Source organism: Mesorhizobium sp. B2-3-13 (assembly GCF_006442195.1).
Classification (GTDB): domain Bacteria; phylum Pseudomonadota; class Alphaproteobacteria; order Rhizobiales; family Rhizobiaceae; genus Mesorhizobium; species Mesorhizobium salmacidum.
In genome coordinates, this window is record NZ_VFVQ01000023.1 from 1 (window position 1) to 56,222 (window position 56,222).

The 56,222-nt window shown below is 64.9% G+C and carries 56 protein-coding genes (1 of these 56 running past the window's edge); 30 read left to right on the forward strand and 26 right to left on the reverse strand.

The window, feature by feature from the left end; translation table 11 throughout:
• Positions 1–289: hypothetical protein (locus tag FJ941_RS29245; protein ID WP_210242229.1), on the forward strand; the 289-nt coding region annotated here is incomplete at its 5' end.
• Positions 290–304: 15 nt separating this feature from the next.
• Here FJ941_RS29245 and FJ941_RS29250 read toward each other — a convergent pair.
• On the reverse strand, positions 305–649 hold the full coding sequence (locus tag FJ941_RS29250) for an AAA domain-containing protein (protein WP_210243211.1): 345 nt from the start codon (positions 647–649) through the stop codon (positions 305–307).
• A 446-nt stretch (positions 650–1,095) separates the two neighbouring features.
• Between FJ941_RS29250 and minC the strand changes: the two genes are divergently transcribed.
• From minC to minE, 3 genes are all read left to right on the forward strand, one after another.
• Entirely contained in the window at positions 1,096–1,938 is an 843-nt protein-coding gene (gene minC, locus FJ941_RS23745; RefSeq protein WP_140509406.1) for a septum site-determining protein MinC, read from the forward strand.
• A 152-nt stretch (positions 1,939–2,090) separates the two neighbouring features.
• Positions 2,091–2,906 carry a septum site-determining protein MinD gene (gene minD / locus FJ941_RS23750; RefSeq protein WP_027144292.1) on the forward strand — a complete coding sequence of 272 codons (816 nt, stop codon included), beginning with the start codon at positions 2,091–2,093 and terminating at the stop codon, positions 2,904–2,906.
• Positions 2,903–3,175 (forward strand): cell division topological specificity factor MinE, encoded by a 273-nt coding sequence (gene minE / locus FJ941_RS23755; protein WP_027144293.1) that lies wholly within the window; start codon positions 2,903–2,905, stop codon positions 3,173–3,175. The genes minD and minE overlap by 4 nt, the downstream gene beginning before the upstream one ends.
• Before the next feature lie 85 nt (positions 3,176–3,260).
• Here minE and FJ941_RS23760 read toward each other — a convergent pair whose 3' ends face one another.
• The gene (locus tag FJ941_RS23760) at positions 3,261–3,908 is read right to left on the reverse strand and encodes a sulfotransferase family protein (protein ID WP_246673964.1); all 648 of its coding nucleotides are present in this window, start codon (positions 3,906–3,908) and stop codon (positions 3,261–3,263) included.
• A 207-nt stretch (positions 3,909–4,115) separates the two neighbouring features.
• Between FJ941_RS23760 and FJ941_RS23765 the strand changes: the two genes are divergently transcribed.
• Together FJ941_RS23765 and FJ941_RS23770 are read left to right on the forward strand one after the other, a co-directional pair.
• A complete protein-coding gene (locus FJ941_RS23765; RefSeq protein ID WP_140509408.1) occupies positions 4,116–5,582 on the forward strand; it encodes a hypothetical protein in 1,467 nt (488 codons plus the stop codon).
• Between the two features lie 261 nt (positions 5,583–5,843).
• Entirely contained in the window at positions 5,844–6,926 is a 1,083-nt protein-coding gene (locus FJ941_RS23770) for a histidine kinase dimerization/phosphoacceptor domain -containing protein (RefSeq protein WP_140509410.1), read from the forward strand.
• 54 nt (positions 6,927–6,980) lie between these two features.
• Here the strand turns inward: FJ941_RS23770 and FJ941_RS23775 are convergent, their stop codons facing one another.
• Positions 6,981–7,517: a DUF6428 family protein gene (locus FJ941_RS23775; RefSeq protein WP_140509412.1), complete on the reverse strand. Its 537-nt coding sequence runs from the start codon at positions 7,515–7,517 to the stop codon at positions 6,981–6,983.
• Between the two features lie 42 nt (positions 7,518–7,559).
• On the opposite strand from FJ941_RS23775, the gene FJ941_RS23780 reads away from it, so the two are divergent.
• The 5 genes from FJ941_RS23780 (at position 7,560) to FJ941_RS23800 (ending at position 11,274) form a co-directional block, all read left to right on the forward strand.
• Entirely contained in the window at positions 7,560–7,913 is a 354-nt protein-coding gene (locus FJ941_RS23780; RefSeq protein WP_140509414.1) for a metalloregulator ArsR/SmtB family transcription factor, read from the forward strand.
• On the forward strand, positions 7,910–8,617 hold the full coding sequence (locus FJ941_RS23785; protein ID WP_140509416.1) for an MIP/aquaporin family protein: 708 nt from the start codon (positions 7,910–7,912) through the stop codon (positions 8,615–8,617). The genes FJ941_RS23780 and FJ941_RS23785 overlap by 4 nt, the downstream gene beginning before the upstream one ends.
• Complete coding sequence (gene arsC / locus FJ941_RS23790) at positions 8,614–9,027, forward strand: arsenate reductase (glutaredoxin) (RefSeq protein WP_140509418.1); 414 nt, start codon at positions 8,614–8,616, stop codon at positions 9,025–9,027. Before FJ941_RS23785 ends, arsC begins: the two co-directional genes overlap by 4 nt.
• Positions 9,008–10,246 carry an arsenite efflux MFS transporter ArsK gene (arsK, locus tag FJ941_RS23795; RefSeq protein ID WP_246673965.1) on the forward strand — a complete coding sequence of 413 codons (1,239 nt, stop codon included), beginning with the start codon at positions 9,008–9,010 and terminating at the stop codon, positions 10,244–10,246. Before arsC ends, arsK begins: the two co-directional genes overlap by 20 nt.
• Positions 10,247–10,392: 146 nt before the next feature.
• On the forward strand, positions 10,393–11,274 hold the full coding sequence (locus tag FJ941_RS23800) for a DMT family transporter (RefSeq protein ID WP_140509421.1): 882 nt from the start codon (positions 10,393–10,395) through the stop codon (positions 11,272–11,274).
• 60 nt (positions 11,275–11,334) lie between these two features.
• On the opposite strand, the gene FJ941_RS23805 is transcribed toward FJ941_RS23800, so the two are convergent.
• Both FJ941_RS23805 and FJ941_RS23810 read right to left on the reverse strand, forming a co-directional pair.
• Positions 11,335–15,843 carry an autotransporter domain-containing protein gene (locus FJ941_RS23805; RefSeq protein WP_181169932.1) on the reverse strand — a complete coding sequence of 1,503 codons (4,509 nt, stop codon included), beginning with the start codon at positions 15,841–15,843 and terminating at the stop codon, positions 11,335–11,337.
• Between the two features lie 253 nt (positions 15,844–16,096).
• Positions 16,097–16,870 carry an AraC family transcriptional regulator gene (locus FJ941_RS23810; RefSeq protein ID WP_246673967.1) on the reverse strand — a complete coding sequence of 258 codons (774 nt, stop codon included), beginning with the start codon at positions 16,868–16,870 and terminating at the stop codon, positions 16,097–16,099.
• 376 nt (positions 16,871–17,246) lie between these two features.
• Here FJ941_RS23810 and FJ941_RS23815 point away from each other — a divergent pair, with 376 nt between their 5' ends.
• Positions 17,247–18,392: a helix-turn-helix transcriptional regulator gene (locus tag FJ941_RS23815; RefSeq protein WP_140509427.1), complete on the forward strand. Its 1,146-nt coding sequence runs from the start codon at positions 17,247–17,249 to the stop codon at positions 18,390–18,392.
• A gap of 41 nt (positions 18,393–18,433) precedes the next feature.
• On the opposite strand, the gene FJ941_RS23820 is transcribed toward FJ941_RS23815, so the two are convergent.
• Positions 18,434–18,640 carry a hypothetical protein gene (locus tag FJ941_RS23820; protein ID WP_140713824.1) on the reverse strand — a complete coding sequence of 69 codons (207 nt, stop codon included), beginning with the start codon at positions 18,638–18,640 and terminating at the stop codon, positions 18,434–18,436.
• Between the two features lie 23 nt (positions 18,641–18,663).
• Between FJ941_RS23820 and FJ941_RS23825 the strand changes: the two genes are divergently transcribed.
• Together FJ941_RS23825 and FJ941_RS23830 are read left to right on the forward strand one after the other, a co-directional pair.
• Complete coding sequence (locus FJ941_RS23825) at positions 18,664–20,085, forward strand: nodulation protein NfeD (protein WP_140509431.1); 1,422 nt, start codon at positions 18,664–18,666, stop codon at positions 20,083–20,085.
• Positions 20,082–20,837, forward strand: coding sequence for a slipin family protein (locus tag FJ941_RS23830; RefSeq protein ID WP_140509433.1), 756 nt, complete (start codon positions 20,082–20,084; stop codon positions 20,835–20,837). Before FJ941_RS23825 ends, FJ941_RS23830 begins: the two co-directional genes overlap by 4 nt.
• 98 nt (positions 20,838–20,935) lie before the next feature.
• Here FJ941_RS23830 and FJ941_RS23835 read toward each other — a convergent pair whose 3' ends face one another.
• Positions 20,936–21,865, reverse strand: coding sequence for a LysR family transcriptional regulator (locus tag FJ941_RS23835; RefSeq protein WP_140509435.1), 930 nt, complete (start codon positions 21,863–21,865; stop codon positions 20,936–20,938).
• Between the two features lie 97 nt (positions 21,866–21,962).
• Between FJ941_RS23835 and FJ941_RS23840 the strand changes: the two genes are divergently transcribed.
• A complete protein-coding gene (locus tag FJ941_RS23840; RefSeq protein WP_140509437.1) occupies positions 21,963–22,973 on the forward strand; it encodes an NAD(P)-dependent alcohol dehydrogenase in 1,011 nt (336 codons plus the stop codon).
• Positions 22,974–23,017: 44 nt separating this feature from the next.
• Here FJ941_RS23840 and FJ941_RS23845 read toward each other — a convergent pair whose 3' ends face one another.
• The 6 genes from FJ941_RS23845 to FJ941_RS23870 all read right to left on the reverse strand — a co-directional run bounded on the left by FJ941_RS23845 (position 23,018) and on the right by FJ941_RS23870 (position 30,661).
• Positions 23,018–25,312, reverse strand: coding sequence for a xanthine dehydrogenase family protein molybdopterin-binding subunit (locus FJ941_RS23845; RefSeq protein WP_140509439.1), 2,295 nt, complete (start codon positions 25,310–25,312; stop codon positions 23,018–23,020).
• Positions 25,309–26,292, reverse strand: coding sequence for a xanthine dehydrogenase family protein subunit M (locus FJ941_RS23850; protein WP_140509441.1), 984 nt, complete (start codon positions 26,290–26,292; stop codon positions 25,309–25,311). Before FJ941_RS23850 ends, FJ941_RS23845 begins: the two co-directional genes overlap by 4 nt.
• Positions 26,289–26,771 (reverse strand): (2Fe-2S)-binding protein, encoded by a 483-nt coding sequence (locus tag FJ941_RS23855; protein ID WP_140509443.1) that lies wholly within the window; start codon positions 26,769–26,771, stop codon positions 26,289–26,291. Before FJ941_RS23855 ends, FJ941_RS23850 begins: the two co-directional genes overlap by 4 nt.
• Positions 26,772–26,860: 89 nt before the next feature.
• Positions 26,861–29,119, reverse strand: coding sequence for a xanthine dehydrogenase family protein molybdopterin-binding subunit (locus FJ941_RS23860; protein WP_140509445.1), 2,259 nt, complete (start codon positions 29,117–29,119; stop codon positions 26,861–26,863).
• Entirely contained in the window at positions 29,109–30,167 is a 1,059-nt protein-coding gene (locus FJ941_RS23865) for a xanthine dehydrogenase family protein subunit M (RefSeq protein ID WP_140509447.1), read from the reverse strand. The genes FJ941_RS23860 and FJ941_RS23865 overlap by 11 nt, the downstream gene beginning before the upstream one ends.
• A complete protein-coding gene (locus FJ941_RS23870; protein ID WP_140509450.1) occupies positions 30,164–30,661 on the reverse strand; it encodes a (2Fe-2S)-binding protein in 498 nt (165 codons plus the stop codon). Before FJ941_RS23870 ends, FJ941_RS23865 begins: the two co-directional genes overlap by 4 nt.
• Before the next feature lie 251 nt (positions 30,662–30,912).
• Between FJ941_RS23870 and FJ941_RS23875 the strand changes: the two genes are divergently transcribed.
• Both FJ941_RS23875 and FJ941_RS23880 read left to right on the forward strand, forming a co-directional pair.
• Positions 30,913–31,530, forward strand: a complete 618-nt coding sequence (locus FJ941_RS23875) for a TetR/AcrR family transcriptional regulator (RefSeq protein ID WP_140509452.1) — start codon at positions 30,913–30,915, stop codon at positions 31,528–31,530.
• A gap of 54 nt (positions 31,531–31,584) precedes the next feature.
• Positions 31,585–32,583 carry a bestrophin family ion channel gene (locus FJ941_RS23880; RefSeq protein ID WP_140509454.1) on the forward strand — a complete coding sequence of 333 codons (999 nt, stop codon included), beginning with the start codon at positions 31,585–31,587 and terminating at the stop codon, positions 32,581–32,583.
• 15 nt (positions 32,584–32,598) lie between these two features.
• On the opposite strand, the gene FJ941_RS23885 is transcribed toward FJ941_RS23880, so the two are convergent.
• Positions 32,599–32,862, reverse strand: a complete 264-nt coding sequence (locus FJ941_RS23885; protein ID WP_140509456.1) for a hypothetical protein — start codon at positions 32,860–32,862, stop codon at positions 32,599–32,601.
• A 97-nt stretch (positions 32,863–32,959) separates the two neighbouring features.
• The gene (locus tag FJ941_RS23890; RefSeq protein ID WP_140509458.1) at positions 32,960–33,706 is read right to left on the reverse strand and encodes a thioredoxin family protein; all 747 of its coding nucleotides are present in this window, start codon (positions 33,704–33,706) and stop codon (positions 32,960–32,962) included.
• Between the two features lie 313 nt (positions 33,707–34,019).
• Here FJ941_RS23890 and FJ941_RS23895 point away from each other — a divergent pair, with 313 nt between their 5' ends.
• The 3 genes from FJ941_RS23895 (at position 34,020) to FJ941_RS23905 (ending at position 36,862) form a co-directional block, all read left to right on the forward strand.
• Positions 34,020–35,240, forward strand: coding sequence for a helix-turn-helix domain-containing protein (locus FJ941_RS23895; protein WP_140509460.1), 1,221 nt, complete (start codon positions 34,020–34,022; stop codon positions 35,238–35,240).
• Between the two features lie 71 nt (positions 35,241–35,311).
• Complete coding sequence (locus FJ941_RS23900) at positions 35,312–35,944, forward strand: PQQ-binding-like beta-propeller repeat protein (protein WP_140509462.1); 633 nt, start codon at positions 35,312–35,314, stop codon at positions 35,942–35,944.
• Positions 35,945–36,031: 87 nt separating this feature from the next.
• A complete protein-coding gene (locus tag FJ941_RS23905) occupies positions 36,032–36,862 on the forward strand; it encodes an aldo/keto reductase (RefSeq protein WP_140509464.1) in 831 nt (276 codons plus the stop codon).
• A gap of 15 nt (positions 36,863–36,877) precedes the next feature.
• Here the strand turns inward: FJ941_RS23905 and FJ941_RS23910 are convergent, their stop codons facing one another.
• Positions 36,878–37,186 (reverse strand): hypothetical protein, encoded by a 309-nt coding sequence (locus tag FJ941_RS23910; RefSeq protein WP_027146346.1) that lies wholly within the window; start codon positions 37,184–37,186, stop codon positions 36,878–36,880.
• A 197-nt stretch (positions 37,187–37,383) separates the two neighbouring features.
• Between FJ941_RS23910 and FJ941_RS23915 the strand changes: the two genes are divergently transcribed.
• Entirely contained in the window at positions 37,384–38,094 is a 711-nt protein-coding gene (locus FJ941_RS23915) for a glutathione S-transferase family protein (RefSeq protein ID WP_140509466.1), read from the forward strand.
• Positions 38,095–38,433: 339 nt separating this feature from the next.
• On the forward strand, positions 38,434–39,936 hold the full coding sequence (locus FJ941_RS23920) for an ATP-binding protein (RefSeq protein WP_140509468.1): 1,503 nt from the start codon (positions 38,434–38,436) through the stop codon (positions 39,934–39,936).
• Between the two features lie 97 nt (positions 39,937–40,033).
• Here FJ941_RS23920 and FJ941_RS23925 read toward each other — a convergent pair whose 3' ends face one another.
• Positions 40,034–40,312, reverse strand: a complete 279-nt coding sequence (locus FJ941_RS23925) for an usg protein (RefSeq protein ID WP_027146349.1) — start codon at positions 40,310–40,312, stop codon at positions 40,034–40,036.
• 342 nt (positions 40,313–40,654) lie between these two features.
• On the opposite strand from FJ941_RS23925, the gene FJ941_RS23930 reads away from it, so the two are divergent.
• The 7 genes from FJ941_RS23930 (at position 40,655) to FJ941_RS23965 (ending at position 45,421) form a co-directional block, all read left to right on the forward strand.
• On the forward strand, positions 40,655–40,969 hold the full coding sequence (locus FJ941_RS23930) for a co-chaperone GroES (RefSeq protein ID WP_015316962.1): 315 nt from the start codon (positions 40,655–40,657) through the stop codon (positions 40,967–40,969).
• A 57-nt stretch (positions 40,970–41,026) separates the two neighbouring features.
• Complete coding sequence (gene groL / locus FJ941_RS23935; RefSeq protein ID WP_140509470.1) at positions 41,027–42,658, forward strand: chaperonin GroEL; 1,632 nt, start codon at positions 41,027–41,029, stop codon at positions 42,656–42,658.
• Between the two features lie 61 nt (positions 42,659–42,719).
• Entirely contained in the window at positions 42,720–42,944 is a 225-nt protein-coding gene (locus FJ941_RS23940) for a hypothetical protein (RefSeq protein ID WP_027146351.1), read from the forward strand.
• Between the two features lie 93 nt (positions 42,945–43,037).
• Positions 43,038–43,328, forward strand: a complete 291-nt coding sequence (locus FJ941_RS23945) for a DUF982 domain-containing protein (protein WP_140509472.1) — start codon at positions 43,038–43,040, stop codon at positions 43,326–43,328.
• Between the two features lie 114 nt (positions 43,329–43,442).
• Complete coding sequence (locus FJ941_RS23950) at positions 43,443–44,045, forward strand: cupin domain-containing protein (RefSeq protein ID WP_140509475.1); 603 nt, start codon at positions 43,443–43,445, stop codon at positions 44,043–44,045.
• Between the two features lie 776 nt (positions 44,046–44,821).
• Positions 44,822–45,043, forward strand: coding sequence for a hypothetical protein (locus tag FJ941_RS23960; protein ID WP_140509479.1), 222 nt, complete (start codon positions 44,822–44,824; stop codon positions 45,041–45,043).
• 69 nt (positions 45,044–45,112) lie between these two features.
• Positions 45,113–45,421 carry a DUF1236 domain-containing protein gene (locus FJ941_RS23965; protein WP_140509481.1) on the forward strand — a complete coding sequence of 103 codons (309 nt, stop codon included), beginning with the start codon at positions 45,113–45,115 and terminating at the stop codon, positions 45,419–45,421.
• A gap of 148 nt (positions 45,422–45,569) precedes the next feature.
• Here the strand turns inward: FJ941_RS23965 and FJ941_RS23970 are convergent, their stop codons facing one another.
• The 9 genes from FJ941_RS23970 to FJ941_RS24010 form a co-directional block, all read right to left on the reverse strand.
• Positions 45,570–46,544, reverse strand: coding sequence for a nucleoside hydrolase (locus FJ941_RS23970; protein ID WP_140509483.1), 975 nt, complete (start codon positions 46,542–46,544; stop codon positions 45,570–45,572).
• A 56-nt stretch (positions 46,545–46,600) separates the two neighbouring features.
• Positions 46,601–47,581, reverse strand: a complete 981-nt coding sequence (locus FJ941_RS23975) for an ABC transporter permease (protein ID WP_140509485.1) — start codon at positions 47,579–47,581, stop codon at positions 46,601–46,603.
• A gap of 247 nt (positions 47,582–47,828) precedes the next feature.
• A complete protein-coding gene (locus FJ941_RS23980; RefSeq protein WP_140509487.1) occupies positions 47,829–48,800 on the reverse strand; it encodes an ABC transporter permease in 972 nt (323 codons plus the stop codon).
• The gene (locus tag FJ941_RS23985; protein WP_140509489.1) at positions 48,797–50,341 is read right to left on the reverse strand and encodes a sugar ABC transporter ATP-binding protein; all 1,545 of its coding nucleotides are present in this window, start codon (positions 50,339–50,341) and stop codon (positions 48,797–48,799) included. Before FJ941_RS23985 ends, FJ941_RS23980 begins: the two co-directional genes overlap by 4 nt.
• Positions 50,342–50,519: 178 nt before the next feature.
• Positions 50,520–51,554, reverse strand: a complete 1,035-nt coding sequence (locus FJ941_RS23990; RefSeq protein ID WP_140509491.1) for an ABC transporter substrate-binding protein — start codon at positions 51,552–51,554, stop codon at positions 50,520–50,522.
• Between the two features lie 91 nt (positions 51,555–51,645).
• Positions 51,646–52,560: a sugar phosphate isomerase/epimerase gene (locus FJ941_RS23995; RefSeq protein ID WP_140509493.1), complete on the reverse strand. Its 915-nt coding sequence runs from the start codon at positions 52,558–52,560 to the stop codon at positions 51,646–51,648.
• A gap of 35 nt (positions 52,561–52,595) precedes the next feature.
• Complete coding sequence (locus FJ941_RS24000) at positions 52,596–54,140, reverse strand: mannitol dehydrogenase family protein (RefSeq protein WP_140509495.1); 1,545 nt, start codon at positions 54,138–54,140, stop codon at positions 52,596–52,598.
• Positions 54,137–54,919 carry an SDR family oxidoreductase gene (locus FJ941_RS24005; protein WP_140509497.1) on the reverse strand — a complete coding sequence of 261 codons (783 nt, stop codon included), beginning with the start codon at positions 54,917–54,919 and terminating at the stop codon, positions 54,137–54,139. Before FJ941_RS24005 ends, FJ941_RS24000 begins: the two co-directional genes overlap by 4 nt.
• 78 nt (positions 54,920–54,997) lie before the next feature.
• Positions 54,998–55,891, reverse strand: coding sequence for a MurR/RpiR family transcriptional regulator (locus FJ941_RS24010; RefSeq protein WP_140509499.1), 894 nt, complete (start codon positions 55,889–55,891; stop codon positions 54,998–55,000).
• A gap of 302 nt (positions 55,892–56,193) precedes the next feature.
• Here FJ941_RS24010 and FJ941_RS24020 point away from each other — a divergent pair, with 302 nt between their 5' ends.
• Positions 56,194–56,222, forward strand: partial view of a Gfo/Idh/MocA family oxidoreductase gene (locus FJ941_RS24020; protein WP_140509501.1) — the start only. 1,156 nt of this gene lie beyond the right edge of the window; the window shows 29 of its 1,185 coding nt (coding positions 1–29); it begins with the start codon at positions 56,194–56,196; the stop codon falls past the right edge of the window.

Below are 56,222 nucleotides of genomic sequence, written 5' to 3' on the forward strand. Positions count from 1 at the left end.
CAACCGCCTTGTTCCCAAGGAACGCCTCGACAAAGCTCATCTGTCCCGTCCGCTTCACCGCCATCGCAAATCCCTCCAAGCAATAATCGAAGTGAATCACAATGCCAGAATTGCGCAACAGGCCCCAAGGGAGAGACCGATGATCAGGAAGCTGAAGGACGGAAAATACCGGCTTTATTCAAGGAAGAAGGACGAGAAGACGGGGAAGCGGCGGAATTTGGGGACGTTCGATACGAGGGAGGCGGCGGAGAAGCATGAGCGGGAGGTGCAGTATTTCAAGCGGGGGTGAGATGGCGAATCTGCTTTAGGCCCTGCCACCACAGCTCAGGCCAACTGTTCGGCAATGCCTTCTTGATTCACTACAACAAGAATTTATCAAGCGACTGAAATACACCCGCGCTTTTCCAGAGAGCTTCCCAATGACATACACGACCTCCTTAGCCCGCGTGACGGCGACGTTCAGCAGATTGGGTCGTCCGCCTGCCCACCCTCGCGCGCCACGCTGCTCGGCATTGGGTGCTCCAAGGATGAAGAAAATTGCCTCAGCTTCTCGCCCTTGGACCGTGTGGACTGTTCCGACGCGCTCGTACACCCAGGTGAAGGGATTCTCGACCCATCCGTCAAGCAAACCGCGAGCGCAACATTTCACGCATGCGATCCTGTACCACCACAAACGGGGTCACAATGTAAAAGTCAGGTGCGATTTCTTGTTGGCGGAGTTGCCTGAGCATATCCAGCAATACCTCGCCCTCCCGCTGGCACCATTTCTCCTGTCCGCGCCCTTCCACATCGATCCACCGCGAAGGCCCTAGAAGTCCCGGATAGGCGAGATCTTGGAGGTCTTCGCTTGGACCATCAGATTCTCATAGGCAATTGCATTCGATATACTGAACATAGGCTCTTCGCACCGCCGATGTACCAGAAGGGGCACCCCAACTTCCCGCGTGCCAGATTTGGTTTCCAGGCAAACGGTCAGTATGGTTGCCTCCACGCTGTCAGAAACCTCGGGTCCAACTCTCTCTCCACCCCTCCCCGTTAACCATTCGTTAACCATTAACCCCCTAGCGTTTACCTCTCAGTAAGGATTCGCTGGCCGTGACCTTTGCCGCCCCCGTCGAAACAAAATCCATCCGTTTTCGCGCCCGTTCGTTCGTGGCCTTTTCGCTCACGCCGGAGGCGCCGATTTCCGCTTGGCTGGAGGGGCTGGATCATTGGATCGGCAATTCGCCGGGGTATTTTGCCGGGCGCCCCGTGGTGCTCGATTTGAACGTGCTGAAGCCCGAGGTCGCCGATATCGCGCTGCTGGTTGCTTCGCTCGGTGCGCGCGGTATCCGGGTCTATGCGATCGAGCTCGAAGGCGCTTCGCTCGGGCTTGACCTGCCGCCGCTTTTGACCGGCGCCAAGGAGGCGACTTCGGACGGTCTGCTTTCCGGCCGCAAGGGCAAGGCGGAGGCGTTGGAAGAAGCCGGCAAACTGGAGACGGTGTTTTCGGATCACGGCAAGGACGCCGGCAAGCCCGAAGACGGCAAGCCTGTCGAGATCAAGGCCGAGGCCGGCAAGGGCAAGGCTGCCAAGGCGGCGGAAGCCGGCGTGGTGGAGGCGGTCCAGGCCGGCACGCTGATGGTCAAGTCGCCGATCCGCTCGGGCCAGTCGATCTTCCATCCGCATGGCGATGTCATCGTGCTCGGCTCGGTCGCGTCCGGTTCGGAGATCATCGCGGCGGGCTCGATCCATGTCTATGGCACGCTGCGTGGCCGCGCCATCGCCGGCTCGCAGGGCAATCGGTCAGCGCGCATCTTCTGCCGCAGGAACGAGGCGGAACTGATCTCGGTCGACGGCTGGTACACCACGGCCGAAGAGATGGAAGGCGTCTCGCGCGGCAAGGCCGTGCAGGCCTTCCTCGAAGGCGACATGCTCGCCGTCGTGCCCTTGAACTAGGGCGGCGCGATGCTGACGCCGGGTTTCACGGTTCCGGTCGGGACATGCGCCGCGCGCGCAAGCTTCAGACCGGTTTGGGATGGCATGATGGCAGGCTCTGACCGTGCGGCGCACGGCATAACAAACGACAACAGGCAACGGAGGCTTTTTCCATGGGCAAGGTAGTGGTCGTCACATCGGGCAAGGGGGGCGTCGGCAAGACCACCTCGACGGCCGCGCTGGGTGCCGCGGTCGCTAAGACCGGCAAGAAGGTGGCGCTGGTCGATTTCGACGTCGGCCTGCGCAATCTCGACCTGATCATGGGTGCCGAGCGGCGCGTGGTGTTCGACCTCGTCAATGTCATCCAGGGGCAAGCCAAGCTGTCGCAGGCGCTGATCCGCGACAAGCGCGTCGACACGCTGTTCCTGCTGCCGGCCTCGCAGACGCGCGACAAGGATGCGCTGACGGAGCAGGGTGTCGGCGAAGTGATCGACAAGCTGCGATCGGTCTTCGACTATGTCTTCTGCGACAGCCCGGCCGGTATCGAGCGCGGCGCGCAGCTCGCCATGCGCTTCGCCGACGAGGCGGTCATCGTCACCAATCCGGAAGTGTCGTCGGTGCGCGACTCCGACCGCATCATCGGCCTGCTCGACGCCCGCACCATGCGCGCCGAACAGGGCGAGCAGATCGCCAAGCACGTGCTGGTCACGCGCTATGACGCGGCGCGGGCCGCGCGCGGCGAAATGCTCTCGATCGACGACGTGCTGGAAATCCTGTCGGTACCGCTGCTCGGCATCATCCCGGAAAGCCAGGATGTGCTGCGCGCCTCCAATCTCGGTTCGCCGGTGACGCTGTCGGAACCGCTCAACAACGCCGCCAAAGCCTATCTCGAAGCGGCAAGGCGGCTGGAAGGCGAAGATTTGCCGGTGGTGGTGCCCTTCGAACGCAAGGGTTTTCTCGACCGTCTGCTCGGAAGGAGGGCCGCATGAGCATCCTCGACCTCTTCAAGCGGCGCACCAGCGCGCCGGTGGCGCGCGAGCGGCTGCAGGTGCTGCTCGCCTATGAGCGCCGCAGCCGTGGCCAGCCCGATCTCGTCTCCATCCTGCGCGAGGAGATCATGGCTGTGATCGCCAGGCATGTGCAGATCGACCAGGATTATCTCCAGGTCTCGATGGATCGCGGCGAGACCATGTCGACGCTGGAAATCGACATCCAGATCCCCAACAAGAGCGCCGTGCCGCTGGCCATGGCGGGGTAAAAACGCCCCGCCTTTTCCTCGCCCCGCTCCAGAGGGGCGAGGGACCCGGATTTTGCCGGGCCGGCACCGCCGGTATGCGTCCAGATCAGTTCAGCGAAAATCTCGACCTGAAGCCCGCGGCGTTGTTGCGATTGGGATAGTCCTGATCCGGTATCGCAACGCCGAGATGGGTGCACAGCGGTTCCCAGCCATCGCCAAGAGCGTGGACCAGCAGCCGCTCCGGTGGCACCCCAGCGTACACCGCACGGACATTGGCCTCGTAGCAGGCAATGGCATGCGCTCGATCGCCAGGCCGGCCGCCGAACACCTGCCTCGCGATCAGGACAAGGCCCAGCGATTCCTGATCCACGCTTTGCTCAAGTCCCGCCGCGATCGTTTTTTCAAAACTCTCCCACCAGCTTTCGGCCGAACGGTAGGTCAGGATCACCCTGGCATTCGGATAGAATTCGATCAGTTCGCGCCAGTAGTACGCCGAGGGCCAGTCCAGACAGGAGACATAGCCCGAGAGCAGCTGGTTCCAGTCCGGCGTGGCACCTTGGGCCAGCGCGCGCCACATCCGTTTCTGCTCCTCGTTGCCGTTCACTTCCTGCATGTGATGACAGGGGCCGAAGCCGAGAATGGCCAGCGCCTCGCGCATCGAATCCGTGCCCGTTCGGCCGAAGCCGGTTCCGATCACCTTGATCGACATCTCCACGCCCTCCCGTTCGACCTGCAAGCCGTTTGCCGGCAGCATATCAGGCTGCACACCACGTTCACACCGTCGCGAACGCCACGGTCTGCGCCGGAGGCTCGGCACTGGCTGCTCGCGGCATCCAAATCGCCAATGTCGGAAATTTACATTTTCCAAGGGGGGCTTCCCCTGCGGAATAAGCGGATGTAAGGATGCATATTAGCAGTTTGTTAAATATCCGGTTTTGGTTGCGTACAGAGGGAGTTCCGTATGAACTTCAAGAGCCTGATCAAGCGTGCTGAAGACGTAGATAATGCCCTCCAGGAGTTGCAGGACGATCTTGCGGACGCCCTGGATGCCAGCCTCGACAGCGAATTCGAGTCACCGCCAAAGGGCGACGGTGTCCCCGATGCCGGGTCAGGCGCCGATGCCTCGCCACCACAAGCCGATGCCGACTATGCGGATGCCGCGGACAATCCGGATGACGGGGGCAATGCCGAAACTGCCGAAACCGCGCCACGACTGACCCCCCATGCCCAGACCCGGCTGGCGGCGTTGAATGCCTTCGAAGGGATGTTCCACGACGCCAGGGATTATCTGGATGAGATCAACGGCAAACTGTCGGAGATCTCGACCTCGCACCATCTGACGCGCGAATTCCTCAACATCCTCCACACCGACATTCTTCGCGCCAACGAGCTGGAGCTCGCGAATGCCGGCCTGATCGCGGAGCAAAGGACGCTGTCGGACAAGCTGCACGACACGGCGGCAAAGCTGCGCGAGCGTGACGGCGCGTGCGAATTGCTGCAGCAGCGCGAGACAAGCCTGGTCCAGGACCGGGAGACGCTTCGCGCAACGCTTGCGGCGGTAAGGCTCGAGCTCACGGAGACGGCCAATGCCAGCGCCAAACGGGACGCGGAATTCGGCGACATCGCCAACCGGCTGACGGCCAGGACGGTCGAAGCCAACAGGCGCCTGCGCGAGAGCAAGATGCTGCGGGAAAAACATGTCAGCCTGTCAGCCGAGCTCGACAAGGTGCTGAAGCGGGAGACCCAGGCGCGCCACAGGCTGGACGAGCTTTCGACAATCCACGCCAGCGAAGCGGCGCGGCTTGCAGAACTGATGGCGGCGCTCGGCAAGAGCGAGAAAGAGGAGATCCGGCTGCAGAAGGCGCTCGAGGCGACACAGGCCAAGCTGGCGGAAAAGACCGAGTCGGCCAGCATGATGCAAGGCGACTGGGAAGCCGAACGGGCTCGCGCCCAGACGGAAATGCGCGGATTGCGTTCCGAGATACAAGATCTGGAATCGCGGCTGGCGCGGGCCTCCAACGAGAACAGTGCGGCCGCCGCCGAGATGGCCAGGCTCAAGACCGAGCTGGACGACGCAGTGGCCGAAAAGAAGATCGCCGATGAAAGACTGTCCGCGCTCACGGATGAGAACGAAGCCGACAAGCTGAGCCTTTCCAGGGCGAACGCCACTCTTTCGCAGCTCACGCTGCAGCAGGCGTCGGAGGACATACAACGGGATGTCCAGCGGCAGGAATGCGAGGATCTGCGGGCCGAAATCGCGTCGCTCAATGCCCGGATCAAGGAATTGCTGCCCTACGAACGGCTCCACAAGGCCACCAACGGCAGACCGCGCGAAGGCGAGGTGGTAGAGATCGCCGCCGTGGTGGCCGAGAAAGCCCGTGCAACGGGCAGGCGGCCCATCCGCAGGAACCTGCGTGCCACGTCGTAGCTCGGCTCCGCAGGTCTCGTTGCCCAGCGCTTTGCGCTTAGCGTGCGCTGTTCAATGTCGGGCGGTCGAAAGCGGCGGCCGTCGAGGTCGCCAGGCGCATCGCGACCAGTATTTCATCACCTACCGGTCTTCGGTATTGACCGCTGCGTGAGACCAGGCTGGTGCCGGCCTGCTCATTGTGCCAGTGGCAATGCCGCTTTGGCGATAGCTCGCGCAATACTTCGCTGATATTGATAGCATCAGAAATTCCTGGATGAGCAGATGACATCGAATTCGGATAAGGCGGAGACGGTCGAGCAGTTGCTCGAAACGCCGGACCTTGCCAGCGCGCTGGAAAGCGAACAATTCAAGAAGTTCCTCGACCAGGTGCCAATTGCAATCGCCGTTTCGGATGTCAGCGGGCAGGAACGTGTCGTCTATGCCAATCCGGAGTTCGAGAAACTGTCCGGTCTGAAGGCGGCCAAGCTCGCCCAGAAGAATTGGGTGGCACTTTCCGGCATCGGCCTGCACCAGCAGAAGGATCGCGCGCTATCAAGTGCGGTGGTCGACGAAACCGATTTCGTCGGTACCTTCCGACTGGAGCGGGCCGAGGACAAGCCTGCAATCGTCGACGTCTATTCCAACGTCATCGAGGATGACAATGGCAGAGCCTGCTTCCGGCTGGTGGCTCTGGTCGACGTCTCGGCCCATGGCGAGACCGAAGATGCGCGCTCGATCGAAGAGCGCGTTCGCGAGAAGGACACACTGTTGCGGGAATTGCAGCATCGGGTGAAGAACAATCTGCAGATGATCACCGCCCTGATTCGCCTCGAAACGCGCAACGCGGCCGAGCCGGACCGCAACCGCTTCGAAAGACTGGCCGGCCGCGTCGACGCCCTGGCCATCCTTTATCAGACCCTGTCGGGCGAGGAGCACAAGGAGGAGGTCGATCTCGGTGTTTATCTCAGCCAGATCGCGTCCGCCGTAATGGCCTCGCATGCTGTCGAGGGCATTCGCCTCGACATGAAAGTGGACACCTATCCGGTCTCGGTAAACGTTGCCATGCCCACTGGCTTGGTGGTCAACGAACTGCTGACCAATGCGCTCAAGCATGCATTTCGCGGGCGCGACAGCGGCACGATCACCCTGCACAGCGTCGTAAACGGGGATGGCTGCCGCGTCGTCGTTGCCGATGACGGGATCGGGTTGCCGGACGGCGAAAGCTGGCCCAAGCGAGGCAAGCTCGGCGCGCTCATCGCACAGTCGCTGAGCGAGAACGCCAAGGCGGAGTTCCATGTAACCTCCAGCGCTGGCGAAGGCACCCGGGTCACAATCGTGTTCAAGCGCTCTGCCGCCGCAGCCTAGACTGGATACTGAAATGGCGCTTCACCCACGCTGGACCGGCCAGCCTGCTGTGATCTATCCGCAGCAAGGTTGCGAGCCGGCGGAAGGCTCGCAACAGGCCTTGGCTTTCCGCTCTTCCTCCAGCCAACGGTCGCGCGGCTTGCAGCTTGCCGGCCGGGGCGAAAGCTCGACATGCACCGCGCCGTCGACCAGCCGGGGAAGGGCGGCCCGATAAAGCGCGATCGGGTGCGCACCGTTGCTGACCTCGAAGGTGAGCCGCGCGGAAGGGTCGAGATCGACATGCTCCGTCACCTTGCGGATGATCGCGGAGAATTTCGCGGCCGGCATATGCGTGCGGTCCTCGTCGACGTCCCAAAGCTGGACGAAGATCTCGGCCCAGGCTTCCGGATTGGCGCCGCAGTCCAGCGCTGCGAACGTGCCCGCCTTCACCTCGGTGACGTGGTAGCCGGGCCGCACCGGCCGGCCATCGTAGAAAAACACCAGCTGCCTGTCCTTGTGGCCGGCCAAGAACCCCAGCAGGCCAGCGATGGTGATGTCCTCGGGATCACTGACGATGGAGAGTTCAAATTCCCGATTGTCAGAGGCGGGCATGTGCGGTAATCCTTGTTTCAACATTTCTAGGATTGTTGAAATATGGATGAACGTCAAGCCCTGTCCGCCTTCGCGGCGCTTTCGCAGGAGACGCGTCTGCGCATCCTGCGGCATCTGGTGATCGCGGGTCCTGATGGTATTGCCGCAGGCGCCATCGCCGAGAAGGTCGAGGTCTCGGCGTCGAATGTGAGCTTCCACCTGAAGGAACTCGAACGGGCTGGGCTGGTAAGCGTGCGCCGCGATTCCCGGTCCATGGTCTACAGCGCCGAATATGAAGCGCTGAGCGGGCTCATCCGCTTTTTGATGGAGGATTGCTGCTCCGGACGGCAGGAGATTTGCGCGCCGGCGCTGGCGCCGGGCTGCTGTGCGGCCGATGCGCAAGAGACGGCTCAATGACGGTCGAGCGCCAATTCGACCTGCCGCGCCGCCTGGTCGCGGAAAGCCTCGGCACGGCGCTGCTGGTGGCTACGATCGTCGGTTCAGGCATCATGGCGCAGTCGCTGACGACCGACGGCGCACTGGCACTTCTCTGCAACACGCTGCCAACCGGTGCGAGCCTGGTCGTGCTGATCACAATCCTCGGCCCAATATCCGGTGCCCATTTCAATCCGGCCGTGTCGCTCGCCCTCGCTCTGTCGCGCCGCCTGTCGGCCAGCGATTGCACCTTGTATATACTGGCCCAGCTTGCCGGCGGCATTGCCGGAACAATGATCGCGCATCTGATGTTCGGGCTGGCGCCGCTGGCGCTGTCGACGCATGGCCGCACCGGCGCCGCGCGGTGGCTTTCGGAAGGCGTCGCGACTTTCGGCCTGCTCGCCGTCATCCTCGCGGGCCTGCGCTTCGAACGCGCTGCCGTGCCGTGGCTGGTCGGCCTCTATATCACCGCTGCCTACTGGTTCACCGCCTCGACGTCCTTCGCCAATCCGGCGGTCGCGGTAGCAAGGGCGTTCACCGACACCTATTCCGGAATCAGCCCGGCAAGTCTTCCCGGCTTCATCACCGCCGAGTTCGCCGGCGCCGGCATTGCCTTGGCGCTGATGACTTGGCTGCTGCGGCCGCAATCCGAAATCCAACCTCTTGCCGTCAAGGCCGCGCCATGACCGTCACCATCTACCACAATCCCGCCTGCGGCACCTCGCGCAACACGCTTGCCATGATCAAAGCAAGCGGCGAGGAGCCGGTCGTCATCGAATATCTGGAACATCCGCCCAGCCGGGACCGCCTGCGCCAGCTTATCGCCGCCATGGGAATTCCGGTGCGCGCCTTGCTGCGCGAAAAGGGCACGCCCTATGCCGAGCTGGACCTGGCTGATCCCAAATGGACCGACGAGCAGCTGCTCGACGCCATGCTGGAGCATCCGATCCTGATCAACCGGCCGATCGTCGAGACGCCCAGGGGGACGCGACTGTGCCGGCCGTCCGAGCTTGTGCTCGACCTGCTTGACCATCCGGCGACCCATTTCACCAAGGAAGACGGCGAGGTGGTCACCGGTGACCGTGGCATCAGGTGATCGGGGCCTTTCCGAGCTCGATGCCTCGGAACGCGCGCCGACAGCCGCAATTGCCGCCCTTGGGGTCACCCAGATCATCGGCTACGGCACGCTCTATTACAGCTTCAGTATCCTTGCCGCCGACATGGCGAGGGATTTGGGATGGCCGACCGAATGGATTTTCGGCGCGCTTTCGGCCGCCTTGCTGGTTGGCGGCCTGACGGCGCCGTGGCTCGGACGCTGGATCGACCATTTTGGCGCCGGAAAAATCATGACCGCCGGCTCGGTCCTTGCAGCGGCGGCACTGGCCGCCTGCGCCTGCGCTCCCACCGTCGGGGCCTTCGTGGCAGCGCTGATCGTCCTCGAAGTGGCATCGAACCTGGTGCAGTACGGCGCCGCCTTCGCGCTGCTGGTGCAGATAAGGCCGCATGCCGCGCAACGCAGCATCACCTATCTCACCCTCATTGCCGGCTTCGCATCGACCGTGTTCTGGCCGATCACGTCAGCCTTGCACGCGCACATGTCCTGGCAGAGCGTCTATCTTGTCTTCGCAGGGCTGAACCTGCTTGTCTGCCTGCCACTGCACGCCTGGCTCTCGCATGGGCTGGCCAAAGGGAGGCGGGCGGCAAACGCGCCGTCACGGCATATCAGGGGATCGCTTCCCGCATCCTCGCGGCCGCTCGGCCTTGCGCTGATGGTCACTGCCTTCTCGCTGCAGAACCTGATCGCCGCCGCCGTGCTTGTGCATATGGTGCCGCTGCTTTCGGGGCTTGGCCTCGGCGCGACCGCCGCCATGGTCGGAACGCTATTTGGGCCGTCACAGGTGTTGAGCCGCTTCGTCAACATGGTCTTCGGCGGCAAGCTGTCGCCCCTGATGCTCGCCACTATCTCGGCCAGCCTGATGACAATCGGTGTAGTCGTGCTGGATAGCACCGCGCCTTCAATCGCCGGGGCGATGGCGTTCGCCGTCGTCTTCGGCATGGGCAACGGGCTTTTCAGCATCGTCACCGGCTCGTTGCCGCTCACATTGTTCGGCAGCGAGGGCTATGGCCGGCTGCAGGGGCGGGTCATGTCGGCCCGGCTGATCGTCTCGGCCGTGGCGCCCTTTGCCCTGGCATTCGCCATCGTGCATATCGGCATTGCCTGGTCGCTCGGAGCGATGGCGCTTCTGGGCAGTGCCGCGCTGCTCGTCCTTGTGGCGATCACCAGACTGCCGAACGCGCGCAACGACCGGGTGTGATGTCCGACGGCGATGCCCGCCGGTTCATGCCATTTGACCGTGCCCTCATCGAGGCATCCGCGCTGTCTCACGACAGCAAGGCCGGTTCAGCCTATTGCGTTCCTGCCAGCAGGTTTGCGCCTGCCGGCATGGAGGATGAAGCACAAGTGACATCAATGCCGGTTGCCAGCCGCGAAGCAGCACCCTTGCCGGTCGCGGCACTGATGGGCGCCATGGTGTCGATCCAGATCGGCGCCACCTTCGCCAAGACGCTGTTCCCGGTGATCGGCGCGCAAGGCACGACGACGCTCAGGCTGGTCATCGGCGCGCTGATGCTGATCGCGGTGTTGAGGCCCTGGCAGATGCGGCCCTCACGCGCCACTCTGCCGTGGCTCGTCGCCTATGGGGTGACGCTATGCGCGCTCAATCTTCTGTTCTACGCAGCGCTTGCCAGGATCCCGCTCGGCGTCGCGGTGGCGCTGGAGTTTTCCGGTCCCCTGCTGGTGGCGACGCTGACCTCGCGGCGGGCCAGCGACTTTGCCTGGATCGCGCTGGCGGTCGCCGGCATCGTGCTGTTGTCGCCCTTCATCCACTCGCTAAAGCCGCTCGACCCGATCGGCGTGATGCTGGCGCTGGCGGCCGGCGGGTTTTGGGCGCTCTATATCGTGCTGGCGCAGAAGGCGGGCGCGGAGCTCGGTACCCGCACCACCGCCTATGGCATGGCGATCGCAGCCGTGCTGGTGCTGCCCTTTGGAATTGCCGAGGCGGGAAGCGGGCTGCTCGCGCCATCGATCCTGGTCAGCGCGCTGCTCGTCGGCCTGTTTTCCAGCGCGCTGCCGTTCTTCCTGGAAATGGTTGCGCTGACCCGCATGCCGGCGCGTATCTATGGCACGCTGACCTGCCTGGAACCGGGGCTCGGCGCGCTGGCCGGGTTTTTATTCCTGCGGGAAAGCCTGACCATGCCGCAACTGGCCGGCATCGCCGCCGTGATCGTGGCCGCCGCCGGCACCGCGCTGACCTCGAAGCCGCCGGTACCTTCGCCGGAGTAGGGGCGGACGCCAGGACCGCCCGGCGACGTCAATTTGGCGCGAGCCGGCGGCCTGTTGTCGTCAGAATTTGACGCTGAGGTTTGCCTTCGCGCCCTGGTCGACCGTGCCGCCGCCGAACTGTCCGGTATAGGACAGGCCGAGCGTCGCGTTGGCCGACATGTTGAGGTCGAAGCCGGCCTCGATCACCGCTGCGTCCCTGGCGATCGGCACGCCGCCGATGGTGAATTGATCGCCGCCGGCAAAGGCGAGGGCGGAAGTGGGCGTGACGTCGCCAAAGGCGTGACGCCAGCCGAGCATGCCGCGCGCCGTGGTCTTGACGCCGCCAAGCGCAAAATCGGTCGAGCCGCGCATGCCGAGCGTGGTGAAGGTGGCGTCGGTGTTCGAACCGGCGCTGGTCAGTGCCGCCGCACCACCCTGTTCGCTAAAGCCGTCGGTTCTCACATTGACATAGGCGAGATTGGCGAACGGCTCGAAGTGGAAGCGGTCGGCATCGACCTTGTAGGCAAGCTCGCCGAACGCCTGCGCGGTGCCGGCATCGTAATCGGCCGACAGTGCGTCGGCAAAACCGTTGAAGGCGACGGAGCGCTTGGTCGAGAGGCTGCTCCAGCTGTAGGCGGCGCCGCCGCGGAAGGCGATGGCGCCCCAATTGGTGCCGCCATAGAGACCGAAATGGTAGTTGTCGCTCTTGCCGGAGGAATTGCGATCGTCGGCGTCGAAGGACGAATGGCTGTAGCCGCCGAGAGCACCAACGCGCCAGCCGCCGACCAAAGTGTCGGCACCGGCCAGCAGGCCGCCGGTGGAGCGGTCGAAGGCGGCGGCATTGCCGTCGCTGTCGGTACTGCCCCACGAACCGAAAGCCTGGCCCCAGACGGCGAAGCGGTCGGTATCGGCGGCGACCATTTCGGGCCCGCCTTCGCCATAAGCCATGACCGGCAACGCTGCCGCACCAATATCGCCGAAGGCGGCGCTGATGCGATTGCTGGCGGCGTCGCGGACGAAGCGGCTGTCCTCGAGCAGCATGCCCTTGGCCGAGGCGTGAATTTCGCCCGAAAGCTGGTCGAAAGCGTCCTGGGCGGCGGCTTCATTCGGCAGGGCGAAGATGGCATCAAACAGCGGATTGCCGCTGCCAAGGCTTTCGGCGCCGCCGCCGGTGGCGATCTGATTGGGCGTCAGGCCTACACTGGTAAAGCTTGCCTTGGCCAGGTTGAGATAGACATTGTTCGCGTCATAGGTGAGCGTCGGCGCGATGAAGATCGAGCCGCCGGTTTCAAGACTGGCCTTGTCGAAGGCGCCGGTGACACCGCCCGCCGCCGTGACGATCGTGTATGTCGTGCCGGTCGCATAATCCGGATAGGGGATGACGTCGACCGTGCCGCCGCCGATCGTCACGGTGCCGGTGGCGTTGATCCGATCGGATGTGCCGCCGCTTTCGACTTCAACGGCATAGGTCGAACCCGCCGAGAAGGTGGTGTTGCTGACATTGATCGTGCCGATCGAATTGCCTGGTGCAAAGGTGCCGCCCGAAGCAATGGTCACATTGCCTGCCGTGCCCGACCCGCCAAGCAGGCCGCCGGTGACATTGATCGCGCCGCCGAGCAAGCCGTTGACATAGAGGCCGCCGCCGAGAACGTTCGTCGTCCCGGTGAAGCCGGAGGAATTACCGGTCAATTTGGTGTAGCCGGCGATCTGGTTGATCGTCCCCAGTCCGCTGATCGCCGAAGCGAAGCCATTGTTCGCGCTGGTATGGTTGAAATTGAGCGTGCCGGTGCCGGCGCCGAACTGCAACGTGGCCGAATCGAGGACGCCGGCGCCCGCCGCCGCGGAGCCCGCCGCGCCGCCGATGTTAAGCGCGCCGACGGAGCCGGCTTGGCTGGCGATCACGGTAACGCCGTCCACCAGAGCGGTGCCGCCGTTGGAGAGTGTCGCCGAAGCCGTGCCGCCGAAACCGATATCCAGGTCGCCGTGCATCTCCCAGAGCGAGGCCGGGCCATCAACGGTTGCCTGGCCGGTGGCACCGGCGGCGAACGCCATGTAGGTGCCGCCGCCGGAGGCGACGCCGCCATTGGTGACGGCAAGAGTGCCGCTTCCGAGACCGGCAAGATACATGCCGTTCTTGTTGGTCCATTTCGAGCCCACGCCGTCGACGGTAACCGCACCGGTGGCTGTCGCCGCCTGGCCGACAAAGACGGAATCCGCATCCGCTGAACCGCCGCTGGAGATGGAAAGTGTCGCGTGACCGGCGCTTCCCAGGATAAGATTGTCATCGGTGCTCCAGGAGGATCCCGCCCCGTCCACCGTCACGGTGGCGGTCGCGGTTTCGAACACCGCGAGGAGCGCGGCCTGGTTGAGGACATGGCCGCCATCGGCGACCTGGAGAGTGCCGGCGCCCTTGAAACCGAGGAACAGGTCGCCGGAATTGGTCCAGCTCGAACCCGGTCCATCGACCGTGACGGTGCCCATGGACCCGACGTCGTAGCCCACAGAGCCAGTCTGGTTGCTGACGGCGCCGCCATTGATGATGTCGATCGTGCCGGTTCCTGATTGGCCGACAATGAGTTTGCCGGTATTCGCCCAGTTCGAACCCACGCCATCCACCGTCGCGGTTCCGCTGGAGCCCTGATAGTAACCTAAAGTGCCGTCTACGTCGTTGAGGGCACCACCTCCCGACACGGAAACGGTGCCTGCTCCGCCAACGCCCACGGTAAAGTCGCCGATGTTCATCCAGGTCGAGCCGATGCCATCGACAGTTGCCTTGCTCGAAGAATCCACCGAACCGCTTCCGGCGCTTACGACGCCGCCATTCGTGATCGCCAATGTGGAGATCGAACCGGCGCCGACCTGTAGGAAGCCGCTGTTGGACCAATTCGAACCCGCACCGTCCACGATACCGGTACCTACGCCGGCACCGTACCCAAGCACGGCATTGACATCGCTGACACTGCCTCCATTTGTAATGTTCAACGTGCCGGAACCATCGAGCCCGACCTGCATATCGCCGCTATTGGTCCAGGTCGAACCCGCGCCATCGACGAACACCATGCCGGTCGAGCCTGCTTTCGCGCCAATGGCCCCCGCGCCATTGCTGACCGTGCCGCCATTCGAAATCGTCAACGTGCCAGTGCCGGCGTCGCCGACAAACAGGCTCGACGCGATGCTCCAGATCGAACCTATGCCGTCGACCGTCGCCGCGCCCGTCGAGCCCGCCGTGGCACCGACAAAGCCGATGTTGCTGCTGACAAGGCCGCCGTTCTGGATGTTCAGTAAGCCAGTGCCGCCATACCCAACGTAGAGGCCGCTCGTGTCGCTCCATGTCGATCCGCTTCCGGTGACCGTAAGGGTGCCACTCGAATCGGCATTGATGCCGATGTAACCCGCCATGGCGCTCACCGCGCCGCCGTTCTGGATCGTCAGCGCGCCGGCACCGTAATTGCCGATGGAGAGAAAGCCGGAGTTGGTCCAGTGCGAGCCCGCGCCGTCCACCGTCGCGGCGGCGGCCGGGCTGAAATTTTCACCGATATAGCCGTTGGTGTTGCTCACCGTGCCACCGTTCTGGACCGTCAGCGTGCCGGCGCCGTTCCAGCCGACATAAAGCTCGCCGGAATTGGTCCAGGACGAGCCAGCGCCGGCGACTGTCACGGCGCCGGTCGAGCCGGATTTGGAGCCGATCTGGCCGCTGGCGCTGCTCACCACGCCGCCGCTCTGGATCGTGAGCGTGCCGGCGCCGCCCCAGCCGACAAGCAGATTGCCGGAATTGGTCCAGGACGAGCCGACGCCGGTGACAGTCGCCGAGCCACTGGAACCGGCCTGCTCACCAATCGAACCGAGGGAATTGCTTACAGCGCCGCCGTTGGAGATGGTCAGAGTGCCGGCGCCGGCATGGCCGATGAAGAGCGACGAACTGCTGGTCCAGGTCGAACCCGCTCCGTCAACCGTCACCGTGCCGGTGGAGCCAGCATGCCAACCGATGGTGCCCATGGCATTGCTGACCGCGCCGCCATTGGTGATGTCCAGCGTGCCGGTGCCAAATTCGGCGACGTAGAGATCCCCACTGTTAGTCCATGTCGAGCCCGGGCCGTCCACCGTTACGGTGCCGGTGCCCAGGCCGTAGCCGACATGACCCACTTTGTCGCTCACAGCGCCGCCGCCGGAGATCGTCAAGGTGCCTGTGCTGCCGGTGCTCAAGGCAAGGAAAACGTCCGAACTGTTGCTCCAGACGGAGCCTGCTCCAGTGACGCTCACGGTGCCGCTCGCGTCCGAAGCGTAGCCGAGATAGCCGGCAGTGTCGGAGAGGGTGCCCCCATTGGTGATCGCCAGCGAGCCCGAGTAACTCGAAATGGTGCCCATAAGCAGATAATGGGCGGCCGCATTCGCCGCATCGACCACGGTCGGGTGCGGGAACACCGGATCGAGAATGACATCGTCGCTCGATGTCGGAACAGCGGCGGGGTTCCAGTTTCCGGCGGTAAACCAATCCGTGGAGGTGGCGCCGGTCCAGATCTCGGCTGCCGAAGCGGGGATCGGCTGGCCAAGGCCTACCAGTGCCGTCGACGTCAGCGCCAGATATTTCAAAGCGCTAGCCTTGCGGCCTACAAAACCATTCCGCGGCATTCGATCCCCTGACATGACAGTCGTTTCGCCCTGAGGCTGACATGTCATCGGCGCCCGGCTGTTGTCTTGGGCAAGGCCGCACTGGAATTGGACTGGAGTGAGGTGCCGTGCCTTTTTCGCGCACTGTGGCAGTTCGGCGTCATCGGTCACGCAGGGCGATGCGGAACGGCCTCGCACGGGGCGGATACCGGACTGCTGGCGAAAGCCGCAAAACTTATCTGGCGCCTGTCGGCGTATGGCCGAAGCGGCGACGAAAGCAGCGGTTGAAGTACGATACGTCGCTGAATCCGTTTGTCAGGGCGATGTCACTGACCCGCATGTCGCTGTGTTTGTGCGAGAGCATTCTGTGGGCGCTCCGCAGACGCAGTTCGAGAACGCGTTCGGAGAAGCTCATTCCCGTCTCCTGAAGGAGGTCGTGGACGTAGCGCACCGACAGGCCGAGTTGTTGGGCAACACTTTGGGCGGAGATGCCGGGATCGATAAAATCCTCGGCGATCCTTGCCAGGACGGCCTCCAGTCTGGCAGCGCGCGGGCCGCGAAGTCCGGCCAATTCGGCAGCCCGACCTTTTGCGCCGGTCGCCAGGCCGATCAGATCCACGATCGTGTCCGTCGCGTGCGTGATCAAATCCACCGAGGCAAGCGGGCTGCCGCTTTCAAGAAGCAGGCAATAGCGTTTGAGGAGGTCGAGGGCTTCGCTGTCGGCGCCGATCTTCAGCCCCAGCCTGTCATCGATCCGCGGGAAGGCGCGCAGGAGGATCGCGCGTGGGACCACCACATTCATCCAGACATTGCTGTCGGCACCGTTCATTTTCAGAGCTTCCGATGCGGTGACAAGCACGGCCTCTCCCTGACCGACGGCATATTCGCGGCCGACATGTACCCCTGACAACACGGTGTCGGCCTTGTTGATCAGCAGCAAATAGCCGTCCTTGTCGTCATTGGCGATGTTGCTCGCTTTGCTTGTGGCGTGCTTGACCGGTCCGGACATCTGGCCGAGAACCGCTGAACCGACAGCGGTGGCTTCGAAGTGCGGGTTTTCCGGACTGCCGTATTCGGCCGACCATGTTTCCGCGACATGGATGTCTTGCCACGGGGAAAATCGTTCTCGTTCGTCAAGATGCGGTGGCAACCGAGCCGATGAAAGCACCGTCTTTCGCGACAATGGAGAACCTCGACAACTGTCCACGGCTTAAAAAAATATCGAACGCGATGCTTTCCATTGCGACAATAACCGGCAACAGTGGCGACCGGCGTTCAAGCGATCAAGTTCAACCTGTAGTCGAGAGCCGCCGCGACTTGCGTCATCCAAAAGTATGATGTCACAAATTCCTCCGAGGCGAGATCGGGGTGTGCCAGGAGGTGTGGTGGAAAGGCTGAGCAGCGAAGTCCTGAGTTCGATAATCGGCGATATCTATGATTGCGTATTGAACCCGGAAGGCTGGGCCGGAGTCATGACCCGCGTCACGAAAGCCGTCGACGCGGCCTATACCACCATCGCGCTTGCCGGCACCGCTCATAATAGCGGCCGTTTCGCGGCTCAGTCGCCTTGGGATCCGATGCGGATGCGGGCCCTCGAGGAAGACTATGACTTTGATGGAATTCCCGGGCTGAAGGAAGCGGTCGTCGGCGATGTCGACCGGCCCGTTGCGACGCTGTCGCTCATGAGCGAAAGCGAACTCCAGCTGACGCCGTTTTTTCAGAACTGGGCCAAACCGCAGGGACTGCGCGAGGCTTGCATCACCAAATTCGTCCATACGCCGGACCGAATCGGGCTTCTGGGCTGCACCACGCGTGCCAGCAGGGGAGGCATTTCGACCGAAGAGCAGCAGTTCCTGGCATTGCTCTCGCCGCATCTGCGCCGTGCTTCGCTGATCGGCGATCTGCTCGACCAGAGCCGCGTCACCATCGATCTTTATCGTCAGGCGCTCGATCATTTGGCTGTGCCTGTCGTGCTCACCCACGCCAATGGAGCAATCCTCCATGCGAATGCGGCCGCCGAACAGATGTTTTCGGTGCAGGGGCCCATTCTCTCAAGGAACGGCCTGCTCCAGGCACAGAATAGGGTGGTGGCCCGCGCCCTGCTCGACGCGATCGCCAGTGCGGCCAGCGCGGATGCCTCGCTTGGCGCGCGCGGCATAGGGCTGCCGGTTTCGGCCCAAGGCCAGCCGCCCGCCGTCGCCTATGTGTTGCCGTTGACTGAAGGAACGGCGCGCGCGGTTTTCCGGCCGGCATGCGCGGCTGTGTTCATATCGACGACGACATCGGCTTCTCCTCTCCCGGAGGCCGTTCTGACCACGCTGTTCGATCTTACGCCCTCGGAGGCGCGGGTGCTGCTGCGGATCGGCAGCGGATTGTCAGCGTCGGAGAGCGCGTTGGCGCTCGGCATTGGCGAAAACACCTTGAAGACCCACCTCAATCGAATCTTCGCCAAAACCGGCACGAGACGCCAAGCCGACCTCGTCAAACTCGTGTCGGACATAGGCATGCCGCTGGCGGCCCATGAGCCCTGAAGCCGGAGCGTGCGGTCTCTACCGCCAGCGGGTCAGGGGCTTTACCGCCAGGGCGGCTCCGGCGCGAAGCGCTTGCCGATCCAGTCTGTGAAGGCGCGGGTCTTGGCGGCTTTTCCCTTGGCCGCCGCCGGCACGTCGCTGACCTCCGAGCCGCCGGTGCCGTCGCCGGAGTAGGAGAGGCCGTCTCTTCGGTCGTCGCCGATCTCCGACGTCGGCGCCTTCATGGACTTCGCAAGAATACAACCCATATTGAGTCCATGGAGCTTTGAGCGTGACCTTCGCGCGGGTGGCCCTTCTTGCCGCGGCCTTCGTCGTCGCGGCTGTGCTTTCTCCCTTCTCCTCAGCCGGGAGCGAAAGGGTTGCGCTGAGCGTCGCCATTGACGGCGCCATCGGGCCGGCAAGCAGCAGGCAGCTCAAGGAGGCGCTCGATGCCGCGGCCAGGCGGGACGCGGCGGTCCTCGTCCTGCAGCTCGACACGCCGGGCGGGCTGGTCACGTCGATGCGCGAGATGATCGCCGACATCCTGGCGTCGCCGGTGCCTGTCATCGGCTATGTCGCGCCGGCCGGCGGCCATGCGGCAAGTGCCGGCACCTATATCCTCTATGCAACCCATGTCGCGGCGATGGCGCCCGGCACCAATCTTGGTGCGGCGACGCCGATGGAGATTGGCGGCATGCCGTCGCTTCCGGGCGGCGACAAGGGCGATCAGAAGGACGTGGGCGATCAGAAGGACGTGGGTGATCAGAAGGGCGGGGGCGACCAGAAGGAAGCCGGCGGGCGGCCTGCGGGCGACGCGATGATGGCCAAGGTGACCAATGACGCGGTCGCCCTGATCCGCTCTCTTGCCGAACTGCGCGGGCGCAACGGCGACTGGGGCGAGAAGGCCGTGCGCGAAGCGGCGAGCCTTTCGGCCAATGCGGCATTACAGGAACATGTGATCGATCTCGTCGCCCGCGACACCACCGAGCTGCTGCAACTGGCCGATGGGCGCACCGTCGATGTGGCGGGCAAGAAAGTGGTGCTGGCGACGAAGGGGCTGCCGGTCGAGACGCTGGAGCCGGGCTGGTTCATCCAGCTGCTTTCCGTCATCACCGATCCGAACACCGCCGTCATCCTGATGCTGGTCGGCGTCTATGGCATTGTCTTCGAGTTCACCAGCCCGGGCGCGGTCGCGCCTGGCGTCATCGGCACCACCTGCCTCGTGCTCGGCCTCTATGCGCTCGATCTCCTGCCGATCAACTATACCGGCCTTGCCCTGATGCTGCTCGGCGTCGTTTTCCTGATCATCGAGGCCTTCAATCCCACCGTCGTGCTCGGGCTCGGCGGCGTGGCCGCCTTTCTGTTCGGTGCCGCCATGCTGCTGCGGGTCGAGGGGCCGGGCTTTGCCCTGTCATGGGCCGTCATCGGTCCCGCCGCCGCGCTGACGCTTGGATTGGCGCTGCTGAGCGGCACCTATCTCTGGGCGGCGCGCCGGAAGCCGCCGCGCGTCGGCGGCGAAGCAATGCGCGGCCAGCCGGCCGAGATCCTCGACTGGCAAGGCGGCGAGGGCCATGTGCTGGCCTTGGGTGAGCGCTGGCGGGCCAGGGCCGATGAACCCGTCGCGGCCGGCGACAGCGTCGAGGTGACCGAGATCGCCGACCTCGTGCTGACCGTGCGACGGCGCGACGCGGGAAGGAATGGAGCAAGGCAATGAACATCGGTTATGTGGCCTACCTGGTGCTTGCGCTTCTTGTGGTCATGTTCCTGTCCGCGGCTATTCGCATCCTCAGGGAATATCAGCGCGGCGTGGTCTTCACGCTCGGCCGCTTCACCGGGGTCAGGGGACCCGGCCTCATCATTCTGATCCCCTTCGTCCAGCAGATGGTGAAGGTCGACCTGCGCGTGGTGGTGCAGGACGTGCCGCCGCAGGATGTGATTTCGCGCGACAACGTCTCGGTAAAGGTCAATGCCGTGCTTTATTTCCGCATCGTCGACGCCGAGCGGGCGGTCATCCAGGTCGAGGACTACATGGCCGCCACCAACCAGCTGGCGCAGACCACGCTGCGATCGGTGCTCGGCAAGCACGAGCTCGACGAGATGCTGGCCGAGCGCGACAAGCTCAACAGCGACATCCAGGAAATCCTCGACCAGCGCACCGATGCGTGGGGCATCAAGGTGTCCAATGTCGAGATCAAGCATGTCGATCTCAACGAGAACATGGTCCGCGCCATCGCCAAACAGGCCGAGGCCGAGCGGCTGCGGCGCGCCAAGGTGATCAATGCCGAAGGCGAGCAGCAGGCGGCGGCAAAACTGGTCGAGGCGGGCCGCATGCTGGCGGCCGAGCCGCAGGCCATGCAGCTGCGCTATTTCGAGGCCTTGCACGACATCGCCGGCGAGCGCTCATCCACGGTGGTGTTCCCGCTGCCGGTGGACTTGCTCAGCCAATTCCTGAGGCACGGGAAGTGAGGGAAAGGGCATCGGCGGAACTGCCAATCTCCCCCACGAGGGCCCACGAGGGGGAGATTGGCTGTATCTCCGTCTTCGCCAGTCCCGCCACTTCAACTTCACCCCCGCCAGGGCGGCTCCGGCGCGAAGCGCTTGCCGATCCAGTCTGTGAAGGCGCGGGTCTTGGCGGCTTTTCCCTTGGCCGAGGGCGTGACGACGTAGACCGCGCCTTCGTCCGCCAGCGTCCACTCCTCCAGCACGGGCACCAGCCGTCCGTCGGCAAGCTCGCGGCCGACCAGCCAATCAGTGCTCATCATCAAGCCGACGCCTTGCACGGCGGCGTCGACCAGCACCTCGGCATCGTCGGTGACCAACGGCCCCGAAACCTCGATGCGTGCGCGCCGGCCCTCGCGGTCGGTCATCTCCCAGGCTGGAAAGGTTTGGAAGCCCGAGAAGCCCAGGCAGGCGTGGTCGAGCAGCGCCTGGGGTGTCTCCGGCCTGCCCTTGCGGGCGAGATAGGATGGAGCGGCGCAGAGCAACCGGCGTCGCGTCGCCACCTTGCGTGCCACCAGGCGCGAATCCTCCAGGCTGCCCAGCCGCACGGCCACATCGAAATTCTCGGCGACCAGATCGGTGAAGCGGTTGGAGAATTCGGCCTCGATGCGGACATCGGGAAATTCGGCGAGGAACCGAGGCAACAGCGGCCCGATCCACATGCGCCCGAACGTGCCGGGCAGCGCCAGCCTGAGCACGCCGCGCGGGCCGCCCCCGGCATGCGCGGACGCGACGGCCTCAGCCTCGTCGACGGATGCGAGGATGGCGCGCACACGCACCAGGAATTCGGCACCCGCTTCGGTCAGCGACACGCTGCGTGTCGTGCGCGAGAGCAACCTCACCCCAAGCCGCGCCTCCAGCGATTGCAGGCGCCGCGACAGGATGGTCGCGTCGCGCCCGACACGTGCCGCCGCCCGGGTGAAGGAGCGCGCCTCGGCGATAGCGGCGAAGGCGGCCATCTCGGCAAGGGCAGCGGGTTCGTGAGATTGCTGCATCGTTCACAGTTCTCAATTGCAAAAAACAAGGATTATCCAGAGATAGCGCAGCAAATAGGTTCACTCAATCGAACAAATCGTCCACCGGAGTGAAACCATGAAAGCCATCGAACTCAGCCAGCCCAGGCTGGACGCCTTCCGCGCCGCCACCGTTGCAACCCCCGAACCGCAGCGCGGCGAGGTGCTGATCCGCCAGCGTGCGGCGAGCCTCAATTTCGTCGATGTGGCGGTGGCGAGCGGCAATTATCCCGGACCGAGTTTCCCGCTCATCCCCGTCGCCGACAGCGCCGGCGAGATCGTCGCGCTGGGCGAGGGCGTTACGAGATTCGCCATCGGCGATCGCGTCGTCGCGCATGCCAAGCCGCGCTGGATCGGTGGGCCGCCCCGGCCTTACGAGATGACGCAGATGCGCGGCGTCTCGATGCCGGGGTCGCTGGCCGAATATGTGGCGCTGCCGGCCAATTCGCTGGTGGCGGTCCCGGCGCATCTCTCCTTCGAGGCGGCGTCGACCCTGCCGATCGCCGGCACCACCGCCTGGAACGCCATCCGCGCCGCCAATGTCGGGCCGGGCTCGGTCGTGGTGCTGCTTGGCACTGGCGGCGTCTCGATTTTCACCCTGCAGCTCGCGAAAGCCGCCGGCGCCACCGTCATCATCACCTCGTCGTCGGACGAAAAGCTGGAGCGGGCGAAGGCGCTCGGCGCCGATCATCTCATCAATTACCGCGCGACATCAGACTGGGACGGCAAGGTGCTGGAGCTGACCGGCGGCCTCGGCGCCGACCTCATCGTCGAGACCGGCGGAACCGCCACCTTCGCCCGTGCCGTCAACGCCACCGCGCCCGGCGGCACGCTGTTCACCATCGGCTTCGTCACCGGTGCGGAAGCCACGATCAATCTGCTGCCGATCATCATCAAGGCGCTGAAGGTGGTCGGCAACAACACCGGATCCGTATCCGATCTTTTCGACGCCGTCCGTGCCATCGGCGCTGCCAGGATCGAACCGGTTGTCGACAAGGTGTTTTCACCTGATCAAGCGAGCGAAGCCTACACACACATGGCCGCCGGCGGCCTGCATTTCGGCAAGCTGGTGTTCGGGCTGGAGTGGTGAAGCAGCTGATCTCCCCCTCAAGGGGGAAATTGGCAGTTCCGCCCTCAGATCAGCTTCTCCAACGTGATGGGCAGATCCCGGATCCGCTTGCCCGTTGCGTGGAACACGGCATTGGCGATGGCCGGCGCCATGCCGACGATCGCCAGTTCGCCGACACCCTTGCCGCCGAGCACGGAGGAGTGCAGGTCGGGGATGCCGACCGAGATCACCTCGATGTCGGGGACGTCGGCGTTGGTCGGGACGAGATAGTCGGCGAGGTTGTTGTTGACAATGCGGCCGTGGCGGCGGTCGACGATGCCTTCTTCGAGCAGCGCCTGGCCGATACCCATGATGATGCCGCCTTTCCACTGGCTTTCGGCCAGCTTCGGATTGTAGAGCCGGCCCGAATCCAACGCCGACACCACGCGCGATACGCGCACCGTGCCGAAATCCTCGTCGACGCGCACCTCGACGAAATGCGCGCACCAGGAGTGGCGGGAATAGTCGCCCTCGGTGTGCGGTAGCGCCATGGCGATGGTGGTGTAGTTCTTGTAGCGATCCTCTGCCGTCGAATTGGCCGGCATGGTGTCGCCGGTCGCCTCGATGCGGTCGCGGCCGATGCTTTTGAGCAGTTCGGCGATCGAGACATCGGGACCGTCGCCGCGAGGCGAGCCGATGCGGCCATTGGCGACGACCAAAGTGTTGGCCTGCAGCGTGTGGAAGGGCGAGCGCGGATCGCTGATGGCCAAGCCGATCAGCTGGTCGAGCGCCGAGGTCGCCGCCTTGTAGACCGCGCCCGTCATCACGCCGGCCAGCCGTGAGCCGCCAGTGACGCCGGCGCGGGGAAACCGGGAATCGCCGAGCTTCACCACGACGTCGTCTGCGCTCACGCCAACCGTTTCGGCGGCGGTCTGCGCCAGGATGGTGTAGGTGCCCTGGCCCATGTCGATCGAGGAGCTCTCGACCTCGACCGAGCCGTCGGCCAGAATGCACACCGTCGCTTCGCCATAGGCGCGCCGCACCGGATAGGTGCCGGCGGCGACGCCCCAGCCGATCAGCTGGTTGCCGTCGCGCATCGAGCGCGGCTCAGGTGCGCGCCTGGCCCATCCGAAGCGTTCGGCGCCTGCTGCAAAAGCTTCGCGCAACTGTCTGGTCGACCAGGCTTTTTTCGCGTGCGGGTCCTGCTCGGCGTAGTTCTTCAGCCGGATTTCCAGCGGATCGATGCCGACCTCGTAGGCGAGCTCGTCGATGGCGCTTTCGATGCCGAAGGCCGATGGGTTTTCACCCGGCGCGCGCATGGCGCCCGGCACCACCGAATTCACCCGCACGACATTCTGTTTCGAGGAGAAGTTCGGCGTCGCGTACATGATCGAGGTGACCGAACCCAGCGGCTCGACCCACATGCCGTCGATGGAGGTTTCGTTGACGCCGCGATGCACGATCGACTGGATCATGCCGTCACGGTCGGCGCCGATCGTCACCGTCTGGCGGGTTGCGGCGCGGCCGCCATAGCTGGTGAAGGTCTGCGGCCGCGTCATCACCAGCCGCACCGGCCGGCCGAGCATTTTCGCGGCACTCGCGGCAATCGCGCCATGGCTGAGCGCCAGTGCCTTGGAACCGAAGCCGCCACCGACATAGGGCGACACCAGCCGCACATTCTCGAACGGCACGGCGAACCATTCGGCATAGGTGCGCGCCATGCCATCCAGCCATTGGCTCGGCTCCCACACGGTGAGGTGGTCACCCTCCCAGCGGGCGATCAGGCCATGCGGTTCCATCGGCGCCTGGTATTCGCGCGGCGTGTTATAGGCGGCGCAGATGCGCACCGGGGCGGAGGCGAAGGCGGCGGACGCGTCGCCCCATTCCTTGGTCATGGCATCGACCGGAATGCCGTCACCGGCCTTGCCGTCGCTGAGGTCGACGATTGCCGGCGTCTCATCATAGCTGACCTTGACGAGGGCCGCCGCGGCGACCGCCTGCTCGAAGGTCTCGGCGATCACGGCGGCGACGTGCTGGCCCGAGAAGGTGACGTCGCGCGCCAGCGGGCAATAGGGTTTGTCGGGCGGCGGGGTGCCGAACCAGTCCGAGGCGGTTCTCAGGCTGATGATTGTGTCCGGGGTCAGCACCTTGAGTACGCCCGGTGCTGCCTCGGCCGCCTTGCTGTCGATGGCGCGCACCTTGCCGGACGCGATGGTACTTTCGACCAGTGCGGCGTAGGCGAGGCCTTTGAGCTGCTGCTCGACGGCGTATTTGGCGGCACCCGTGATCTTGGCCGGACCGTCGACGCGCGATAGCCGGCCGCCGACCGCGTCCGCGCCGCCGTCGAACGCATCGCCATGTCTGATGTTGTGAACGGTCATGCCGTTTCTCCCATCTTGAGAATAGCCCGTGCGACGACGCGCGGCGCGAGCTCGATCTTGTAGTGGTTGGCGCCTTGGTCGACGGCGCCTTCGACGGCGAGCAGGCTGGCGGCGCGAACAGCTTCGGGCTCCAGCACCTTGCCTTTCAGCGCGGCTTCCACGGCCCGCGCCCGCCAGGGCTTGGTGGCGACGCCACCGAGCGCCACGCGCAGGTCGCGGATGGTGCGTCCGTCGGATTCCAGTTCGAGCCCGACGGCGGCACTGGCCGCGGCGAACTCGTAGGATTGCCGGTCGCGGACCTTCAGATAGGTCGAGCGGTGGGCAGCGGCGGAAGAGGGGATTTCGATGGCGGTGATCATCTCCCCCGGCTCGATCGCGTGTTCCCTGTCCGGCGTCGTGCCGGGCAACAGGAAAAAGTCATCGACCCGGATGCGCCGATCGCCGAGATGAACTGTTGCGTCGAAGGCGACGAGCGCAGTGGCGAGGTCGCCTGGGTACATGGCGATGCAGGCCTCGCTGGTGCCAAGCACGGCATGGCCCCTGGTGACGCCGCCGATCGCCGAACAGCCGCTGCCTGATACACGCTTGTTGCAGGCCGAAAAGTTCGAGGGATCGCGGAAATAGGGGCAGCGCGTGCGCTGCATCAAATTGCCGCCTATGGTCGCCATGTTGCGGATCTGCGCCGAGGCTGCCTGCCAGAGCGCTTCGGAGATGGCGGGGAAGCGGCTCTTGATGTCGTCGTCGTCGGCGACATGGCCCATCCTGGCGAGCGCGCCGATGATGGCGCCGCGCTCGCCGATCTCGATCCGGTCCAGTCCCTTGAGATGGGTGATGTCGACCAGCGTGTCGGGTTCGGTGACGCCGCATTTGGCGAGGTCGATCAGCGTGGTGCCGCCGGCGAGCAGCATGGCGCCGGGGAGCGCGGCCGCCTGGCGGGCGGCGTCGACCGAAGTGGCGCGAAGATAGGAAAAATCCCTCATGACGCGGCCTCCAGCGCTGCCTGGCGCACGGCGGCGACGATGTGCGGATAGGCGCCGCAGCGGCAGAGATTGCCGGCCATGTATTCACGGATTTCGTCGTCCGAGCCGGCATGGCCCTCACGGATGCAGGCCACCGCCGACATGATCTGGCCTGGCGTGCAATAGCCGCACTGGAAGGCGTCCTGTTCGAGGAAGGCAGCCTGCACGGGATGCAGTTCGCCCTCCCGTGCAAGCCCCTCTATAGTGGTGATGGTGCGACCTGCGGCCTGTGCGGCCAATGTCAGGCAGGCCAGCACGCGCTCGCCGTCGACATGGACGGTGCAGGCGCCGCACTGGCCATGGTCGCAGCCCTTCTTGGTGCCGGTCAGGCCGAGCCTGTCACGCAAGGCGTCGAGCAGCGTGACACGCGGTTCGAGTTCCAGCGTGTGACGCTGGCCGTTGATATCGAGATGGACAGGAATTGTGGTCTTGCTCGTCATGGGCGTCTGGCTCCAGTTGCTTGACGCTTGGGGGAATGAATTGGAGTTAGGGTAGGGGGGTCCAACCGTTGCTTCGGACGGACCGCTCCTCACCCCAGCAGGTCCTCGATCCGGATCGGAAAGCGCCGCGGGCGCATGCCGGTCGCGTGCCAGACCGCATTGGCCACGGCGCCGGCCGTGCCGGTGATGCCGATTTCACCGACGCCCTTGATGCCGAGTGCGTTCACATGAGGGTCGTCCTCGTGAACCAGCAGCGCCTCGACCGACGGCACGTCGGCATTCACCGGGACATGATATTCGGCGAGGTTGGCATTCTGGATCCGGCCGGAGCGTCGGTCGGTGACGGCTTCCTCATGCAGTGCGAAGGAAACGCCCCAGATCATCCCGCCATAATACTGGCTGCGCACCAGCCGCGGATTGATGACCCGTCCGGCGGCGAATGCGCCGACCAGCCGGGTGACGCGGATCTGGCCTAAATCCGGGTCGATCTTCACCTCGGCGAACACGGCCCCATGCGCGTGCTTGGCGTAGATCTCCTGCGACGCCGGATCCGGCGCGCCTTTGCCATGGCCTTCGATCTCGGCAAGACCCGCGCGGGCGAGGATCTCGCTATAGTTTTCGCTGCGGCTCTCGTCATCGCGGCGGTAGAGGCGTCCGCCGCGCGCCAGGACACCTTCATTGCCGGCGCCGAACAGCGGCGAGGCTTCGTTGCCCGTGGCGAGATCGGCAAGCCTGGCGATGACGGCCGCACCCGCATTGTGGATGGCCATGCCGGCCGTCGCCGTGTGGCCCGAACCGCCGGCGATGCCCGCATTGGGCAGGTCGGAACTGCCGGCCCTGAAATCGACCTGGTCGATGTCGAGCCCCAGCCCGTCTGCCGCAATCTGGGCAAAGGCCGTCCAGGCGCCTTGGCCCATGTCCTGAGCGCCGGTCTCCATCAAGCCGCTGCCGTCGGCCCTCAGCACCGCGCGTGCCTCGGCCTGGAACATGAGCGCCGGGAACGTCGCCGTGCCCATCCCCCAGCCGGTAAGGAAACCGTCCGCGTCGCGCATCCGCCGCGGCTGCAGCGGGCGGCTCGCCCAGCCAAACGCTTCGGCCGCCTGTTGGTAACATTCGCGCAGGGCCTTTGAGGAGAACGGCTTGCCCGTCATAGGCTCGACTTCGGCATAGTTCCTGAGCCGGAATTCCAGCGGGTCCATGCCGCAGGCATGGGCTGCCTCGTCTATAGCGCTTTCCAGCGCGATCGATCCGGTGGCCTCGCCCGGCGCCCGCATGAACAGCGGCGTGCCGGTGTCGAGCCGCACAGCATCGTGCGAGGTGGCGATGGCCGGACTGGCATAGAGCGTGTGCGAGGCGTCCGCCGCCGGTTCGAAGAAATCGTCGAACGTGCTCGATGTGGTCCTGGCGTGATGGGAGAGCGCGGTCAGCCGCCCTTCGCCATCCATGCCCATGCGCAATGTCTGGCGGGTCGGGGCGCGATGGCCGACCGGGCCGTACATCTGCTCGCGCCGCAGCACCAGCTTGACCGGGCGGCCGACGAGACGCGCCGCCAGGATGCCGAGCACTTGCGGCCCGGAGATCATGCCCTTGGAGCCGAAACCGCCACCCAGGAATGGGCTTCGGATGTGGACGTTCCGCGGCGCGATGCCGAACAGGCCGGCGATGCGCCCTTGCGCCATGGCAAGGCCCTGGCTCGGCGTGTCGATCGACAGCTGGTCGCCATCCCAGGCAGCGACGATTGCGTGGGGCTCCATGGCGTTGTGATACTGTGCCGGCGTCTGGTAAGCCGCCTCGATCCGCGTTCTTGCCGATTCGAGGCCGGCCTCGACATCGCCCTTCTCCTGCACCGCCGGGTTGCCGACGCCAACGCCGCGCGGCACGAAGCTTTTGCCGCTATCGAGACCGACCCGCGCCGGCAGCGTTTCATAGCGCGGCGACAGCAGCGCCGCGCCTTCGGTCGCCGCTTCCAGCGTCTCCGCGATCACCACGGCGATGCTCTGGTTGGGATAGCGAACCCCATCGTTCTGCAGCAGGTCGAGCCGGAACATGAAGGGATGGTCCTTGGCATCCGGATCGACGGCGAGCGCCGGCCGGTTCAGTGGCGTCATCACTTCGATCACGCCCGAATGCGCCTTGGCCGCCTCGATATCCAGCGACACGACCCGGCCGCGCGCGATGCTCGAGACGGCGAGCACGGCATAGAGCATGCCGGGCGGGTGGTTATCGGCGGCGTAACGCGCCGCCCCCGTCACTTTCAAGAATCCGTCGCGGCGGGTCAGCGGCTGGCCGATGCTGGAGCCCTGCCGCGTATGGGCGGGTTGCTGGTTGAGGCTGAGTTCAAGCGTCATGGCGCACTCCGGGAATGGAGGAAAAGGGGGAGGCAGGAAGAGCCGGCATCCGCTCGGGTGTTCCGGCCTTTGCGGCCATCAGCGCCCTGACGACAATGCGGCGGGCAAGCTCGATCTTGAAGGCGTTGTCGCCGGAGGGGCTGGCGTCGGCCAACGCGGCATCCGCGGCGCGAACGAAGCTCGCCTCGTCGGCATCGGCGCCAAGCAGCACCGCTTCCGCCGAACGCGCCCGCCACGGTTTGGCCGCCACAACGCCCAGCGCCAGCCTTGCACCGCGGATCTTGCCGCGATCGACGAAAAGTGCCGCGGCCGCCGAAACGACCGCGAAGGCATAGGAGGTGCGTTCGCGCACTTTCAGATAGCGGGCGTGAGCGGCGAAGGAAGCTGCTTCCGCCGGCAGGCGCACCGCAACGATCAGCTCGCCCGGCTCCAGCACGGTCTCGCGCTGCGGGGTGTCGCCCGGAAGCCGGTGAAATTCCTCCAGCGTCACATGGCGCCGGCCTTCCTTACCCTCGATCTCGACCACGGCGTCCAGTGCCACCAAGGGCACGCAGAAGTCGGAGGGATGGGTGGCGATGCAGGCATCGCTCCAGCCCAGGATGGCATGTAGGCGGTTCTCGCCGCCAAGGGCCGAGCAGCCGGAACCGGGTTCGCGCCTGTTGCAGGCGCTGGCGGTGTCATAGAAGTAACTGCACCGCGTGCGCTGCAACAGATTGCCGCCAACAGTGGCGGCGTTGCGAAGCTGCGCCGAGGCGCCCGACAGCAGCGCCTCGGCCACCGCCGGATAGGCCTTGGCGAAGGCCGGATCGTGTGCGAGATCGGCATTGCGGACCAGCGCGCCGATGCGCAGGCCGCCATCATCGAGCGTTTCGATGCGATTGAGTTCCGGCAGCCGGGTAATGTCGACGATCCGTTCGGGGCTGGTAATGCCGCCCTTCATCAGATCCAGCAGATTGGTGCCGCCGGCGAGATAGGCCGAGCCCGGTACGGCCGCCGCCGCTATGGCGTCGGAGATGGTGGCCGGCCTGACAAAATCGAAGTCTCTCATGCCGCGGTCCTCCGGTCGGTTCCGGCAAGTTGTTGCCGGGCCTCCAGAACGGCCTCGACGATGCCGCCATAGGCCGCGCAGCGGCAGATGTTGCCGCTCAGCCCCTCGCGGATACGCTCGGGATCGTCTCCAGCCTGTCCTTCGGCGATCAGGCCGAGCGTGCTCATGATCTGGCCGGGTGTGCAGAAGCCGCACTGGAAACCGTCATGGGCGATGAAGGCGGCCTGCACCGGATGCAGTTCTTCACCGTGGGCGACGCCTTCGATGGTCAGCACCTCGGCGCCGTCATGGCTGACCGCCAGCGCGAGGCAGGAGTTTATGCGCTTGCCGTCGACCAGCACCGTGCAGGCGCCGCACTGGCCGCGGTCGCAGCCTTTCTTGGTGCCGGAGAGCTCAAGCCGCTCGCGCAGCAGGTCGAGCAAGGTGACGCGGGTGTCGACCTCGAGTTCGTGGCGGTATCCATTGACGGTAAGCGAGATGGGAAGGGTGGTCATGGGCGTCTGGCTCCAGTTGCTTGACGCTGAGGGGGATGATCTGGCGCTTGGGAGGGGAAGGACAAGGTCAGGCGGCAGCCAATCCGCCGCGGGTAGGGAAGGTGACAGCTTGGAGCTTCGAAAGACGTGACATACCGGGCTCCGTGATTATATGATAAAGGTGCTCCACTAAAACGGAGGCGCCTCCGTTTATTTACGTGGGGACTGGCCGGGCATGGTTCAAGCCCCCATATCCCTGGTGGAGAAAAAAATTGGCTTTTGAGCCCGTTACAACTGTCGACCAAAAACCCGCCGCCGCCGACAAACCGCTGCGCGCGGATGCCCAGCGCAACCGCGACCGGCTGGCCGAGGTCGCGGCGGCCGTATTTGCCGAGCGCGGCATCGATGCCTCGCTGGAGGAGATCGCGCGCCGCGCCGGCGTCGGTATCGGCACGCTCTACCGGCATTTCCCGACGCGCGAACATCTGGTCGAGGTGGTCTACCGCCGCGAGGCGGAGGCGCTATGCGCGGCGGCCGGCGAGCTTGCGGCAAAACATCCCTCCGATGTTGCTCTGGAAGAGTGGATGCGCCGCTTCGTCGACTATATCGCCACCAAGCGCGGCCTGGCGACCAGCCTGCGCATCCTGTTCACCACCAATTCGAGGCTGTTCTCCGACACGTCGGGTAGGGTTTCGCAGGCCTTGCGGCAACTGGTCGAGGCGGCGGTGGCCGACGGCACGATCCGCGGCGACGTCGATGCCTCCGATGTGCTGCATGCGCTCGGCGGCATCTACTCGGCACCCGACACGCCTGAGTGGCGCGACCGCTCGCGCCGGCTAGTCAAGCTGTTGATGGACGGCTTGCGGTTCGGGGCGGGGAAGGCTGGGTGAACGGGGATAATGGCCGCGCAACCGTGCGCGACAGAATGATTTGAGGGGCATTCAATGTATGTAGGCCGTTCCTACAAGGTGATCGATTTCGCGCTGTGGTCGCGGCGCAGCGTGCTCTACATGGTGGTGGTGAGCGGGCTGGCCGTGGCGGCCTACCGCTTTCCGGGCATTGCCGGGTTCTCCGTGCCATGGTCGGTGGTGCTGGTGCTCGGCACCACGGTGTCGCTCGTCGCCGGCTTCAAGAATTCGCAGGTGCTCACCCGCAGCGGTGAGGCGCTGCAGGCTTTCACGCAGATCACGGCCAGCAGCCGGATGTGGTCCAATTTCTGCCGGGACTTCCTCGATGCGCCGACGGCTCGGAAGCTCATCTACCGCCACATCGCATGGATGACGGCGCTGCGATACGCGCTGCGGCGGCCGATGCCGTGGGAATCGATGGGGAAGGCCGCCAATATCGAATACCGGCGGCGTTACCACATCCAGGAGGACGGGGGCTCGATCGCCGACGAATTGCGCCCGCTGCTGGGCGACCAGACCGTTGATGTCCTGAAATCGCCTCGTCCGGCGATTGCCTTGCTCGAATTGCAGTCGGTCCAGGTCAACGGGCTGCTCAAGGACGCCAAGGTTCCGGCGCAGGTCTATGTCGAACTGACCAAGCTGATCCGCGACTTCCACGATCAGCAGGCGCGCTGCGACCGTATCAAGAACAATCCCTATCCCCGGCAATACGCCATCGTCAGTTCCATGTTCGTGATGATCTTCTGCACGCTGCTGCCGTTCGGCGTGGTTCCGGTGTTCGCCGACATGGGCAAACCGGACGGCATGCTCGGTTCGATCGCCATCTGGCTGACAATCCCGTTCAGCACGTTGCTGGGCTGGGCCTACATGTCCCTCGACCAGGTCGGCGAGAGCAGCGCCAACCCTTTCGAGGGCAATGCCAACGATGTGCCGATCTCGCAAATCTGCCGCGACATCGAGATCGAGATGCGCGCCGGGCTCGGCGAGAGCGACCTTCCCAAGCCCTTGCTGCCGGTCAACGACATCGCCATGTGAGGCGGAAGCGGGCGCCTACCGGCGGGAGATCACCCGCAGCCAGGGAGCCAGGTGGAAAGCGCTCATCAGCAGGTACATGGCGGGCATTCCGGTCAGGATTGGTCCGGCCAGCGGCGACGCGCCCATGCATGGCATGGTCCCGTCGCCGCCTTGAAGGCGGGAAAACAGCGCCATCAGTGCGAAGGTGGGCGCTGCTGCCAGGCACAGCCAGTCGGCGATGCCACGAGGGGCGGCATTTTCGGGGGTGGCGCTGCCGATGCCGGATTGGATATCGCTCATGGTCGTTGTCCTTGATGGTTGCGAGCCGTCAGGACCTGGGTTCCTCAGCCCCTGCCGGAGGCGGGAGAGGAACCCAGGCTGGACAGGCCTGCGCCGGTTACTGGTTGGCCTTGTCGCGGAACGCGGCTTCGCCGGCGGCGGACACTTCGGCCCATTTCTTGTCGGCTCCGGCTTCGTAGTTGTCGTGCCAGTTCCACCAGCTGTAGAGCGGGGTCTGCGGGTAGCCTTCGGGCGAGTCTTCCCAGACCTCCTGGCGGCCGAGCGGTGTGACGTCGAGATAGCTCCAGACGGTGCCCAACGCCTCGTCGCCGCGGTTGTTGATGAAATAGGTGCGGAAGATGCGGTCGCCATCATGAATGAACACGTTGTGGCCGTGCCATTCGTCGACGCCGAAATCCTTGTCGAAGCTGTCGGTGATCGTGTACCAGGGCATCTCCCAGCCCATCCGTTGCTTCAGCCGCGCAATGTCGGCCTGCGGCGCGCGCGAGGCATAGGCAAGCGTGGTGTTGCGGGCGTTGAGATGGGCGAGGTGGCCGACCTGGTCGGCGCCGAGCGAGCAGCCACGGCAGGCGTGCTCCGGCCAGCCATAGACGCCAGGTTCGAAGAAGGCGCGGTAGACGATCAGCTGGCGGCGGCCTTCGAAAAGGTCGAGCAGGCTCACCTTGCCGTCGGGACCCTCGAAGACATAAGCCTTGTCCACTTCCGTCCATGGCATGCGCCGGCGTTCGGCCGACAGCGCGTCCCTGGCGCGCATCGTTGCCTTCTCCTTCACCAGCATCTTTTGGTGCGCGGCTTCCCAATCTTGCCGTGAAACGATCGGCGGGGTCTTCATCGTCATGGTCATTGGTCTTCTCCTTTGCCAGTCGTGGCGTCGTTGCGGTGTGGTGTTGCCTGGGCAGGTCGGGGTGCTGCGGGCGCGGCGGAACCCAAGAGATCCGGTCCGGCGCAGCAGGGGTGGCGTGCTACGTGCTTGGCCGTATCATTGGCCGTGTCGAGGTCGAGGTCGGTGGAAGCAGGCATCTTTTGTATCTCCTGTGCGTGCCGTCATTGCCGACTTGCTGGGCCGACTTGCTGGGCCGACTTGCTGGTTGACGGTACTGACGTAAGTTAGGGCGGCTCGGTGCCGAGGTGGGAGTTACAAGTGTGACGGGATTTGAATGGACTCGCTGATCACCTCGGCAGCGCTGGCGCTGGCGGCCGGCGATCCGCTTGGGGCGCTCGACCGCGTCGCCCTGCGCGAGGATGCGCCGGCGCTGGCGCTGCGCGGCATCGCCATGGCGCAGCTCGGCGACTTCGATCGCGCCAAGCTCCTGTTGCGGCGGGCCGTGCGCGCCTTCAGCCCGAAAGAGGCGGTCGCGCGCGCCAGATGCGTCGTCGCCGAGGCCGAGATCGCGCTGGTCTCGCGTGATCTCGGTTGGCCGGCCAAGGCGCTCGACGCGGCCCGCACGGCGCTGGAAAAGCATGGAGACCGGTTGAACGCGGCGCATGCCGGCCACCTCAAGGTGCGGCGGTTGCTGCTGATCGGCCGCCTCGACGAGGCCGAGCATGTGCTGGCCGGGCTCGACCCGGCGCCGCTTCCGCCGGCGGCCAGGGCCGCGCACGAGCTCGCCGTCGCCGGCATCGCCATGCGGCGCCTGCGGACCCGGCCGGCACGCGCGGCGCTGGAGTGGGCGCGCCATGCCGCCCGCAACGCCGGCATTCCCGGCCTCATCGCGGAGGTCGACAGCGCATGGCAGGCACTGGAAACACCCGCGGCGCGATTGATCGCGCAGGGCAGGGAGCAGCCGCTGCTGCTCGAAGAGGTCGAGGCGCTGCAGGGATCGCCGGCGCTGGTCGTCGATGCCTTCCGCTACGCCGTGCGGGTTGGGCGGACCACGGTTTCGCTGGCAAGCCGGCCTGTGCTGTTCGCCTTGGCGCGGACGCTCGCCGAAGCCTGGCCGGGGGATGTGTCGCGGGGCGACCTCGTGGCGCGGGCCTTCGGCGGCAGGCATGCCGATGAATCGCATCGCGCGCGCCTGCGCGTCGAGATCGGGCGGCTGCGTGCAGAGCTTCGCGCGCTGGCCGGCATCAGCGCCACCAAGCATGGCTTCACGCTGGCGCCGCGCCAGGCGCGCGCGGTGATGGTGCTGGCGAGGCCGATCGAGGAGCGGCACGCGGCCGTGCTGGCCTTGCTGGCCGACGGCGAGGCCTGGTCGAGTTCGGCCCTGGCGCTGGCGCTTGGAACCGGCCAGCGCAGCGTGCAACGGGCGCTCGAGCCGCTTGCCGAGGCCGGTAAGGTCCAGTCCTTCGGCCATGGCCGGGCGCGCCGCTGGATGACGCCGCCGGTGGCGGGTTTCACGACCACCTTGTTACTCCCGGCGCCGCTGCCAAACGGCTAAGTGTGTTGATATTCAGGTGATGCCGGCCTGCAAAGGTCAGCGGGATGACGACCACACTAAAGGATCAAGAAATGAAACATTCAGCGGCCGAAATCTTGAGGGAATATGGACCCTTTCCCGGTGCCAAGACGGTGGCCGGGGTGAGCTTTGACGGCAAGAACGTCTGGTTCGCCTCGGGCGACAGGCTTAACGCCTTCGATCCGGAGAGCGGGCAGGCATTGCGTTCGATCGATGTCGCGGCTCACGCCGGCACCGCCTATGACGGCCGGCATTTCTTCCAGCTCGCCAAGGACCGCATTCAGAAGATCGATCCCGACACGGGCGAGGTGCTTTCCACCATTCCGGCACCCGGCAACGGCGGCGATTCCGGTTTGACCTGGGCTGAAGGCACGCTGTGGGTCGGGCAGCACCGGGAGCGCAAGATCCACCAGATCGATCCCGAGACCGGGGCGATCCTGCGCACCATCGAATCCAACCGTTTCGTCACCGGGGTGACCTGGGTCGAGGGCGAATTGTGGCACGCCACCTGGGAGGGCGACGAAAGCGATCTGCGCCGCGTCGACCCACGGACGGGCAAGGTCCTGGAAAAGCTCGACATGCCTGCCGGCATGGGCGTCTCGGGGCTGGAGTCCGATGGCGGCGACCGCCTCTTCTGCGGCAGCGGAAACGCCGGCGTGGTGCGGGCGGTGCGCCGGCCGAAATAGGGACCGCGAATTTTCCCTTGGCGACTGGCCGTTGCGCGATGTCGGGCATAGATAGGCTGGACCATCCCCCTGCAAAAGGACCAGATCATGCCCGAACAGATCACGTTGAACGACGGCGCCGCCATTCCCCAGCTTGGCCTTGGCGTGTGGCAGGTCGATCACGACATCACCGCGCAGGTAGTGGGCTGGGCGATCGCGGCCGGTTACCGGCTGATCGACACTGCCGAGGGCTATCAGAACGAGGAAGGCGTCGGCGAGGCGATCCGCGCCGCCGGCGTGCCGGCAAGTGAGTTGTTCATCACCTCGAAGCTGCGCAACGGCGCCCACCAGCGCGATGCGGCGCTTCGTGCCTTCGACGACACGATGCAGAAGCTCGGCGTCGAGCAGCTCGACCTGTTCCTGATCCATTGGCCGGTGCCCAGCCAGGACAAATATGTCGAGGCGTGGAAGACGCTTGTCGAACTGAAGCAGGCCGGCCGCATCAAGTCGATCGGCGTCTCGAATTTCAATCCTGATCATCTGGAACGCATCATCGGCGAGACGGGCGTGACACCAGTCGTCAACCAGGTCGAGTTGCATCCGCGCTTCCAGCAGCGCGCGCTCAGGGAGTTTCACGCCCGGCACGACATTCATACGGAAAGCTGGAGTCCGTTGGGCAGCGGCCGCCTGCTGAGCGATCCGACCATATCAGGCATTGCCCGCAAACACGGCAAGTCCGCCGCGCAGACGATGATCCGCTGGCATCTCCAGCAAGGGCTGATCGTCATCCCGAAATCGGTCCGCCAGGACCGTATCGCGGCCAATTTCGACGTCTTCGATTTCGAACTGGACGCGCAGGACCTGGAGACGATCGGCGGCATGGATGCGGCCGACGGCCGCAACGGGCCGAATCCGGCGACGGCTTCCTTTTTGTTCTGAACGTGCCAAGCGGCGTTAAATCCCCGAGCCGTCCAGCTGTTGCGCGTCGTCGCCTTCCCATGGCGCCGGCATCGAGGCGCCCCGGCTGAGATTGGCCGAGGGCATCGGCATCCAGCACTTCAGCTCCGGCTCGGCGTATTCGACGACGCGGCCGGGCGAGGAATCGGAGGCGCGCCAGCCTTCCTCGCCGAACTGATCGGCGCGTGACCAGTAGGCGAGGTCGACTTCCGCTGGCCCCTGTTCGGACGGGCGGACCGTAACGAGTATCCGGCTGCCGTCTTTTGGCGCGCTGGACATGTGGCGCCAGCGGTCGGGCTCATCCATCGTTTTCCTCCTGCCTTGCTGTGGGATGAAGTGTCGCCTCGCCGTCGGAGGCGGTCAACCCAAACTTTGCACGACCCTTCCTGTTTCGATGGGCTGCTCGTTCCGCCCGGTCCGCGGGAAATGTAAGATTTGTAGGATTGCACCAGCCGCATCCGTCCTTGATCTGGCGATGGTCGCCGGAACAAGGAGAGGCATTCATGAGGGACAAGGCCGAGCCGACGCCGGCTGGGGTGGAAACAAAACTGTACTTCAGCCGCAACCCCAATCCGCGCCTGGGGGTCGCGGTGGCGCGTCATCTCGGGGCGAAAGTGACCTTCGAATTCGCGTCGCCGTTCGCGCCGGGGCAAGGGGAGCGATTCCGGCCGCTCAATCCTAACCTTTCCCTCCCCATACTGGCGTGGCCGGGCGGCAGCCTTTGGGAGGCCGACGCCATAGCCTGCCGGTTGTCGCGCGACATGGGTTCGGATTTTTGGCGCACCGGCGAGGATGAGCCCGACATGATCCGCTGGCTGAGCTGGGGCAAGGAGAATTTCGTGCGGGCCTGCGACATGGTGCATTTCGAGCGCGGCACCAAGCAGCGCTATCACATCGGGCCGATCGATCGGGAAAAAGTCGCGGAGGGACTTGCAGAATTCCCCAAGGCCGCCGCGATCCTGGAGGCGGTGCTTGTCGACCAGCCATGGCTGGTCGGCAATTCAGTCTCCTATGCCGACTTCCGCATGGCGACGTTCTTGCCGTTCAACGACGTCGCTGGGCTGCCGCTTGGTGATTATCCCGCGCTCACCCGCTGGTACGGGCGGCTTGAAGCCATCGACGCTTGGCGTGATCCCTTCGAGGGTCTGGAAGCGCCGCGATTGCCGCCAGTCCCAGGACAGATCGAGCCGCATGAGGCGGCACCGAGGCTGTAACCGAAAGGGGTGGCGACCGGCGTATACATTTGGAGAGAAACTTGAAGACGCCGGCCGCCATTTGGGGGCGTTGGGTGCATCACGTTGGGGCACGATGCAGGGTCAGGTTAGGCGGATGCCTGGTGTCCGCAATCGGAACACCAGCCCATGGTGAACAAGTGGTTACTATCCACAGGTCAGGGCTGTAAACGGCAGCCGGGCCGCCGGTCTCGGCCGTCCCCATCGCGGCCACGTCGTCGTTCTCTCGGCTGTGCGCAACGCGAATCGCCGGCCATCCCACGCTCGACGGGCCGCGATCGGGTTGATAAGCCCGTCTGCGAAGGAGCTGATGAGTCTGGCATGACCGTTGCGATCGAGATGGGACACACCACGGCGGGCGACCCGGCGAAGCTCGATCTCGAGGAATTGCTGGCGACCCGCCTTCTGGTGCAGGGCAATTCGGGCTCCGGCAAGTCGCATTTGTTGCGGCGGCTCCTGGAGCAGAGCGCGCCTTGGGTGCAGCAGACCATCATCGACCCCGAAGGCGACTTCGTTTCGCTGGGCGAACGCTACGGCCATCTGGTGATAGATGCCGAGGAGCATACCGAGCGCGGGCTGCAGGCGGCCGGCGAGCGGGCGCGTATCCATCGCGTCTCGACCGTGCTCAACCTGGAAGGGCTCGATGCCGAGAACCAGATGCGGCGGGCCGCCGCCTTTCTCGGCGGGCTGTTCGAGGTCGCGCGCGACCACTGGTACCCGATGCTGGTGGTGGTCGACGAAGCTCAGCTTTTCGCGCCGGCGGTGGCCGGCGAGGTGTCGGACGAGGCGCGCAAGCTTTCGCTCGGCGCCATGACCAACCTGATGTGCCGGGGCCGCAAGCGGGGGCTGGCTGGCATCATCGCCACGCAGCGGCTTGCCAAGCTCGCCAAGAACGTCGCGGCGGAAGCCTCCAACTTCCTCATGGGCCGCACCTTCCTCGATATCGACATGGCGCGCGCCGCCGATCTCCTGGGCATGGAGCGGCGGCAGGCGGAAGCCTTTCGCGATCTGGAGCGCGGGCAGTTCATGGCGCTGGGGCCGGCGCTGTCGCGGCGGCCGCTCGGCCTGCGCATCGGCCCGACCGACACCAGCCCGCGCAACGGCACGCCCAGGCTGATGCCGCTGCCGGAGGCGGGGCTCGAGGATGCCCGCGCCATCATCCTGGCCGCCCCGCCGCCGGAGACGATGCGCGCGCCACGCCGGGTGGCGTCGCCGGACCTGCTGGAGCAGCTGATGGCGGCGAAATCGGCGCCGCGCGACATCCGCCCCGAACCGGCGGAGCCGCAAATCAGCGCCGAGGATCTGGCGGAGCGGCGCGAGCGCGTGGACCGGGTGCTGCGCGCTATTCTTGCACAACCTGACGCAGGCTTCCGCGTGATCGGCGTGCTCTACCAGGAGTTCGTCGTACGCTGCCGCATCGAGGGTCTCGCCTCGGTCGTGCCTGATCTGCCCGCATTCCGCCGCATGTTGACGCGCGCCCGTGCCGGGCTGGGGTCTGAAACTAGCGAGGACGATGTGTGGCGCGACGTCTCGGTGCGCGCCTCTCTGCTGCCGGAGGACATGCAGGGCGTGTTCATGATGATCGCGCGCGCGGCGAAGGAGGGCTGGCCGTGCCCGAGCGATGGCGCGATCGCCCGCGCCTATGGCTCGCACTCCATGCGCCGGGCCCGGCGGCTGCTCACCTATATCGAGGAGCAGGGTCTCATCGTCTGCCAGTTCGACGGCGCCGGCCGGCGCACCGTGACGCTGGTCGAACTCGCCTGGGCAACGGCGCCGGGCGACCCCAACGCCGAGGAGGCGGAGCAGGGGAGCCTGGCCCTGTGAGAGAGCTATGAAGTTTTCAACCTCGGGCCGCAGGCATCCTGGCAAGACCGGCCGGTCGCTTATCTGTTTCCGGTGAGAGCCAGCCGTCGAGGACGCTTTACTGGATGGTGATGACGCCTTCGATGGCTCGCCATTCCGATGGGGTGATCAGCCGGTGGTGGGCGACGCGGACGGAGTGAAGCGGTCCCTCGAGTTCGCGCTCCCAATAGGAGAGGAACCCCTTGAGTTCGGGGAACTCCGGCGCCAGGTCGTAGTCCTGCCAGACATAAAGCTGCAGCAGGCTCGGATGGTCGGGCAGATGATAATGAATCTGAGCCGTGGTCAGGCCATAGCCTTCCATCTGGAGGCGGAACTCCTTGCTGACATTTTCAACCATTCATGTCTCCTTTCGGCGGCCGTCTTCAACCAACTCCCTGAGCGGGCGAGCGGTTCCGGCGCCCGCGATTGCGCCGGCCGCGGATATTTTGTTGGACCGCGGCGGAACTTCAAGCGGCAGCTCCCGGCGCGAGGCAGAATAACCACGCGATAACAGCCGGTTGGCACTCTCTCAGGGTGAGTGCTAAAATTTTTTGGCCGACCTCTTGAAACCCAAAAATGGCAAGACTAGCTCGATATGCGCGCGCGATGCCTGACAAAGGGTCGCCGCACCCCGCGCCGGTCCAATTGCCGGTCCGGTGCGGAGGAACCTCAAACCTGTTTGTCCCAAGAGGAGAACGACATGGCGTTCCGTCCATTGCATGACCGTATCCTGGTCCGCCGCATCGAGGCCGAGGAAAAGACCTCCGGCGGCATCATCATTCCCGATACCGCCAAGGAAAAACCGCAGGAAGGCGAAGTCATCGCCGTCGGTCCCGGCGCGCGTGACGACAGCGGCAAGCTGACCGAACTGGATGTCAGGGTCGGTGACCGTATCCTGTTCGGCAAATGGTCCGGCACCGAGATCAAGCTCAATGGCGAGGACCTGCTCATCATGAAGGAAAGCGACGTGATGGGCGTGATCGAACAGACCGCGCAAGTGAAGAAGGCCGCCTGACGGGTTCTTCGAAAATCCACCAGTCAACGAATGCTGCCTAGATAGAGGAGTGATCCAATGGCTGCCAAAGAGGTAAAATTCCATACCGAAGCGCGCGAGAAGATGTTGCGCGGCGTCGATATTCTGGCCAATGCGGTGAAGGTGACGCTCGGCCCCAAGGGGCGCAATGTCGTCATCGACAAGTCGTTCGGCGCGCCACGCATTACCAAGGACGGCGTCACCGTCGCCAAGGAAATCGAACTCGAGGACAAATTCGAGAACATGGGCGCGCAGATGGTGCGCGAAGTCGCGTCCAAGACCAGTGACATTGCCGGCGACGGCACCACGACCGCGACCGTTCTGGCTCAGGCGATCGTCAAGGAAGGCGCCAAGGCCGTTGCCTCGGGCATGAACCCGATGGACCTGAAGCGCGGCATCGACAAGGCGGTGGAGGCTGTCGTGGCCGAGTTGAAGGCCAACGCCCGCAAGGTGACCCACAACGACGAGATCGCGCAGGTCGGCACCATCTCCGCCAATGGCGACGCCGAGATCGGCCGCTTCCTCGCCGAGGCGATGGAGAAGGTCGGCAATGAAGGTGTCATCACCGTGGAGGAAGCCAAGACCGCCGAGACCGAACTCGAAGTCGTCGAGGGCATGCAGTTCGACCGCGGCTATCTCTCGCCCTATTTCGTCACCAACCAGGACAAGATGCGCGTCGAACTCGAAGAGCCCTACGTGCTGATCCATGAAAAGAAGCTCTCCAACCTGCAGGCGTTGCTTCCGGTGCTGGAAGCGGTGGTGCAGTCGGGCAAGCCGCTGCTGATCATCGCTGAGGATGTCGAGGGCGAGGCGCTGGCGACGCTGGTCGTCAACAAGCTGCGCGGCGGCCTCAAGGTCGCGGCCGTCAAGGCGCCGGGCTTCGGCGATCGCCGCAAGGCCATGCTGGAGGATATCGCCATCCTCACCGGCGGCACGGCGATCTCGGAAGATCTCGGCATCAAGCTCGAGAATGTGACGCTGGAGATGCTGGGCCGCGCCAAGAAGGTGGTGATCGAAAAGGAAAACACCACCATCGTCGACGGCGTCGGGCGCAAGGAAGAGATCCAGAGCCGCGTCGCGCAAATCAAGGCCCAGATCGAGGAGACCACCTCGGACTATGACCGCGAGAAGCTGCAGGAGCGGCTGGCCAAGCTCGCCGGCGGTGTCGCGGTGATCCGCGTCGGCGGCTCGACCGAGGTCGAGGTCAAGGAGCGCAAGGACCGCGTCGACGATGCCCTGCACGCGACCCGCGCGGCCGTCGAAGAAGGCGTGCTGCCCGGTGGCGGCGTCGCGCTGCTTCGGGCCAGCAAGGCGCTCGATGCCGTCCAGACGGACAATGCCGACCAGAAGACCGGCGTCGAGATCGTGCGCCGCGCCATCGAGACGCCCGTTCGCCAGATTGCCGAAAATGCTGGCGCGGAAGGCTCGATCATCGTCGGCAAGCTGCGCGAGAAGAGCGAATTCGGCTGGGGCTGGAACGCCCAGACCAATGAGTTCGGCGATCTCTATGGCCAGGGTGTGATCGATCCGGCCAAGGTGGTGCGCACGGCGCTGCAGGATGCCGCGTCGGTTGCCGGCCTGTTGGTGACCACCGAGGCGATGGTGGCCGAGAAGCCGAAGAAGGAAGCCGCCGCTCCGGCGATGCCGGCCGGCGCCGGGATGGACTTCTAAGGTCCCGGTCAGTCCGCCCGCTCCCTCGACAGGGAGCGGGCATCAGTTGAGGGAGAGAGACATGGATGCAATGGCTGGCCTTGGGCCCGTGCCCGCGCCGACACATCAGGCAAAGGAGTTCCTGGCCTATGAAACCGAATGCCGCAGCGTGCTGAAGCCGCTGCTGGCGGGACTGCTCGACATGGCTGAAGCCGCCGGCTGGAAGCGGCGCACCGCTGCCGCGACCCTGATGTTCCTGGCGGCGAAACAGGTGTCGGAGGAGTCCGAGACATCGGCTAGCGGCTGAACGCCAAAAGGCGGCCAATCACCCTGTCCGCGGCGGCGCTTTCCGGTATTCGGTCCGCCGCAGGGCCTGCACAATCGAAAGGAGGCACAAGCCATGAATCGCGGGCAGTTTGAAGAACCGGTCACCCTTCTGGTCGGAATGGGCTTTCCGAGGAAGATCGAAAGCGTGATGGAAGCCTACGTGCTGTTGCAGGACTGGCCCGCCGTCAGCCGCAACGGCGCCCATGCCATCGCTCTCAATGCCTGCAAGGCGGGCATCGCCGGTGAGATCGACCCGGAGACGGTGCGGGCGACGCTGGTCACCTTCGCACGCCGCAACGACATATTGCTGCCGGACGCGGTTTCGCCGGCCGCCGCGATGGGCAATGAGATGCATGCGGGGTGAGGCGGCAGGTCCGTCCGATGTGCGGCGATCGGTTCCCGGCTTCGCGGGCGCCGGGAACCAAGCGATGGCCACGCAGGTTGATCAGCGTTGGGTTCCCCGAGGCGAGGCGACGTCATGAGCATCCTGCAAAGCATCAAGAAAGCAGCCGAACAGGTGACCGGTGCCGCAAGACCGGACAGGCAACACGCGGCCGATCTTGTCAGGCCACGAAAATCGAACGAGTTCAGGTTTGGGGATGATGGCCTGGTGCCCAACCATCCGTCCTGGCCGCTGGTGGTTTATCGCGGTGCTGTCACGCTACCGGAGGACTTCGATCCCGCGGCCGTCATGGAGGAGCTTTTCTCGGCCAATGGCTGGGGGGAAAGCTGGCGCAACGGCATCTACGACTATGTCCACTACCATTCGCGCATCCACGAAGTGCTGGGCGTGGCGCGCGGTACGGCGAAAGTCCGGTTCGGCGGCAAGAAGGGACGAACGCTGGCGCTGAAGGCCGGCGATGTCGCGGTTCTGCCAGCCGGCACCGGGCATCAGCGCATCTCCGCCTCAGACGACTTTCTCGTGGTTGGCGCCTATCCGCCATCCGGCACCTATGACGAATGTACGACCGCCGCCGAGCACGCCAAGGCAGTGGCGATGATCCCCAGGGTCGGCCGGCCGCGCAAGGACCCGGTCTACGGAAGCAAAGGCCCGCTGCTGGCGGCGTGGAAGAAAGACTGAATTCGCAGAAGCCCAGGAGAGCAAAACTCATTGGCGCAAGCCCTGCCTCGGCACGAGCGCCCGAGCAGATCGACGCAACAGCATCACATCGGTGGAACGCTCTCGGCCATTGGAGGTCGGTAGGCGTCGATTGCTTCATTGGACTGATAAACGGCGAGCGCCCGTCTTCGGTTAACGCCGGGCGGGTTCTTTTTTCAGTCCAGGCTTCTCCGGGTTGACCACGGCGTGCGGAAAACATGTCCGGCAGCAAGGCGCAAATATTGGGAGCAAAGCATGGATACAGCAGGTGGTGAAGAGATTGCGCCTGCCTCGAAAGGCGGAAGACGCCGGATTATATGGTCTATATTCCGTAGGTCAGGGCAACATAGATCACAGGGATAAGGGCCAGGCAGATCGCCATTCCCACGACAACCGCAATGGCCAAGCGCTCGGTTCGCCTGACAAGATCGGCAATATTGGCGTCGTCACTCAAAGAGACGTGCGGGACCGGAGGCATTTCCGGAACCTGAGCATCATTGTCATTTGCGGGGTGACTATCGTCGCGGGTAATCGGTCTCTGGGCTGATGTCACTGTTGCCTCGCTCTCAAAATATCCGGCAGTCCAACTCCATCCGTGAGGGTGGGCGACCGGCAATCGTAACGTGTGGGCAAGACATTGGGTTGCGCCATAAGACTTCAGTCGGATCATTTCCTGGACCTAAGCCTTGCCGGGGAACGCAATGCAGCGGAAGTCGTTGCTCATCGGTGACAACTCAAGAATAGGAGAGGATAAAGCCATGGCTGACGGCCCAACTGTTGTTAATTCTGGAGGTGGCGGCGGCACTGCGGTCGCTATTGTTCTTGCAATCATCGCCATCGTGGTCCTGCTGATATTTACCGGTGTTATCAACATCCATGGCGGTGGAAAGGACATCAACGTGAAGGTTGAAGCGCCAAAGGTGGAAGCCCCGGCCACTTCAGCGCCGGCGAAGCCCGCAGCACCGGCCAATGGCGGCTGATGCGGCGGCAGTAGAGGCCAGAATAGTTCTGGCATTCGCTTCTCAATTCACAACAAAGAAGGACTTGTCATGAAAAGATATCTTGCCGGCGCAGTCGCCGCAGTCGCATTTGTGGGTGGAATTGGCGCTTCCTACGCGGGAGACGTCGTAGTTCTCAAGCCTGAGCAGCAGACGGTCGTTCGCGAATACATCCACAAACAAAAGCTCGCATCGGTCAGCCTGCTCGGTGTCGAACTCAACGTCGGCTCCGCTCTCCCCGACACTGTCGAGCTTCACACAATCGACGTCCCCGACGTCAGGTACAAATATACCGTCGTCGGAGATCATGCGGTCCTGGTGGACCCCGATACACGCAGAGTCGTGCAGATCATCGAGTGATGCCGGTAGTTAGCCCCTCATCGGCAGGGGACGGCCCGCCGTCGCCGCAAATGGCACGGCGGGTTTACTGTTGGGGAGCCACTTCATCCCTATGAATATCGCGGGGGGCTGCGTGTCACCCGCCCAGGTCTGCGGGCAACGCGAGGCGTCATGCCTTGCTTTTGGTCAGGCGCTCGAGCGCATCGACGATCAGGTCGCAGAATTTCGGATGGTCGAGCTTCATCGCCACGGTATGGCGGAAGTCGACCTGCTCGCTTGCCGTGCCGCCGAAATGGTGCATGCCGCCCATCTTCTCGAAATTGCAGACCGTCATGCCCTTGGTCCACCGGCCGGCAATCTCGACGCGGATATCGGCCTTCTCGGTGGTGAAGACGGTCGGGTCGATCATGGCCGCGACGCAGCATGCATCATGGATGGCGGGATACTCGATCTGCAGGAGGCCTCCATGCGTGGTCGCTATGAACTCCCAGATATCGAGGATGAACCTGGCAATCGGGCCGCCGACCGCGCGCACCCTGTTTTGCAGGTCCGGAGTGGCCAGCGCCTGGTGCGTGAGGTCGAGCCCGACCATGGTGACGTCCCAATCGGCGCGGAACACGACGTCGGCGGCCTCCGCGTCGGCATAGACGTTGAACTCCGCCGCTGGCGTGATGTTGCCGCGCGTGTAGGCTCCGCCCATCGCGACGACGCCCTTCACCCGCCCGATGATGCGCGGTTCCTTGCGGATGGCGAGCGCGATGTTGGTGTAGGGACCGACCGGCACCAGCGTGATGGTTTTCGGCTCGTGCGCCATGACCGTGTCGATGATGAAGTCGGCGGCATGCCGCTTGTCGAGTTCGAACGAGGCGGGCGGCAGGACGGGGCCGTCGAGCCCAGTATCGCCATGGATTTCGACGGCCAGCACCTGGTCGCCGATGAGCGGGCCGGGTGAGCCCTTCGCCACCGGCACCTTGATGCCGTAGGCAGTGCATACGGCCAAGGCATTGCGCGTGGTGTTCTCGACATTGTGGTTTCCCGAAACCGTCGTGATGCCGAGGAGGTCGATATTCGGGTTGCCGGCCGCGAGCAGGATGGCGATGGCGTCGTCGTGCCCGGGATCGCAGTCCAGGATGATCTTGTCCATGATGGCATGTCCCTTGTCGCCTGCGGCGATTATTGTCGAGCGGCCCGGATATGCCGCTACCGCTCCTCGATAATCCGCAAATACGCCGCCGTCACGAACAGCACGATCAGCCCAAACAATATCCGCCTCGCACCTTCCGGCATTTGCAAGATGGTGAGCAGCGTGGTCAGCACGGTGAGGATCAGCGCGCCGATGATGGTGCCGGTGTAGCCGCCGCGGCCGCCGAAGATCGAGGTACCGCCGATGACGGCCGCCGCCACCGAAGGCAGCACCAGCGGCTCGGCGAGCGAGAGCGAAGGGGCCTTGATCAGGCCGATATAGAGCAGGCCGGTGATGCCGGCGAGCATGCTGGAGGAGATGTAGAGCGCTGTTATGACCTGCCAGTACTGGACGCCGGAGAGGCGGGTCGCGCGCTCATTGTCGCCGACGGCGTAGAGCAGGCGGCCGAAACCGGTGCGGGCGAGCGTGAAGACGATGAGGGCGGCCAGCGGCACGAACAGCAGCAGGGCGTTGGGAAAGCCGGAGGTGACGCCGGTGCCGAGCCAGGCGAGGAAGTCGGGGATTTTGGCGCCCGACGCGATCACCGTGCGCTGATAGACCTGCAGGCAGCCGGTGCCGATCAGGCTGGTGCCCAGCGTCATGATCAGCGGGTGGACGCGGAACACGCCGACGCCGATGCCGTTGACGAGGCCGATCAGCACCGCCGGCAGCATCGCCAGCAGGAAAACCACCGCCGGGTCCTGGTTGATGACTTGCGTCGCCATGACGAAGGCGCTCATCGTCGCCACCGTGCCGACCGAAAGGTCGATGCCGCCGGTCAGCATGGTCATGGTCTGGCAGCCGGCGAGGATCGCCAGCGGTATGGCGAATTTGATCGTGTTGGCGATCCAGCGCTCGTTGACGATGCCGGGGCGCAGGATCTGCAGGATCACCACCAGGATGACCAGCAGGATGATCAGCGGGATGAGGGGCCGGTCGGCCATGAAACGCTTCAGGCGGCGGCCGAAGGGAACGGGCGTGATCGCGGTGGTGCTCATGGCGCGGCTCCTGCTCGCGATGGGGTGGTGTTCTGCGAGGGTAGTGCCCTACGGCGCCCCCCTCTGGCCTGCCGGCCATCTCCCCCTCTAGTGGGGAGATTGGATGTCGTGACGGCTTTCGCCAATAGTCGGCGTTGCAAGAATGAGCGAGGCGCCAAAGCCGCCAATCTCCCCCCTTGAGGGGGAGATGTCCGGCAGGACAGAGGGGGGCGCCGTAGAGCGCTGCGCGTCAATTCATGTCCACTCATCATTGCCGCTCCCTCATCGTAATAAACGCGCCGAACATCACCACGGCGACCATGATCAGGCCTTCGATGATGGCGGTGACGTTGGGGTCGATGGCGAGCAAGGTGAGATCGGTGCGCACCAGGCGCAGCACGAAGACGGCGACGATGGGGCCGAGCAGGCCGCCCTTGCCGCCGCCGAGCGCCACGCCGCCCAGCACGACCGCGGCGACGCTGGCGAGCAGATAGGGGCCGGGGATGGGCGCGCCGATGCCGGTGCTCATGGTCAGCGCCAGCCCGCCCATGGCCGCGAACAGGCCCGACAACGCATAGGCGATGACTCTTGTGCGGGCGACCGGCACGCCGCTGCGGAACGCCGCCAGCTCGCTCGATCCGATGGCGTAGATGGACAGGCCGAGGCGGGAACGCCGCAGCGGTATCCAGATCACGCAGAGGCAGACGACCAGCACCAGCAGCGCCTTGGGCAGCCAGGCGTCGATGGTATCGGGCAAGCCCGGTATCGGCACGGTGCCCGAGATCAGCGCCTTCAGCCATTCGGCGGCCGCGCCGCCCGGCGCGCCGAGCACCAGAAGGGCAGCGCCCTGCAGCACGAACAGCATGGCCAGCGTCACCACGATGTCGGGCACACGGGTGACGACGATGAGCAGCCCGTTGAGCGCGCCCAGCACAAAACCCATGGCGAGCACGAAAGGCACCACGAACAGGGCGTATTCCTCCGAGGCGCCGTTCATCATCGAGGCGGCGGTGACGCTGGTCAGCGCCATCATGGCGGCGACCGAGAGGTCGATGCCGCCGGCGATGACGACAACGGTCTGCGCGGCGACGGCAAAGGCGTAGGGTAGCACGGCCCGCGCCAGCGAGCCGAAATCGCCGCTGCCATAGCCGGGCTGGATCAGTTTTGTCGCGATGAACAGAACGATCAGCAGGGCAAACAGGCCTGTTACCCAGCCCTGGCGACGCAGCAAATGGCTCATGGCGTCGCCCCCGGCGCATCGGAGGTGTTGGCGGTGGGATCGGCCAAAATGCCGATATCGGCCTTGGCGCCGCGCGGCAGGCCGTAGGCGGCGCGCATCAGTGCCGGTTCATCCGCTTCCTCGACAGGGAAAATGTCGACGAGGTGGCCCCCGAAGATGACGATGACGCGGTCGCAGACGCGCTGTACCTCTTCGAGTTCGGAGGTGTAGAACAGCACCGACTTGCCATTGCCGGCGAGCTCGCGCAGCAGCTTATAGATCTCCTGCTTGGTGCCGACATCGATGCCGCGTGTCGGGTCGAAGCACAGGATGGTGCGGGCATCCGCCGCGATCCAGCGGGCGATGGTCACCTTCTGCTGGTTGCCGCCGGAGAGGCGTTGCACCTCGCCCTGAGCGCGAGTGTCGATCTGCAGGCGCTGGATGGCGCTCGCCACCGTGGCGCGCTCCTTGCGCATGGCAATAGGTCCCCAGTTGCGCAGGGCGGCGCTGAAGGGGAGCGCAATGTTCTCGCGCACCGAGCGCTGCATGGCGAGCGCCTCGGACCGGTCGCCCGGTACATAGGCGATCCCCGATCGGATGGCGTCGATCGGGTGGGCGAATTTCACTGGGCTGCCGTCGACCTCGATGGTGCCGCCCGATGGCTTGATCGAGCCGGCAAGGGCGGCGAACAGCTCGTCCTGGCCCTGGCCTTCCAGCGCCACCACGCCGGCGACCTCGCCATCCCCGAGGTCGAAGGAGACGTCGCTGAGCTTGGTGCCGACGCGCAGGTTGCGTACGGCGATGCGCGGGCGGGCAGGGGGGCGGGCCTTCTCGCTGGCGCTGCGGCCGGCGACATGGGTCTTGACGATGCGGGTGCCGAGCATCAGCTCGACGATCTTTTCTTCCACGCCCGGCACGATGTCGACGACGCCGACGGTTGCGCCGTCGCGCAGCACCGTGGCGCGGTCGCATAGTGCGGCGATTTCGACAAAGCGGTGCGAGATGAAGATCACGGCGCGGCCGGCGTCGCCCTGGCGGCGCACCACCTCCAGCACTTTTTCGGCAAGGTTGGCGGGCAGTGCCGCCGTCATCTCGTCGAGCAGCAGCACGTCGGGCTCGACGGCCAGCGCACGGGCGAGGTCGAGCACGCGCAGTACGGCCAGCGGAATGTCACGCGCGGTGTCGCGCAGGTCGAGGTCAGGAATGCCGAGCTCGCGCACCCAGGCGCGGAACGGCTCGACCGGCGTGCCGGTCAGCCGCAGATTGGACAGCACGTCGAGATCGGGGATCAGCGACGGCTCCTGGTAGACAGGCAAAAGCCCGGCGCGCCGCGCGGCGGCGGGCGAGCGTATGTCGCGCGCCTCGCCACGGATCAGGATGCGGCCCGCATTGGCTGATATGGCGCCGGTCAGGATCTTCACCAGCGTCGACTTGCCGGCGCCATTGGCGCCCATCAAGGCGTGCACCTCGCCCGGCAGGACGGAGAGCGACGCGTTACGCAAGGCGGCAACCGCGCCGTAATTCTTGGCGACGCCCGTGGCGTCGAGGAGGAGATTGGACAAATCGTGTGGTTCTCGGTGAAGCTGTTCAGATGTTTGAAGGAGCTCAATTGCTTTTGACAGGTTGGCACTCTACGAGCCCCCCTCTGTCCTGCCGGACAGAGGGGGGCGACGTAGAACCCTGACCTTCGCATGACGAGGAGGCGACCCGCCGTCCTCGTCACGTAATTCAAACCGCTGCTTACTCCCCCGGGCCCTTGCAGGCGACGATCTGGTCCTTGGTGTAAGTCGTCCAGTCCGGGATCGAGATCGAGACCGGCCATTCCGGGCTGAGGGACGGGTCGGCGGCGGCCTTCAGCTTGGCCTTGCCTTCGTCGGTGGCGTTGTCCCACAGCTGCGGGTCGACCAGCACGGTCTGCTGGGCCGGCTTCTTGCCGTCGAGGATCTGCAGGGCGAGCGTTACACCCGCACCGCCGATCGAGCCGGGGTTGGTGACGGCAGCGCCGACGAGGCCCTTGACCGAGCTCAGCTGGCCGACGAAACCGGCATTGTCGGCGCCGACGATGGGCACCAGCGGCGCCTGCGATTCGACCAGCGCGTCGACGATGACGTTGTCGATGCCGGAGGTCCAGACGCCGTTGAACGGCGTGCCCGTCGCGAGGAACGACAGCATCTGCTGCTTGGCCTGGTCCTGCTGCCAGCCGGTGAAGACTTCCTGCGCGACCTTCACGTCGGGGAATTCGGCCAGCGCCTTCTTGAAGCCTTTGTCGCGATCGCTATCGGCGGACGCACCGGCTGCGCCGCGCATATAAAACACCTCGCCCTTGCCGCCCATCTGTCCGAACAGCCATTTGGCGCCGAGATAGGCATATTGTTCCTGGTTATTGGAAATGATGTAGGCCGACGGTTCGGTGACCGCCTGGTCGACGGCGACGACGACAATGCCGGCCTTGGTGGCTTCTTCCAGGCCCGCCTTGATGCCGGCCGGATCGGCGGGGTTGACGACGATGGCGTCGACCTTGGCGCTGATCAGGTTGCGGATGTCCTCGAGCTGGCCGGCGGCATCGGTGTTGCGGTGGGCGATGTTGAGCTTGGTCACTTCGCCGGAGGCGAGCGCCTGCGCCTTCATGGCGCACACCATCTCTTCGCGCCAGCCATTGCCCTGCACGGTGTTGGAAATGCCGATCGTGTATTTGCCGGCGGCGGACGACACACCCACCGAGGCCAGCAGGGCCGCGCTGGCAAGCAGCGGGACGATGGTCAGATATTTCTTCATTTCAGTCTTCCTCCACATTTGTTTTTCAGTTCAGTTTTAATCCGTTAAGCCGCGCCACTCACAAACAGAGTCAAGTGGCCCGCTATGCCCGTCACTTGACAAAGGGACGCAGCACGTCGCGGGCGAGCAGAAAGCCCCGCTTGACCTGATCGTCGCTGCCTTCAAATCGCCTGTCCTCGTGTTCGATGATGACCGATCCGTCATAGCCGGCGCGATAGAGGCCGGAGAAGAAGCCGCTCCAGTCGACATCGCCCAGCCCCGGCATGCGCGGCACCTGCCAGCCTATGCCGGCTGACAAAATTCCGCGCTCGTACAAACCATCATGATCAATCATCAGGTCCTTGGCGTGGACATGCAGCATGTAGGGGCCGAATTCCCTGATGAAGCGGGCCTGGTCGATCATCTGCCAGACCAGGTGCGACGGATCGAAATTCATGCCGACATCGCCGCCCCAGCTCTCCAGGATGCGGCGCCAGACCTGCGGCGAGTAGGCGATGTTGTGCCCGCCCGGCCATTCGTCATAGCTGAAGATCATCGGGCAGTTCTCGAAGGCGAGTTTTACCCCGTGGTCGCGCGCATGGGCGACGATTTCAGGCCAGACTTTCAGCGCGTCCTGCCAGTTGACGTCGACGGTCTTGGACGCATCGCCGCCGCAGAAGGTGTTGACCACTGGGACACCCATGTTGGCGGCCAGCACGATGACCTTTTTGAGGTGGCCGATGACCGCCTCGCGGTGCGCGGTATCGGGATGCAGCGGGTTGGGATAATAGCCGAGGCCGGAGATGGACATGTTCTTTTCCGCCAGCGCGGCGGCAATCTCTTTTGCCTGCGAGGCCGACGTGCCGGCAGCGTCGATGTGGCTGGTGCCGGCATAGCGGCGGGTCGCGCCGGAGGTTTTCGGCCAGCAGGCGATTTCCAAGGCCTCGAAGCCGACGGAGCTTGCCCAGCCGGCGACCTCGCCAAGCGGCGTCTCCGCGAACGGTGCGGTGAGCAGTCCAAGTTTCATCATGCCTCCCCTGACCGCGAACCCGCGATCGCTGCCTATAATGCCGATTGTTTGGATCGCTTCAACCTCGCGACCTCGTCTTGTTCGAGACTGTGACGGACTGCCGCCATCGGATCGTCCGACAGCAGTTCGCCAAGCGCCGAAGCCGCGGCCTGCCGGAACGTCTCGTTTGCGGCAAGGTCGGGATCGAAAATCGTGTCGATGGCCAGGATGGCGGAAGCCAGAGCCGGCGCATCGTTGCCCGTCGCGTCGGCTATTGCCGCGACCTTGCCGGCATAGGGATCCGACACCGGCCAGCGTTTGCCGAAGCGGGCCGAGGCCAGGATCAGATAGGCCATCCAGCCGGCGACCGGCACTGACAAAAGGCCGATGCTGGCCCCCTGGTTCAGCCGGTCGCGGATCGGGTTGAGCAGGCGCTGGATGATCTTCTGCGAGCCATCGGTGGCGATCTGGTGGTTGCGGTGGCGGATGGCGGTGTTGCGCAAGCGGCCGAGGCTCTGGTCGACATAAGCCAGCGGCTCCATGCCAGGCACTGGCATCAGCGTCGGCAGCGTTTCCTCGACCAGCATGCGCCTGACGAAGACCGACAGCAGCGGGTCGGCGATGGCATCGAATGTGTGTTCCAGCCCTGCCAGTACGCCGAGCGTGGCGAGCGTCGTCTGCGCGCCGTTCAGCACCCGCATCTTGAGATGCTCGAAGGGCGTGACATCGTCGACGAAAGTCGCGCCGGCCAGGTCCCAGCGGGGCACGCGGCCGGCGAACTTTTTCTCGATCACCCATTGCCGAAACGGTTCGCCGACGGCGACGGCGGCATCGCGGTAGCCGAACCACTGTTCGACGCTATCGAGGTCGTCCTGCGTCACCGCCGGCGCTATGCGGTCGACCATGGCTGAAGGGAAGGTGGCGTTGGCGGCGACCCAGTCGGTCAGACCATTGCCGCGCCGCTCGGCAAAGCTCCGCACCACATTTTCCAGGATGACGCCGTTGGTCGGAATGTTGTCGCAGGAGAGCAGTGTCAGCTTCCGGCCATGCGTGGCCCGGCGCATCTCCAGCGCCCGTGTGAGGATGCCGGGCACGCTGCGCGGTGTGTCCGGGTTGGCGAGGTCATGGACGATGTCGGGATGGCCGAGGTCGAGTTCACCGCTCGACGGGATGTGGCAATAGCCTTTTTCCGTCACCGTCATCGTCACCAGTTCGATGTCGGGCGAGGCGAGCGCGGTGAGCGCCGGTGCGGCGCTGTCCTGGCTGTCGATCACCTTCACGATGCTGCCGATGATACGCGCCTCGACATGGTCGTTCTCGCGGATCAGCCTGGTGTAGAGGCCGCGTTGCCGGCCGAGCGTGTCGGCGAGGGTGGGCGGGCGGATGTTGATGCCGACAATGCCCCAGCGGTCGAATTGCAACGACAAGAGGTCGTCGGTGTATTCGGCTTGATGGCAGCGGTGGAAGGCGCCGACGCCAAGATGCGCCATGCCGGGTGACAGCGACGCCCGGTCATAGGCCGGTGTCTGGACAATGGCCGGAAGCCGGCCAAGCAAGGCCGGTCCGAGCGTTTCCAGCGATGCCGAAGCGGCGTTCACCGGTTCGCCCCGATCACCGACTGCTCCTGGTCGATCACCGCACCGGTCATCGGCCCGGCTGCGTCGGAAAGCAGGAATACGGCGAGGTTGGCGATATCGTCGGGCCTGAGTAGCCGGCCAAAGGGCTGCGCGGCATTGGCGGCGTCGAGCCAGCCCGGGCCGTTGCCCAGCGTCTCGGCCTGCATGATGCGTTCGGCCGGCGTGTCGGTCCAGCCGACATTGATGCCGTTGACGCGGATGCGGTCGAAGCGGTGGGCATTGGCGGCATTCTTGGTCAGCGTCGCCAGCGCGCCCTTGGTGGCGGAATAGACGGCAAGCTCCGGCGAGCCGCAATGGGCGTTGATCGACAGGATGTTGACGATCGCCCCGCTTTGGCCGCGCTTCTTCATGTCGCCGATCGCCGCCTGCATCAGGAAGAAGGGTGCGCGCGCATTGACCGCGAACAGCGCCGCCCAGTCGTCCAACGACGCGTCGAGAAAGGAGGCGCGGTCGGTCAGACCGGCGGCGTTGACCAGGCCGTCGATGCGGCCGAAGTGGTCGATGCAGGCCTGCGCCAGAGCGGCGGGGGTTGCCGGATCCTCCAGGTCGGCGGCGACGAAGAGCGTCGGCGTACCCAATCGCGAAAGCTCCGCCGCCACGGCATTGCCGCGCTTGCTGTCGCGCCCCGTGATCAGCAGGCCAGCAGCGCCGGAACGCGCCAGCGTCTCGGCAATGGCGCGGCCGATGCCTTGCGTCGACCCGGTGACCAATATCACCTTGCCGTCGAGCCTGGTCTCCATTCCTCCTCCCGGAACAAAGTTTCTATTTTTTGAAATATGGAACGATAATTCCCGGTAGTCAATTGTGCCAGCAGCGCCTCATGTGCCGCGGCGCGCGGCGACGCCTTGGACCAGCGCCATGCCGACCGCCAGCGATGCCGCCAGCGAGCGGAAACCGGCGAAGTCGGATTCCACCACCTCCAGCCAGCTGTCCGAGAGCCGGATCAGCGGCGAGAAGGTGCTGTCGGTGATGGTGACGATGCGGGCGCCGCGTTCGTGCGCCACCGCGACGAGGTCGGGCGTGATCGAATTGTAGGGGCTGAAGGACACCGCCAGCACCGCATCCTGCCTGCCGATGCAGCCGACCTGGTCGAGCGCGGTGGAGCCGACATTGTCGAGCAGCACATTGCGTACGCCTTGCTGCGAAAGCGTCAACGACAGGTAGGTGGTGACGGAGAAGGCGCGCTTGGAGCCGATGACGTAGATCAGGTCCGCTTGTGCCAGCGTTCCCACCATCTTCTCGAAGCTTTCGACATCGAAGCCGCTTTCGATGCGGCCGAGCGAGGCCTGCGAGGCGGCGACCATGCCGTGCAGGAAATGCAGGGCAGCGTTTGGCTCGGTCTCGGCGCGCTGCTCGCCGCGTCCTTCCGGCCAGGATCCCTTGATGTGGTCCTTGAACAGACCCTGGAAATCGGAAAAGCCGGAATAACCGAAGATCTGGGCAAAGCGCACCAGCGTCGAGGGCTGCACGCCGGCCTGCGCCGCCACCTGGGCGATGGTGCCGAACGCCACCTCGCTCGGATGCTGCCACAGGAAGATCGCCACCTGGCGCAGGCGCTTGGGAAAATGCACCGTGCCGGAAGACAGCACGGCGCGCAGCTCCTCATAGTTTCGCGGCTGTATATAGCCAAGCGCCGCCAGGGAACGCCCGCGCTTGCGCGTCGCGGCCTCCTCGGCACTCGATCGTCCGGATGGTTTTCTCGCCCCGCTCATGAATTCAGGCTAGCGCGATACGATCGTTTTACAATATGGAAATTGGAAATCCTGTTCGAAGCGATGTCTTGGAGAGGGATGTAAACGGTTCAAAGTGGGCGCTCTACGAGGCCCCCTCTGTCCTGCCGGACATCTCCCCCTCAAGGGGGGAGATCGGACGTCGCCTATGCTTTCGCCAACCATGAGCGTTGCAGGAAGGGCGCCGCGATCAACGCTGCAAATCTCCCCCGAAGAGGGGGAGATGTCCGGCAGGACAGAGGGCGGCGCCGTAGAACTCGACGGGATAGCCAGGAGGAGAAAACATGGTCTACGCAACATCGGATGGATCGAC

Coding starts and splice junctions, on each gene's coding strand:
- minD (WP_027144292.1), top strand. CDS start 2,091: ATGGGCAAGGTAGTGGTCGTCACATCGGGCAAGGGGGGCGTCGGCAAG.
- minE (WP_027144293.1), top strand. CDS start 2,903: ATGAGCATCCTCGACCTCTTCAAGCGGCGCACCAGCGCGCCGGTGGCG.
- FJ941_RS23760 (WP_246673964.1), bottom strand. CDS start 3,908: ATGCTGCCGGCAAACGGCTTGCAGGTCGAACGGGAGGGCGTGGAGATG.
- FJ941_RS23765 (WP_140509408.1), top strand. CDS start 4,116: ATGAACTTCAAGAGCCTGATCAAGCGTGCTGAAGACGTAGATAATGCC.
- FJ941_RS23770 (WP_140509410.1), top strand. CDS start 5,844: ATGACATCGAATTCGGATAAGGCGGAGACGGTCGAGCAGTTGCTCGAA.
- FJ941_RS23775 (WP_140509412.1), bottom strand. CDS start 7,517: ATGCCCGCCTCTGACAATCGGGAATTTGAACTCTCCATCGTCAGTGAT.
- FJ941_RS23780 (WP_140509414.1), top strand. CDS start 7,560: ATGGATGAACGTCAAGCCCTGTCCGCCTTCGCGGCGCTTTCGCAGGAG.
- FJ941_RS23785 (WP_140509416.1), top strand. CDS start 7,910: ATGACGGTCGAGCGCCAATTCGACCTGCCGCGCCGCCTGGTCGCGGAA.
- arsC (WP_140509418.1), top strand. CDS start 8,614: ATGACCGTCACCATCTACCACAATCCCGCCTGCGGCACCTCGCGCAAC.
- FJ941_RS23810 (WP_246673967.1), bottom strand. CDS start 16,870: ATGTCCGGACCGGTCAAGCACGCCACAAGCAAAGCGAGCAACATCGCC.
- FJ941_RS23820 (WP_140713824.1), bottom strand. CDS start 18,640: ATGGGTTGTATTCTTGCGAAGTCCATGAAGGCGCCGACGTCGGAGATC.
- FJ941_RS23830 (WP_140509433.1), top strand. CDS start 20,082: ATGAACATCGGTTATGTGGCCTACCTGGTGCTTGCGCTTCTTGTGGTC.
- FJ941_RS23835 (WP_140509435.1), bottom strand. CDS start 21,865: ATGCAGCAATCTCACGAACCCGCTGCCCTTGCCGAGATGGCCGCCTTC.
- FJ941_RS23840 (WP_140509437.1), top strand. CDS start 21,963: ATGAAAGCCATCGAACTCAGCCAGCCCAGGCTGGACGCCTTCCGCGCC.
- FJ941_RS23845 (WP_140509439.1), bottom strand. CDS start 25,312: ATGACCGTTCACAACATCAGACATGGCGATGCGTTCGACGGCGGCGCG.
- FJ941_RS23850 (WP_140509441.1), bottom strand. CDS start 26,292: ATGAGGGATTTTTCCTATCTTCGCGCCACTTCGGTCGACGCCGCCCGC.
- FJ941_RS23855 (WP_140509443.1), bottom strand. CDS start 26,771: ATGACGAGCAAGACCACAATTCCTGTCCATCTCGATATCAACGGCCAG.
- FJ941_RS23860 (WP_140509445.1), bottom strand. CDS start 29,119: ATGACGCTTGAACTCAGCCTCAACCAGCAACCCGCCCATACGCGGCAG.
- FJ941_RS23865 (WP_140509447.1), bottom strand. CDS start 30,167: ATGAGAGACTTCGATTTTGTCAGGCCGGCCACCATCTCCGACGCCATA.
- FJ941_RS23870 (WP_140509450.1), bottom strand. CDS start 30,661: ATGACCACCCTTCCCATCTCGCTTACCGTCAATGGATACCGCCACGAA.
- FJ941_RS23880 (WP_140509454.1), top strand. CDS start 31,585: ATGTATGTAGGCCGTTCCTACAAGGTGATCGATTTCGCGCTGTGGTCG.
- FJ941_RS23885 (WP_140509456.1), bottom strand. CDS start 32,862: ATGAGCGATATCCAATCCGGCATCGGCAGCGCCACCCCCGAAAATGCC.
- FJ941_RS23890 (WP_140509458.1), bottom strand. CDS start 33,706: ATGACCATGACGATGAAGACCCCGCCGATCGTTTCACGGCAAGATTGG.
- FJ941_RS23895 (WP_140509460.1), top strand. CDS start 34,020: ATGGACTCGCTGATCACCTCGGCAGCGCTGGCGCTGGCGGCCGGCGAT.
- FJ941_RS23900 (WP_140509462.1), top strand. CDS start 35,312: ATGAAACATTCAGCGGCCGAAATCTTGAGGGAATATGGACCCTTTCCC.
- FJ941_RS23905 (WP_140509464.1), top strand. CDS start 36,032: ATGCCCGAACAGATCACGTTGAACGACGGCGCCGCCATTCCCCAGCTT.
- FJ941_RS23910 (WP_027146346.1), bottom strand. CDS start 37,186: ATGGATGAGCCCGACCGCTGGCGCCACATGTCCAGCGCGCCAAAAGAC.
- FJ941_RS23915 (WP_140509466.1), top strand. CDS start 37,384: ATGAGGGACAAGGCCGAGCCGACGCCGGCTGGGGTGGAAACAAAACTG.
- FJ941_RS23920 (WP_140509468.1), top strand. CDS start 38,434: ATGACCGTTGCGATCGAGATGGGACACACCACGGCGGGCGACCCGGCG.
- FJ941_RS23925 (WP_027146349.1), bottom strand. CDS start 40,312: ATGGTTGAAAATGTCAGCAAGGAGTTCCGCCTCCAGATGGAAGGCTAT.
- FJ941_RS23930 (WP_015316962.1), top strand. CDS start 40,655: ATGGCGTTCCGTCCATTGCATGACCGTATCCTGGTCCGCCGCATCGAG.
- groL (WP_140509470.1), top strand. CDS start 41,027: ATGGCTGCCAAAGAGGTAAAATTCCATACCGAAGCGCGCGAGAAGATG.
- FJ941_RS23940 (WP_027146351.1), top strand. CDS start 42,720: ATGGATGCAATGGCTGGCCTTGGGCCCGTGCCCGCGCCGACACATCAG.
- FJ941_RS23945 (WP_140509472.1), top strand. CDS start 43,038: ATGAATCGCGGGCAGTTTGAAGAACCGGTCACCCTTCTGGTCGGAATG.
- FJ941_RS23950 (WP_140509475.1), top strand. CDS start 43,443: ATGAGCATCCTGCAAAGCATCAAGAAAGCAGCCGAACAGGTGACCGGT.
- FJ941_RS23960 (WP_140509479.1), top strand. CDS start 44,822: ATGGCTGACGGCCCAACTGTTGTTAATTCTGGAGGTGGCGGCGGCACT.
- FJ941_RS23965 (WP_140509481.1), top strand. CDS start 45,113: ATGAAAAGATATCTTGCCGGCGCAGTCGCCGCAGTCGCATTTGTGGGT.
- FJ941_RS23970 (WP_140509483.1), bottom strand. CDS start 46,544: ATGGACAAGATCATCCTGGACTGCGATCCCGGGCACGACGACGCCATC.
- FJ941_RS23975 (WP_140509485.1), bottom strand. CDS start 47,581: ATGAGCACCACCGCGATCACGCCCGTTCCCTTCGGCCGCCGCCTGAAG.
- FJ941_RS23980 (WP_140509487.1), bottom strand. CDS start 48,800: ATGAGCCATTTGCTGCGTCGCCAGGGCTGGGTAACAGGCCTGTTTGCC.
- FJ941_RS23990 (WP_140509491.1), bottom strand. CDS start 51,554: ATGAAGAAATATCTGACCATCGTCCCGCTGCTTGCCAGCGCGGCCCTG.
- FJ941_RS23995 (WP_140509493.1), bottom strand. CDS start 52,560: ATGAAACTTGGACTGCTCACCGCACCGTTCGCGGAGACGCCGCTTGGC.
- FJ941_RS24005 (WP_140509497.1), bottom strand. CDS start 54,919: ATGGAGACCAGGCTCGACGGCAAGGTGATATTGGTCACCGGGTCGACG.
- FJ941_RS24010 (WP_140509499.1), bottom strand. CDS start 55,891: ATGAGCGGGGCGAGAAAACCATCCGGACGATCGAGTGCCGAGGAGGCC.